Annotated in this window: 57 protein-coding genes and 1 pseudogene (2 of these 58 running past the window's edge); 33 read left to right on the forward strand and 25 right to left on the reverse strand. The window is 30.7% G+C overall.

Features of this window, described 5'->3' with window-relative positions; translation table 11 throughout:
• Positions 1 to 713, reverse strand: partial view of an ABC transporter ATP-binding protein gene (locus EV195_RS05090; RefSeq protein ID WP_132793613.1) — the 5' end (the start) only. The gene continues 1,042 nt to the left of window position 1, outside the view; 713 of the gene's 1,755 nt are visible here — the first part of the coding sequence; the start codon lies at positions 711 to 713; its stop codon lies beyond the left edge, outside the window.
• Between the two features lie 167 nt (positions 714 to 880).
• On the opposite strand from EV195_RS05090, the gene EV195_RS05095 reads away from it, so the two are divergent.
• The 12 genes from EV195_RS05095 to EV195_RS05150 all read left to right on the forward strand — a co-directional run bounded on the left by EV195_RS05095 (position 881) and on the right by EV195_RS05150 (position 10,419).
• Positions 881 to 1,981, forward strand: a complete 1,101-nt coding sequence (locus EV195_RS05095; RefSeq protein ID WP_132793615.1) for a Glu/Leu/Phe/Val family dehydrogenase — start codon at positions 881 to 883, stop codon at positions 1,979 to 1,981.
• Positions 1,982 to 2,057: 76 nt separating this feature from the next.
• The gene (nusB, locus tag EV195_RS05100; RefSeq protein WP_132793617.1) at positions 2,058 to 2,996 is read left to right on the forward strand and encodes a transcription antitermination factor NusB; all 939 of its coding nucleotides are present in this window, start codon (positions 2,058 to 2,060) and stop codon (positions 2,994 to 2,996) included.
• 41 nt (positions 2,997 to 3,037) lie between these two features.
• Positions 3,038 to 3,502, forward strand: coding sequence for a DUF1573 domain-containing protein (locus tag EV195_RS05105; RefSeq protein WP_132793619.1), 465 nt, complete (start codon positions 3,038 to 3,040; stop codon positions 3,500 to 3,502).
• On the forward strand, positions 3,502 to 3,810 hold the full coding sequence (yajC, locus tag EV195_RS05110) for a preprotein translocase subunit YajC (RefSeq protein WP_132793621.1): 309 nt from the start codon (positions 3,502 to 3,504) through the stop codon (positions 3,808 to 3,810). The genes EV195_RS05105 and yajC overlap by 1 nt, the downstream gene beginning before the upstream one ends.
• Positions 3,811 to 3,886: 76 nt before the next feature.
• Complete coding sequence (locus EV195_RS05115) at positions 3,887 to 4,819, forward strand: CdaR family protein (protein WP_132793623.1); 933 nt, start codon at positions 3,887 to 3,889, stop codon at positions 4,817 to 4,819.
• An 11-nt stretch (positions 4,820 to 4,830) separates the two neighbouring features.
• The gene (gene coaE / locus EV195_RS05120) at positions 4,831 to 5,418 is read left to right on the forward strand and encodes a dephospho-CoA kinase (protein ID WP_132793625.1); all 588 of its coding nucleotides are present in this window, start codon (positions 4,831 to 4,833) and stop codon (positions 5,416 to 5,418) included.
• Between the two features lie 151 nt (positions 5,419 to 5,569).
• On the forward strand, positions 5,570 to 7,102 hold the full coding sequence (locus tag EV195_RS05125) for a sensor histidine kinase (RefSeq protein WP_317128210.1): 1,533 nt from the start codon (positions 5,570 to 5,572) through the stop codon (positions 7,100 to 7,102).
• 18 nt (positions 7,103 to 7,120) lie between these two features.
• Complete coding sequence (locus EV195_RS05130) at positions 7,121 to 7,822, forward strand: response regulator transcription factor (RefSeq protein ID WP_132793629.1); 702 nt, start codon at positions 7,121 to 7,123, stop codon at positions 7,820 to 7,822.
• 75 nt (positions 7,823 to 7,897) lie between these two features.
• A complete protein-coding gene (locus tag EV195_RS05135) occupies positions 7,898 to 8,518 on the forward strand; it encodes an L-threonylcarbamoyladenylate synthase (RefSeq protein WP_132793631.1) in 621 nt (206 codons plus the stop codon).
• Positions 8,508 to 9,206, forward strand: coding sequence for a ceramidase domain-containing protein (locus tag EV195_RS05140; protein ID WP_132793633.1), 699 nt, complete (start codon positions 8,508 to 8,510; stop codon positions 9,204 to 9,206). Before EV195_RS05135 ends, EV195_RS05140 begins: the two co-directional genes overlap by 11 nt.
• Positions 9,199 to 9,921: a helix-turn-helix transcriptional regulator gene (locus EV195_RS05145; protein WP_132793635.1), complete on the forward strand. Its 723-nt coding sequence runs from the start codon at positions 9,199 to 9,201 to the stop codon at positions 9,919 to 9,921. Before EV195_RS05140 ends, EV195_RS05145 begins: the two co-directional genes overlap by 8 nt.
• Positions 9,922 to 9,960: 39 nt before the next feature.
• A complete protein-coding gene (locus tag EV195_RS05150) occupies positions 9,961 to 10,419 on the forward strand; it encodes a GyrI-like domain-containing protein (protein ID WP_132793637.1) in 459 nt (152 codons plus the stop codon).
• 123 nt (positions 10,420 to 10,542) lie between these two features.
• Here the strand turns inward: EV195_RS05150 and EV195_RS05155 are convergent, their stop codons facing one another.
• Entirely contained in the window at positions 10,543 to 11,541 is a 999-nt protein-coding gene (locus EV195_RS05155) for a glycosyltransferase family 2 protein (protein ID WP_132793638.1), read from the reverse strand.
• A 47-nt stretch (positions 11,542 to 11,588) separates the two neighbouring features.
• Positions 11,589 to 12,035, reverse strand: coding sequence for a type I restriction enzyme HsdR N-terminal domain-containing protein (locus tag EV195_RS05160; RefSeq protein WP_132793640.1), 447 nt, complete (start codon positions 12,033 to 12,035; stop codon positions 11,589 to 11,591).
• Between the two features lie 43 nt (positions 12,036 to 12,078).
• Here EV195_RS05160 and holA point away from each other — a divergent pair, with 43 nt between their 5' ends.
• Entirely contained in the window at positions 12,079 to 13,080 is a 1,002-nt protein-coding gene (gene holA / locus EV195_RS05165) for a DNA polymerase III subunit delta (protein WP_132793642.1), read from the forward strand.
• 26 nt (positions 13,081 to 13,106) lie between these two features.
• Entirely contained in the window at positions 13,107 to 13,559 is a 453-nt protein-coding gene (locus EV195_RS05170) for a DUF1569 domain-containing protein (protein WP_132793644.1), read from the forward strand.
• A 44-nt stretch (positions 13,560 to 13,603) separates the two neighbouring features.
• On the opposite strand, the gene EV195_RS05175 is transcribed toward EV195_RS05170, so the two are convergent.
• From EV195_RS05175 to rlmH, 8 genes are all read right to left on the reverse strand, one after another.
• On the reverse strand, positions 13,604 to 13,966 hold the full coding sequence (locus EV195_RS05175; protein ID WP_132793646.1) for a DUF1304 domain-containing protein: 363 nt from the start codon (positions 13,964 to 13,966) through the stop codon (positions 13,604 to 13,606).
• A gap of 73 nt (positions 13,967 to 14,039) precedes the next feature.
• Positions 14,040 to 15,080, reverse strand: coding sequence for a M28 family metallopeptidase (locus EV195_RS05180; protein ID WP_132793648.1), 1,041 nt, complete (start codon positions 15,078 to 15,080; stop codon positions 14,040 to 14,042).
• 66 nt (positions 15,081 to 15,146) lie between these two features.
• Positions 15,147 to 15,947, reverse strand: coding sequence for an ABC transporter ATP-binding protein (locus EV195_RS05185; RefSeq protein WP_132793650.1), 801 nt, complete (start codon positions 15,945 to 15,947; stop codon positions 15,147 to 15,149).
• A 12-nt stretch (positions 15,948 to 15,959) separates the two neighbouring features.
• Positions 15,960 to 16,991 (reverse strand): FecCD family ABC transporter permease, encoded by a 1,032-nt coding sequence (locus EV195_RS05190; RefSeq protein WP_132793652.1) that lies wholly within the window; start codon positions 16,989 to 16,991, stop codon positions 15,960 to 15,962.
• A gap of 24 nt (positions 16,992 to 17,015) precedes the next feature.
• The gene (locus tag EV195_RS05195) at positions 17,016 to 17,594 is read right to left on the reverse strand and encodes a non-canonical purine NTP diphosphatase (protein WP_132793654.1); all 579 of its coding nucleotides are present in this window, start codon (positions 17,592 to 17,594) and stop codon (positions 17,016 to 17,018) included.
• Between the two features lie 99 nt (positions 17,595 to 17,693).
• On the reverse strand, positions 17,694 to 18,125 hold the full coding sequence (locus EV195_RS05200; RefSeq protein ID WP_132793656.1) for an outer membrane insertion C- signal: 432 nt from the start codon (positions 18,123 to 18,125) through the stop codon (positions 17,694 to 17,696).
• Between the two features lie 43 nt (positions 18,126 to 18,168).
• The gene (locus tag EV195_RS05205; RefSeq protein ID WP_132793658.1) at positions 18,169 to 21,624 is read right to left on the reverse strand and encodes a VIT domain-containing protein; all 3,456 of its coding nucleotides are present in this window, start codon (positions 21,622 to 21,624) and stop codon (positions 18,169 to 18,171) included.
• A gap of 105 nt (positions 21,625 to 21,729) precedes the next feature.
• On the reverse strand, positions 21,730 to 22,203 hold the full coding sequence (gene rlmH / locus EV195_RS05210) for a 23S rRNA (pseudouridine(1915)-N(3))-methyltransferase RlmH (protein ID WP_132793660.1): 474 nt from the start codon (positions 22,201 to 22,203) through the stop codon (positions 21,730 to 21,732).
• Positions 22,204 to 22,327: 124 nt separating this feature from the next.
• On the opposite strand from rlmH, the gene nadC reads away from it, so the two are divergent.
• The 10 genes and pseudogenes from nadC to EV195_RS05260 all read left to right on the forward strand — a co-directional run bounded on the left by nadC (position 22,328) and on the right by EV195_RS05260 (position 32,836).
• Complete coding sequence (gene nadC, locus EV195_RS05215; RefSeq protein ID WP_132793662.1) at positions 22,328 to 23,188, forward strand: carboxylating nicotinate-nucleotide diphosphorylase; 861 nt, start codon at positions 22,328 to 22,330, stop codon at positions 23,186 to 23,188.
• Positions 23,189 to 23,203: 15 nt separating this feature from the next.
• A complete protein-coding gene (locus tag EV195_RS05220) occupies positions 23,204 to 25,306 on the forward strand; it encodes a M3 family metallopeptidase (RefSeq protein WP_132793664.1) in 2,103 nt (700 codons plus the stop codon).
• A gap of 12 nt (positions 25,307 to 25,318) precedes the next feature.
• Positions 25,319 to 25,954, forward strand: coding sequence for a transglutaminase-like domain-containing protein (locus tag EV195_RS05225; RefSeq protein WP_132793666.1), 636 nt, complete (start codon positions 25,319 to 25,321; stop codon positions 25,952 to 25,954).
• A gap of 14 nt (positions 25,955 to 25,968) precedes the next feature.
• Entirely contained in the window at positions 25,969 to 26,538 is a 570-nt protein-coding gene (locus EV195_RS05230; protein WP_132793668.1) for a pentapeptide repeat-containing protein, read from the forward strand.
• Between the two features lie 102 nt (positions 26,539 to 26,640).
• Positions 26,641 to 27,000, forward strand: coding sequence for a four helix bundle protein (locus tag EV195_RS05235; RefSeq protein ID WP_132793670.1), 360 nt, complete (start codon positions 26,641 to 26,643; stop codon positions 26,998 to 27,000).
• Positions 27,001 to 27,128: 128 nt separating this feature from the next.
• Entirely contained in the window at positions 27,129 to 28,058 is a 930-nt protein-coding gene (locus EV195_RS05240) for a YihY/virulence factor BrkB family protein (RefSeq protein ID WP_132793672.1), read from the forward strand.
• 69 nt (positions 28,059 to 28,127) lie between these two features.
• Positions 28,128 to 29,492 (forward strand): histidine--tRNA ligase, encoded by a 1,365-nt coding sequence (gene hisS, locus EV195_RS05245; protein ID WP_132793674.1) that lies wholly within the window; start codon positions 28,128 to 28,130, stop codon positions 29,490 to 29,492.
• A gap of 48 nt (positions 29,493 to 29,540) precedes the next feature.
• On the forward strand, positions 29,541 to 30,230 hold the full coding sequence (gene folE / locus EV195_RS05250; protein WP_132793676.1) for a GTP cyclohydrolase I FolE: 690 nt from the start codon (positions 29,541 to 29,543) through the stop codon (positions 30,228 to 30,230).
• A gap of 100 nt (positions 30,231 to 30,330) precedes the next feature.
• Positions 30,331 to 31,410 (forward strand): hypothetical protein, encoded by a 1,080-nt coding sequence (locus EV195_RS05255; protein WP_132793678.1) that lies wholly within the window; start codon positions 30,331 to 30,333, stop codon positions 31,408 to 31,410.
• Between the two features lie 199 nt (positions 31,411 to 31,609).
• Positions 31,610 to 32,836: pseudogene (locus EV195_RS05260) on the forward strand (IS3 family transposase).
• Between the two features lie 59 nt (positions 32,837 to 32,895).
• Here EV195_RS05260 and EV195_RS05265 read toward each other — a convergent pair.
• Positions 32,896 to 33,666 (reverse strand): zinc ribbon domain-containing protein, encoded by a 771-nt coding sequence (locus EV195_RS05265; RefSeq protein WP_132793680.1) that lies wholly within the window; start codon positions 33,664 to 33,666, stop codon positions 32,896 to 32,898.
• A 7-nt stretch (positions 33,667 to 33,673) separates the two neighbouring features.
• Complete coding sequence (locus EV195_RS05270) at positions 33,674 to 34,768, reverse strand: Nif3-like dinuclear metal center hexameric protein (protein ID WP_132793682.1); 1,095 nt, start codon at positions 34,766 to 34,768, stop codon at positions 33,674 to 33,676.
• A gap of 52 nt (positions 34,769 to 34,820) precedes the next feature.
• On the opposite strand from EV195_RS05270, the gene lpxK reads away from it, so the two are divergent.
• Entirely contained in the window at positions 34,821 to 35,840 is a 1,020-nt protein-coding gene (gene lpxK, locus EV195_RS05275) for a tetraacyldisaccharide 4'-kinase (protein ID WP_132793684.1), read from the forward strand.
• Positions 35,841 to 35,852: 12 nt separating this feature from the next.
• Here lpxK and EV195_RS05280 read toward each other — a convergent pair whose 3' ends face one another.
• From EV195_RS05280 to EV195_RS05300, 5 genes are all read right to left on the reverse strand, one after another.
• Positions 35,853 to 37,724, reverse strand: coding sequence for a hypothetical protein (locus EV195_RS05280; RefSeq protein ID WP_132793686.1), 1,872 nt, complete (start codon positions 37,722 to 37,724; stop codon positions 35,853 to 35,855).
• A 231-nt stretch (positions 37,725 to 37,955) separates the two neighbouring features.
• A complete protein-coding gene (locus EV195_RS05285) occupies positions 37,956 to 39,032 on the reverse strand; it encodes a mannose-1-phosphate guanylyltransferase (RefSeq protein ID WP_132793688.1) in 1,077 nt (358 codons plus the stop codon).
• Between the two features lie 14 nt (positions 39,033 to 39,046).
• Positions 39,047 to 39,640, reverse strand: a complete 594-nt coding sequence (locus EV195_RS05290) for a SprT-like domain-containing protein (protein WP_132793690.1) — start codon at positions 39,638 to 39,640, stop codon at positions 39,047 to 39,049.
• A gap of 3 nt (positions 39,641 to 39,643) precedes the next feature.
• On the reverse strand, positions 39,644 to 40,327 hold the full coding sequence (locus tag EV195_RS05295) for an SDR family NAD(P)-dependent oxidoreductase (RefSeq protein ID WP_132793692.1): 684 nt from the start codon (positions 40,325 to 40,327) through the stop codon (positions 39,644 to 39,646).
• An 11-nt stretch (positions 40,328 to 40,338) separates the two neighbouring features.
• Positions 40,339 to 41,310 (reverse strand): YjgN family protein, encoded by a 972-nt coding sequence (locus EV195_RS05300; protein ID WP_132793694.1) that lies wholly within the window; start codon positions 41,308 to 41,310, stop codon positions 40,339 to 40,341.
• Positions 41,311 to 41,430: 120 nt separating this feature from the next.
• Between EV195_RS05300 and EV195_RS05305 the strand changes: the two genes are divergently transcribed.
• A complete protein-coding gene (locus EV195_RS05305) occupies positions 41,431 to 42,714 on the forward strand; it encodes a metal-dependent hydrolase family protein (RefSeq protein WP_132793696.1) in 1,284 nt (427 codons plus the stop codon).
• Between the two features lie 73 nt (positions 42,715 to 42,787).
• Positions 42,788 to 43,795, forward strand: coding sequence for a hypothetical protein (locus EV195_RS05310; protein ID WP_132793698.1), 1,008 nt, complete (start codon positions 42,788 to 42,790; stop codon positions 43,793 to 43,795).
• 188 nt (positions 43,796 to 43,983) lie between these two features.
• Here EV195_RS05310 and EV195_RS05315 read toward each other — a convergent pair whose 3' ends face one another.
• Together EV195_RS05315 and EV195_RS05320 are read right to left on the reverse strand one after the other, a co-directional pair.
• Positions 43,984 to 45,492, reverse strand: coding sequence for a hypothetical protein (locus tag EV195_RS05315; protein WP_132793699.1), 1,509 nt, complete (start codon positions 45,490 to 45,492; stop codon positions 43,984 to 43,986).
• 7 nt (positions 45,493 to 45,499) lie between these two features.
• On the reverse strand, positions 45,500 to 46,543 hold the full coding sequence (locus tag EV195_RS05320) for a glutaminyl-peptide cyclotransferase (protein ID WP_132793701.1): 1,044 nt from the start codon (positions 46,541 to 46,543) through the stop codon (positions 45,500 to 45,502).
• Positions 46,544 to 46,729: 186 nt separating this feature from the next.
• Here EV195_RS05320 and EV195_RS05325 point away from each other — a divergent pair, with 186 nt between their 5' ends.
• The 4 genes from EV195_RS05325 (at position 46,730) to EV195_RS05340 (ending at position 50,179) form a co-directional block, all read left to right on the forward strand.
• Positions 46,730 to 46,981 carry a type B 50S ribosomal protein L31 gene (locus tag EV195_RS05325; RefSeq protein ID WP_132793703.1) on the forward strand — a complete coding sequence of 84 codons (252 nt, stop codon included), beginning with the start codon at positions 46,730 to 46,732 and terminating at the stop codon, positions 46,979 to 46,981.
• Between the two features lie 99 nt (positions 46,982 to 47,080).
• Positions 47,081 to 48,592: an FMN-binding glutamate synthase family protein gene (locus tag EV195_RS05330; protein ID WP_132793705.1), complete on the forward strand. Its 1,512-nt coding sequence runs from the start codon at positions 47,081 to 47,083 to the stop codon at positions 48,590 to 48,592.
• A gap of 25 nt (positions 48,593 to 48,617) precedes the next feature.
• On the forward strand, positions 48,618 to 49,715 hold the full coding sequence (locus EV195_RS05335; protein ID WP_132793707.1) for a class I SAM-dependent methyltransferase: 1,098 nt from the start codon (positions 48,618 to 48,620) through the stop codon (positions 49,713 to 49,715).
• Between the two features lie 176 nt (positions 49,716 to 49,891).
• On the forward strand, positions 49,892 to 50,179 hold the full coding sequence (locus EV195_RS05340; RefSeq protein WP_132793709.1) for a hypothetical protein: 288 nt from the start codon (positions 49,892 to 49,894) through the stop codon (positions 50,177 to 50,179).
• Between the two features lie 77 nt (positions 50,180 to 50,256).
• Here EV195_RS05340 and EV195_RS05345 read toward each other — a convergent pair whose 3' ends face one another.
• Entirely contained in the window at positions 50,257 to 50,904 is a 648-nt protein-coding gene (locus tag EV195_RS05345; RefSeq protein ID WP_132793711.1) for an outer membrane beta-barrel protein, read from the reverse strand.
• A 578-nt stretch (positions 50,905 to 51,482) separates the two neighbouring features.
• Positions 51,483 to 54,338: an aminomethyl-transferring glycine dehydrogenase gene (gene gcvP, locus EV195_RS05350; RefSeq protein WP_132793713.1), complete on the reverse strand. Its 2,856-nt coding sequence runs from the start codon at positions 54,336 to 54,338 to the stop codon at positions 51,483 to 51,485.
• Positions 54,339 to 54,459: 121 nt separating this feature from the next.
• Here gcvP and EV195_RS05355 point away from each other — a divergent pair, with 121 nt between their 5' ends.
• Entirely contained in the window at positions 54,460 to 55,275 is an 816-nt protein-coding gene (locus EV195_RS05355; RefSeq protein ID WP_132793715.1) for a UbiA prenyltransferase family protein, read from the forward strand.
• 24 nt (positions 55,276 to 55,299) lie between these two features.
• Here EV195_RS05355 and EV195_RS05360 read toward each other — a convergent pair whose 3' ends face one another.
• The 3 genes from EV195_RS05360 to EV195_RS05370 form a co-directional block, all read right to left on the reverse strand.
• Positions 55,300 to 55,872 carry a hypothetical protein gene (locus tag EV195_RS05360; RefSeq protein WP_132793717.1) on the reverse strand — a complete coding sequence of 191 codons (573 nt, stop codon included), beginning with the start codon at positions 55,870 to 55,872 and terminating at the stop codon, positions 55,300 to 55,302.
• Positions 55,873 to 55,974: 102 nt separating this feature from the next.
• A complete protein-coding gene (locus tag EV195_RS05365; RefSeq protein WP_132793719.1) occupies positions 55,975 to 56,691 on the reverse strand; it encodes a hypothetical protein in 717 nt (238 codons plus the stop codon).
• A gap of 43 nt (positions 56,692 to 56,734) precedes the next feature.
• Positions 56,735 to 57,457 carry a hypothetical protein gene (locus EV195_RS05370; RefSeq protein ID WP_132793721.1) on the reverse strand — a complete coding sequence of 241 codons (723 nt, stop codon included), beginning with the start codon at positions 57,455 to 57,457 and terminating at the stop codon, positions 56,735 to 56,737.
• A gap of 161 nt (positions 57,458 to 57,618) precedes the next feature.
• On the opposite strand from EV195_RS05370, the gene yaaA reads away from it, so the two are divergent.
• Positions 57,619 to 57,671 carry the 5' portion of a peroxide stress protein YaaA gene (gene yaaA, locus EV195_RS05375; protein ID WP_132793723.1) on the forward strand. The gene runs 706 nt beyond the window's last position, so the window shows 53 of its 759 coding nt (coding positions 1-53); its start codon is at positions 57,619 to 57,621; its stop codon lies beyond the right edge, outside the window.

Raw genomic sequence — 57,671 nt, forward strand, 5'->3', positions numbered from 1 at the left:
TTTGCTTCTTCCGCTAACTCTGTAAAGTTTGAAAAAACGGCATTTTCAATAGCGTACGATTTTACCACATTTATTCCAGAGAAGAACTCCTGGTTGAAAGTTGTTAGTTTAGATAAGTACTGTTGAACAATGGTTGTTTTTCTGTTAATCTCTCTACTTAACCAAAAGATAGAAATTGATAAAATAGGAAAAGGGAGTAGCGTATATAATGTTAACTTGTAATCAGAATTTAGCATTTTGGTAAAACCAATAGCAAAAAGAACAATCATGTTTAATGAGTACATAATAGCTGGTCCAAAATACATACGTACTTTGGAAACGTCTTCAGATATTCTGTTCATTAAATCTCCAGTTCTGTTTTTATTATAAAAATTAACTGATAAATTTTGGTATTGTTGGTATATCTCGTTTTTTAAATCGAACTCAATAAGTCTTGAAACTACAATAATTGTTTGACGCATCAAGAAAGTAAAGAAACCTGCCAGTAAGGTAACACCAATAATTATTAAAATATTGATTAATAATTCATGCTTAACTGCTGCTAAATCAGTTTCTTTTCCTTTTACATAGTCTTCAACAATATTTAAAGAATTTTTTATAATTTCAGGAATCTTTAAAGAGAGTAATTTTGATAAAATTGTAATAATTACCCCTATAAATAATCTCCATTTGTATTTGATGAAATATTTGTTAAGATATTGTAATGCTTTCAATTCTTTAATGTTATTAAAATAAATATGTTAATTTGATAAACTTTACTGTTTGTTATTATAATATTCTTAATTTCAGATTAGCATATTGCTTTGTAATTATGAAATTCATATTTTTGTTACCTATAAATTTGAAGAATGATAATTTCTTCATTTAAAACAAACACTATATGATGTCTGAAATTATTGATACTAAAGACCTTAAAAACGATCCTGTTTTTGGGCAACTATCTTTCGATGGTCACGAGCAAATCGTTTTTTGCAATGACGAAGATACAGGATTAAAAGCAATTATTGGTATTCACAATACAACTTTAGGACCTGCTTTAGGAGGTACTAGAATGTGGCAGTACAAAACAGAGTGGGAGGCATTAAATGATGTTTTACGTTTATCTCGTGGAATGACTTATAAATCAGCTATTACTGGTTTAAACCTTGGAGGTGGTAAGGCAGTAATTATTGGTGATGCAAAAACACAAAAGAACGATGCTTTAATGCGTAAGTTTGGTGAATTCGTAAATTCATTAAGCGGGAAATACATTACAGCAGAAGACGTGGGTATGGAAACTCGCGACATGGATATTATTAGAGAAGTTACACCTCATGTTACTGGTGTTTCTGAATCTATTGGTGGTTCTGGAAACCCATCGCCAGTTACGGCATATGGAGTGTATATGGGAATGAAAGCTGCTGCAAAGTATAAGTTTGGTTCTGATAACTTAGCAGGTAAGAAAGTTTTAGTTCAAGGAGTAGGACATGTTGGTGAAACATTAGTTAAACACATAACAGATGAAGGAGCTCAAGTAATCTTAAACGATATTAATGAGGCTCGTTTAGAAGAGTTAAGCAAAAAATACAATGCAAATGTTGTGTTAGGAAATGATATTTATGGATTAGATATCGATATCTATGCACCGTGTGCTTTAGGAGCTACTATAAATGACGAAAGCATTGCTCAATTAAAGGCGTCTGTAATTGCAGGAGCAGCTAATAATCAATTAGCAAACGAATTAAAACACGGTAAAATGTTAAGAGAAAGAGGAATTGCTTATGCACCTGATTTCTTAATCAATGCTGGAGGAATTATAAATGTTTATGCTGAGGTAGAAGGATATGATAAAGCTGAAAGCATCAAGAGAACTGAAAACATTTATAATACAACACTTGAAATTTTTGAATTAGCAGAAAAAGAGAACATCACTACTCACCAAGCTGCTTTCAATATTGCACAAGGAAGAATTGATCAGCGTAAAAAAGAGCAAAATAGCTAGACAAAACCAATAAATATTATATTTTTGCGGGGCGATAGAAACATTTTCTATCGCCCTTTTTAAAGTTCCTCATTTAATGATTAATAGAAGACATATTCGTTTAAAAGTAATGCAGTCTGTTTACGCAATGCAACAGTCACACACTTCAGACTTACTAAAAGAAGAAAAGTTTTTGAAGTTCAGCATTCAAAAAATGTATGATTTATACGTCTTAAACCTTCAGCTTCTAGTAGAAGTTCAAAAGTATGCTGCAAAAAAAATTGAACTTTCTAAAAAGAAAATCTTAGCAACTAAAGAAGATTTAAATCCTAATATTAAGTTTATTGAAAATAGACTGTTAGCTCAGATAAGAGATAGTGTTAGTTTAGAGGGCTATTTAGAACTGAATAAACTAAATAACTGGGATATTGAAGAAGAATATGTGAAAATTATTTGGGAGGAATTAAACTCAAGTAAACTTTACAAAGATTACATGAATTCCTCTGAAGATTCTTATCATGAAGATCGAATTTTTGTGGTTAATTTTTTCAAAGAAATTATCGCTCCTAATGAAAAATTAGCAGATTATTTTGAAGACACAATGATTTCTTGGGTTGATGATATTCCTTTTGTAAATACGTGGATTGTTAAAACCCTGAATAAGCAGAAGAAAGAAAATCCTTTTGTGTTAGGGCAGCTTTATAAAGATGATCAAGACAAAAGATTTGTTTCTGATTTATTCAACAAAGTGATGTTGAATCATCATAAATATGAAGAAGATATCAAAGAGAAAACTCCTAACTGGGAGGCAGATAGGATTGCAGATATTGATATGATTCTTATTAAAATGGCCATTACTGAGTTTTTGCATTTTTCATCTATACCTAGTAGAGTATCTATAAATGAATATATAGAGTTAGCAAAAGATTATTCTACAAGTAAAAGTGGTTACTTTATCAATGGAGTTTTAGATAAGATTGCTAAAGACTATACCGAAAGTAATAAGATGGTCAAAATAGGAAGAGGTTTATTATAAAAAAAATAAATATTTTTGTTGAAGTTAAAAACCAAATAATAATGAAAAAAATAATTGGAATTTTAGCGTTGGCTGTTTCTTTTAGTTCAGTTGTTTCATGTAATAGTGGAAATGCGGCTGCAAAAGTTAAACAAGAAAACGTTACACAAGCGAATCAAAGAGATAAAGAAATTAGCCAAGGAGCACCAGAAATAGCTTTCGATAAAGAAGTGTTCGATTTCGGAACTGTTGAAGAAGGTTTTGTAGTAGAAACTTCTTTTAAGGTTACCAATACTGGTAAATCTGATTTAGTAATAACAGATGCTAAGGCAACTTGTGGTTGTACTGTGCCAACTTGGCCAAAAGATCCTATTAAACCAGGAGATACTGCTGAGATTCAAGTAAAGTTTAACACGGCAGGAAAGCCTAATAAACAAAGTAAAACAGTTACGTTAACAACGAATACTTCTAAAGGTCAGGAGCAAGTTAAGGTAACAGGAATGGTAACTCCAAAAAATAAAGCTTAATGTCTTACATGATTTTATTACAAGCAGATACAAGTGGTTTAATGCAAATGCTTCCTTTTGTAGCAATGCTAGGAGTGTTGTACTTTTTTATGATAAGACCACAAATGGCTCGTCAGAAAAAAGAAAAACAATTTAGATCTGAAATTAAAAAAGGAGCTAAGGTTGTTACAACAAGCGGAATTCATGGAAGAATAGCCGAGATCAACGATAACAATAATACCGTTGTTATTGAAACAGGAGCAGGAAAAATTAAATTTGAGAGAGCTGCTATTTCAATGGAACTTACTCAAAAACAAACCGAAAAATAAACGGTATTTAAAAATAGTTAAAGTGAGCTTTTGCTCACTTTTTTGTTTTTAAGTAGATTGCATAAAAAAATATTCTTTGGACACTATAAAAAACATACCTAAAATTTTTCTTAGTTTTTTAGCAGCTTCTTTTTTGATGTGGTTTTTAATTAATCTGTCAAAAGAGTACAAAACTGAAATAGTTTTTGATGTTGAATATGAAAACTTACCTCAGGAAAAAGTTTTTAGAGAGGCTCCAACAAATCAAATAAAACTATTAATTAAAGGAAATGGCTTTAAGCTCTTTTCTACAAACATATTTAGTAAGAAGGTTACATTGTCTCTTGATAAATACAAAAGGAACAAATGGAAGTATTATTTGTTAACGGATGATCAAAAGACTGAGCTACAAAATCAACTTAAATCTGGGTTAGAGTTACTTGAGGTTGTAGACGACACGATTCATTTGAATTTGGGTACCTATCGAACTAAAAGTGTACCTGTTAAATTTACCAATGCAATAAGATTTAAACCTGGTTATGGTTTGTCTGATGTTATTGTTAAACCAGATAGTGTGTTAATTTCTGGTCCTGAGGAAGAGATTAATGCAGTTTCAAGTGTTGCTACTAAAAGTGTTGAACTTGAAGATGTTTCAGAAGATGTTAAAATTACTGTTGATTTAAACCTTCCGGAAGAGTATGCAAACATCAAGTTAAGTAACAGCAATGTAGCAGCAGAAATTTTTACAGATAAATACACAGAAGGAACCTTTGAATTACCCATTAATATTATAAATATACCTTCTGATGTAGATTTAAAAGTATATCCTAAAAAGGTAACTGTTACCTATAAAGTAGGTTTGAAAAATTATAGTAAAATTACGGAAGAATCGTTTGAAATAGTATGCGATTATCAATCTTCTGTTGAAAAAGGATTGGCTTACTTAGTTCCAAAATTTAAGAAAAAATCAAATCTTGTTTCTTCAGTTAGGATAACTCCACAAAAAATAGATTTCTTGATTCAAAAATAAGAGAGGACAATATGTTAGTAGGATTGACAGGAGGAATAGGAAGTGGTAAAACTACAGTAGCTAAAATGCTAGCAGCATTTGATAATGTTGTGGTGTATTTTGCGGATGATGAAGCGAAAAAGTTAATGAATACCTCTAAGCAAATTAAAGAACGTTTAATCGAGGAATTTTCAGAAGAAGTTTATAATAGTGAAGGACTCTTGAATCGACCTTTTTTGGCAGGTATTGTTTTTTCAGATAAAGAAAAGTTAAAAACACTAAACTCAATTGTTCATCCTGTGGTACATCAACATTTACAAGATTTTCTAAAAACGCATAAAGACAAAGATTATATTTTGTACGAAAATGCTATTCTTTTTGAAAATGGAAGTAATAAATTATGTGATAAAATAATCACAGTTACCGCTCCTGAAGAGTTACGAATCGATAGAGTTATGAAAAGAGATAATGTTAGCTATGAAGAAGTAAAAAACAGGATAAAAAATCAATGGACAGACGAAAAAAAAACAATTCAATCTCATTATCTAGTTCATAATCTGAATATTACTGTTGTTAACGAACAAATAAAAAATATTCACAATAAATTAACAGAATCTTAGTCTTCGGTTATAGATATTTTAACACAAATCTTAAATTTTTCTTAAAAACACATTATCTTTGTTAATCTAAGTTAAAAGAATTTTAAGCCTTGGCTTAATAAAGTACATTTGAATAATGGGAAAGAGAATTTTTATTCTTATTGTGATTTTAATGAGTATTTCGCTGATCGGAATTATTGCGGTTCAGTTGTATTGGGTTAAAAACGCAGTTAAAAGTAAACAATTAGAATTTGAAACAAATGTAACCATAGCTCTTGCTAAAACTTCTGAACGAATTAAGCAAAGAGAGTATGATGAGTTTAGAGATAAACATAGATCGTTCTTTGAAAATAACAAAGCCAGGACTAATGCTGAATTAAAAAATTATTTATTTCAACAAATAGATACCGTTAGTAAACAAAAATTCACTTTTGGAGCAACAATTTTAGAGGAAAATTTCAAGATACCAGTAGATTTTGTTGGGAATGATACCGTAATCTTTAAGCGCTTTACGGGGAAAGAAGATTTTTTATTTACAAAGACTTATGGATCCGAAGATAATAAGTATAAAACCTATACAGATGAAAATAAATTTTCTAGGTATATGACTTATCCAAGTTGGGAGAAGGAACAATTTGAGTATTTATTTAGTCAGAATAAAAAGTTTACACCAATACATAAAAGAATTAGTAGTCGAGAGTTAAATAATACTTTAAAAGACGAATTGGCGAAAATGAACATTCGTCAGAAATTCAAGTTTGGTGTATATGAAGGAGGTTTAGCTACACCAATTAAGTCTGGGTATTTTAAAATAGATGAAAGTAATAATTACTTCTATCCTTTATTTGAAGATGATAATGGGAATAGTAACTATAAATTATACGTTTCGTTTCCAGATGAGAAAAAGAGTTTGTTGTCGGGCATGATAAAAGCACTAATGCTTTCTTTACTGTTTATTGGAATAATTATTGCAGCTTTTTCTACCTCTTTGTATCAGTTAATACGTCAAAAGAAAATATCTGAGATAAAAACTGATTTTATCAATAATATGACTCATGAGTTTAAGACACCTATTGCTACTATTAATTTAGCACTAGATGCCATAAAAAACCCTAAGATTATTGGAGATGAAGAGAAAGTAAAACGCTATGTTCAAATGATAAGAGATGAGAATAAAAGGATGCATGGGCAGGTTGAAAATGTTTTAAGAATCTCTAAACTAGAAAAAAATCAGATTGATATTAGTAAAGAAGCAGTAGAGGCTCACGACATAATAGAAGAAGCTATGGATCATGTAAGTTTATTAGTTTCTGATAAAAAAGGAACAATAGATTTTCAGTTTAACGCGATAGCATCAGAAGTTCTAGGAAATAAGTTTCATCTAACAAATGTAGTAGTAAATATTTTAGAGAATGCGATAAAATATTCAGATGAAGCACCAAAAATAAATGTGTTTACAGAAAGCACAAATAAATACTTCATTTTTAAAGTAAAAGATGAAGGAATAGGAATGAGTAAAAATGCTCAAAAATATGTTTTCGATAAATTTTATCGTGAACATAAAGGAAATATTCACAATGTTAAAGGTCATGGTTTAGGTTTGGCATATGTGAAGGAAATTGTAGACAATCATCACGGAACCGTTTATGTAGAAAGTGAAAAAGGGAAAGGAAGTACGTTTACAGTAAAATTACCATTAATATAAATTTGAAGGGTACATAAAATGGGAACAAGAAAAATTCTATTAGTAGAAGATGATCCAAATTTTGGAACAGTCTTAAAAGATTATTTAGCATTAAATGATTACAATGTAACGCATGCTAAAGACGGTATTGAAGGTTTAATCATGTTTAAGAATTCAGAGTATGATCTTTGTATATTAGATGTGATGATGCCTAGAAAAGATGGCTTTTCTTTGGCTGAAGATATCAGATCAACAAACAAAGAAGTGCCAATTATTTTCTTAACAGCAAAAACGTTAAAAGAAGATGTGTTAAAAGGTTATCAAGTGGGAGCTGATGATTATTTAAACAAACCTTTTGACTCAGAAGTGTTGTTGCATAAAATAAAAGCAATCTTACAGCGTAAAGAAACAGAGAAATCTAAAGATGATGACCAGTTTGAGTTTACAATTGGAAAGTTTGCGTTTAATTCTAAATTAAGACACCTTTCTTTCAACGGAGACGAGCCCCAAAAATTATCTCCAAAAGAAAGTAAATTATTAAGAATGTTAGCAATCCATAAAAACGATTTAATGCCTAGAGAATTGGCGTTAACTAAAATTTGGAGAGATGATAATTATTTCACCTCTAGAAGTATGGATGTTTATATAGCCAAACTAAGAAAATATCTAAAATCAGATGAGTCAGTTGAAATTTTAAATATTCACGGAGAAGGTTTTAGACTAATCGACAACGAAGCATAACTACTTGAAAATACTATAAACTTCCAACTTAATTGTTGGAAGTTTTTTATTTTTATACATTCCAAGTAGAATTAAATGGCACAGTTTATAAAGTTATATAATGAAAATCCAAACCCTAAGGAAATAGACAAGGTTGTAAAAGTGTTACAATCTGGAGGTTTGGTAATTTATCCAACCGATACGGTCTATGGGTTAGGATGTGATATTACAAATACAAAAGCTTTAGAAAGAATTGCTAAAATTAAAGGGATAAAGCTAGAAAAGGCCAATTTTTCATTTGTTTGTAACGATTTGAGTCATTTGTCTGATTACGTAAAACAAGTGGATACTCCTGTTTATAAAATTTTAAAAAGAGCTTTACCAGGTCCTTACACATTTATTTTACCAGGAAGTACCAATTTGCCAAAAGCTTTTAAAAAAAGAAAAACGGTTGGGATTCGAATTCCAGATAATAATATAGCCAGAACAATTGTTGAACGTTTAGGAAATCCTATTGTTTCAACTTCTATACGTGATGAGGATGAAGTAATTGAATACACAACAGATCCGGAACTTATTTTCGAGAAGTGGCAAAATATTGTAGATGTTGTTATAGATGGAGGATACGGAGATAACCAACCTTCAACAGTAATTGACTTAACAGAAGATGAGCCAGAGATAGTAAGAGAAGGAAAAGGAAGTTTAGATGTTATATAATTCGTTTTTTAAATTTCCAAACGATAGCGGTCCTATTTATCATGAGACTCTTGAAGGAAGACTACCAGTAGAGCCTTTTAATACGTTTAGTAACTTAATTTTCATTATAATTCTTATCTATTTTGGAAGAAAAATATATAAGAACCCTAAGCAACACCCATTTTTTCTTTTCGCAATTCCAGTAATATTTATTAGTTGGATTGGAGGTACAATGTTTCATGGTACTAGAAGTCACGAATTTTGGTTAGTGTTAGATTGGTTACCAATAATGATTGTTTGCTTAGGGGGAATCGTATATTTTATAGGTAAGATTGAAAGAAAATGGTGGAAAAGAATGTTACTTTTTTTCGGAATATTAGCACTCTCTATTGTAACGAGAAAACTTCCAATTCCAAGTACGTATCGTATTTCATTTGGGTATTTTATTACTGCATTAACAGTTGTAGGGCCTTTTGTTTGGTATGCTTATAAAACACAATGGAAGAATGCAACATATATTTTAAAAGGCTTTTTAGTGTTTGCTGTAGCAATTACTTTCAGAACATTAGATAATTTAGTTGTAAAAGGAGACTTAAACCCGATTTTGCCAATGGGAACACACTGGTTGTGGCATACATTTGGAGGTATAGCTGTTTTTTTCTTGTTAAATTATATTTATAAGGATAGAGAAATCAAAGGAAATGAATAGCAAGCCTAGAATATCAAGATTAACAGCTATTTTAACTTATTTGCAATCTAAGAAAATAGTAACAGCTACCGAATTAGCAGCAAAATATAAAGTCAGTGTAAGAACTATATATCGTGACATTCGAACTCTAGAAGTTTCTGGTGTTCCAGTTTTTACTGAAGAAGGAAAAGGTTATTCTTTAATGGAAGGATATCATTTGCCTCCTGTAATGTTTTCTGAAGAAGAGGCTAATGCCCTTATAACAGCAGAGCATCTAATCAATAAGAATAAAGATAAATCCTTAGTTGAAAACTATCAAAGTGCTATTACCAAGCTAAAATCGGTTTTTAAGGCATCACAAAAAGAAAAGATTGATTTATTATCTGAAAGAATTGGCTTTAGGTATAATCCAGAAAACGAAACTACAAGTACAAATTTGGCTAAAATTCAATCGGCAATTACCAATTTTCAGTTAGCGCAAATTCATTATAATTCTATTGAAGGAAATTTTACAAAACGAATAATAGAACCTTTTGCGTTATATAGTACAAATGAGAACTGGTTATTAGTAGCTTATTGCAGATTAAGAGAAAGCTTTAGAGTTTTTCGCTTAGATCATATTGATAGCATTTCTTTACTTCATGAGAAATTTTCACCTCATAACATGACGCTGCAAGAATATTTTGAACAGTGTCTCAAAAATTTGTCAACCACCCCTGACAAACCTATGGCATAGTTACCTTTTAGTTTTGTGTTGTAATTAAAATAAACTATAATGAAAACAACACAGATGAAGTCTTTCAATGTAATTGGAATTAAAATCAGAACTACAAATCAAGAAATGCAGGCTGCTAAAGATATTCCTGCGCTATGGGAACAATTTATGTCTCAGAATATTATTGAAAAAATTCCGAATAAAGAGAGTGAAGATGTCTATGCGATTTATACAAACTATGAAAGTGATTATACAGGCGCCTACGACATGATTATTGGTTGTAAAACATATTCTTTGAGCGAGGTTCCTGAAAATATGTGTGCCTTGAAAATTTCAGCTAATTCATATGAAGAATTTATTGCAGAGGGAAAGCTTAACGATAATATTGTTTACAATAAATGGATGGAAATTTGGCAAACAGATTTGAATCGTAAATATGAAGCTGATTTTGAAATATATCCTGAAAATGTTCTCCCTTCAGAAAACACGAAAGTACCAATTTATATATCAGTAAAGTAAAAGAAGGAAATTAACTAACGTCATTACGAAAAAACTTAGTTTTGAAGTAATCTCAAATTTAACAATTCAAAAGTTTGTAGAGATTCCTTCACTTTGTTCGGAATGACGTTTAATAACTATTTTTTATTGTAAGTCTTTAAATTTTGTTCTTGCTAATATAAAATGTTGCCATACTACTGAAGTATGAATACTATAGTCGGATTTTCGTTGAATTTGTCTTCTTTTTTTGATAAACCTTCTAAGGTTTTTATAAAAGCTTAAGTGCGCTTTTAAAACCGACCAAGTATGAATTGGGCGGAGCTCCAATACAAATTTTAAGCCAGCAACTCCGTCTAAAATTAAACGTACTAAAATTACTTGCGCTAAGTGTTTGCATGGCACATTTTTTAAAATTGTTAGTAAACTATTTCTAAAGTTTAAAAATGTTTTTCTAGGATTTGATTCTTGTAAAGTAGCTCCGCCAACATGATATACTGTAGATGTTCCTACATATTTAATATTAAAACCTTCGTTTTGAGCTCTCCAACACAAATCAATTTCTTCTTGGTGCGCAAAATAATCCTCATCAAAACCACCTAACTTATGAAATACACTACTTCTTATAAAAAAACAAGCACCAGAAGCCCAAAAAATATCTGTAGTGTCGTTAAACTGCCCGTTATCATCTTCTAAATTATTAAAAACTCGTCCTCTACAATAAGGATATCCAAAGTAATCTACAAATCCACCAGCAGCACCAGCATATTCAAACTTTTCTTTGTTTTTAAAATCCAATAATTTAGGTTGAATAATAGCAGTATTAGCTTCTTTTTGAAAAACATCAATAATAGGAGGAAGCCAATTTGCTGTAACCTCTATGTCTGAGTTAATAAGACAATAAATATCTGCTTCAATAAATTCTAAAGCGTCATTATATCCTTTAGCATATCCGCCATTTTTCGAATTAACAACGATTTTTACAGAAGGGAAGTTGCTTTTAATGAAATTTATAGAATCATCAGTAGAAGCATTATCAGCAACATAAATATCAGCAACACCTTCACTAAAGTTTACTATTGAAGGGAGAAACTGTTCTAGTAATTGCTTACCATTCCAATTTAATATGACAACTGCTGTTTTCAAGTTGGCAAACTTACGCTATTAATATGACTTTAAAATGTAAAGAAGTATTAAATTTTATAGCCTGGAATTTCTTCTAAAAAAATATAAGTTTCGTTTAAAGAATCTAACTTACAGTGATAATGTTCTAGGCCATTAGTAACAATTAAATAGTTAGCATTTAACTTTAAGTTATAACGAGCAATTTGATCAAAAGTATCTTGTGTTATTTTTACAGAGGGAGCTTTACATTCTACAATAATATCAGGTGTTCCATTAGAGTTAAAAACCAATATATCACTACGTTTTTTTAAGTTATTTATGGTAAACTGTTTTTCTACAGCTATTAATGAAATTGGATACTGTTTTTCTTTTAATAAAAAATGAATATAATGTTGTCGAACCCATTCTTCAGGAGTAAGCACAATATATTTTTTTCGTATTTCATCAAAAATTAGATAGTGTTTTTCGCTATTTTTGATTTTCAAAGGATATGAAGGTAAATTCAGTTTTTCCATCATTCAAAAGTAATAATCTTTTAAATACACTTCTTAAAAATTAATGAACGACGTTAAGCTAATTGTTGATGATATTAAGCAAGGAAACTTAAAACCTATCTATTTTTTAATGGGTGAAGAGCCTTATTACATTGATAAGATTTCTGATTTTATTGAAAACTCTGTGTTGGATGAATCAGAAAAAGGGTTTAACCAAATTGTGATGTACGGAAGAGATGTGTCTGTTGATGAAATTATTTCCTCTGCAAAAAGATTTCCAATGATGGCAGAGCATCAAGTTATCATTGTAAAAGAAGCACAGGATTTAAGCAGATCAATTGATAAACTAGAAAGTTACGCTGATAATCCACAACCGTCCACTGTTTTAGTATTTAATTACAAGTATAAAAAACTTGATAAGCGTAAAAAAGTATACAAAGCCATCGCCAAAAATGGTTTGATTTACGAAAGCAAGAAATTATATGACAATCAGGTTGGCGATTGGATTGTTAAAGTTTTAAGAGGGAAAAAGTTTTCTATTGAACCAAAAGCAAGTTTAATGTTAGTGGAGTTTTTGGGTACAGATTTGAGTAAAATTAGCAACGAACTTGATAAGTTAACTTCTGTCTTATCAGAAGGAACAATTATCTCTCCGAATCATATTGAAGAAAATATAGGAATTTCAAAAGACTTCAATAATTTCGAGTTGCGTAAGGCAGTTGGAAATAAAGATGTAGTAAAGTCAAATAGAATTATCAATTATTTCAGTCAAAATCCTAAGAATAATCCGTTGGTAATGACAATTTCGTTGCTAAATAGTTTCTTTACACAATTATTGATGTATCATGGACTGAAAGATAAATCGAAAGCTTCTGTTGCCAGAGCATTAGGTATTAATCCCTATTTTGTAGATGATTATGTAAGTGCTGCAAGAAATTATCCTATGAGAAAAGTTTCCCAAATCATTGGAATTTTAAGAGATGCTGACGTAAAAAGTAAAGGAGTAGGTGCAAATCAATCTCAAGCAGATATTTTAAAAGAGTTGATTTTTAGAATACTACATTAAATTAGAATAGTATAAAATTCATAAGTATGAAAAACATTTTTACCAAAGAAGTTACAGATGAGGTTATTAAAAGAATTGAACGTCTTTCTACGGAAACACAACCTCTATGGGGAAAAATGAATGTAGCACAAATGATGGCACATTGTTCTGTTTCCTACGAAGGTGTGTATACAGATAAGCATCCAAGACCTAATGGTTTTATGAAGTTTGTTATAAAAATGTTAGCTAAAAATCAAGTTGTTTCAGAAAAGCCTTATCCAAAAAATAGTAGGACTGCACCTCAGTTTTTAATTACTGATGAAAAAGATTTTGAGTTTGAAAAGAAAAAATTAATCGATTACATCATAAAAACACAAGAGCTAGGAGAATCATATTTTGATGGTAAAGAGTCATATTCTTTAGGAAAGCTCACAAAACAAGAATGGAATAATTTGTTTTATAAACATTTAGACCATCATTTGTCTCAGTTTGGTGTGTAAGTAGTTTTAAACTTATGATGTTTAATTACAAGATTTAAGGATTTTTAGTTTAATAAAATTAACAAGAAGGCTATGATTGCAGGTAAACCTTGCACAAAAAATATTTTCTTGCTGGCAGTTATAGCTCCATAAATTCCTGCTACTGCAACACAACCTAAGAAAAATAGCGCAACATTAGCTTTCCATTCTGTATTCTCGATAAAAAAAGTCCAAATTAATCCTGCAGCTAAAAAGCCATTATACAAACCTTGATTTGCAGCTAATGTTTTAGTTTTTGGAAATAAATCGGCAGGAAAATGTCTAAAAACCTTTCTTCCTCTAGTTTCCCATGCAAACATTTCAAACCATAAAATATATAAGTGAAATATAGCGATGATTCCGATAAGTACTTTTATAAGTAGTTCCATAAGTTGATTAGTTTACCTTAAAAATAAAAAAAACTCGCAATTAAGCGAGTTTTAAATATAAGTTTATAATTATTTAGTTGGCTTTGTCAACTACAATACGGTTTTCTCTATTAGCAACTTCCCATGCTGTATAGAATACTAAACGTGTTCTGTTCTCTAATAATTCATAATTAATTTTATCAGGAGTATCAGTAGGTCTGTGGTAATCTGCGTGCGTTCCGTTAAAGTAAAAAATAATAGGAATGTTATGCTTAGCAAAGTTGTAATGATCTGAACGGTAATAAAAACGATTTGGGTCATTTTCATCATTGTACTTATAATCTAAGTCGATGTTCATGTACTTTTTGTTTACATTTTCAGAAAGTTGATGTAATTCAGTACTTAATTTATCCGAACCAATTAAGTATACATAATTAGGATTTCCTTTATGACGTGCATCTATTCTTCCAATCATATCGATGTTTAAATCAGTAACTGTGTTTGCTAATGGGAATATTGGATTTTCAGTATAATATTTTGATCCTAATAATCCTTTTTCTTCACCTGTTACATGTAAAAATAAGATAGAACGTTTTGGCCCGTTTCCGTCATTAGCCGCCTTTTTAAAAGCTTGTGCAATTTCTAAAAGGGCAACCGTACCAGAACCATCATCGTCAGCTCCGTTATATACTTCCCCATTTTTAACACCTTCGTGATCTAAATGTGCTGAAATCACTACTATTTCATCAGGTTTTTCAGTTCCTTTGATAAAAGCAACTACGTTTTCTGAGTCGTTTAACTTCATTCCTCTTCTATTGTTACTTAAATAAGAAGAAGGTACTTTTTGGAAATAATCGCTGCCACCTAAAGGAGAAGCAATTCCTTCATTGATGTAAAAATCCTTTAAGTAGTTAACCGCTTTTTTTTGTCCAGCTTCACCAGTATTACGACCTTCAAATTCATCAGAAGCATAAACAAATAAATGCTTTCCTAAGTCTTTTGCTGTAATGGTTTCTGCGTAAGTTGTTGGGTTGTTATCTCTTTTTTTACTAGCAGTAGTGTTTTTGGTGGCTGTTTGGCTGGTACTACAAGCAATAGCAGTAAATGCCAAAGAAGCTAAAATTATTTTTTTCATTTAAATTCGTTTGTTAAGCTAATTAATGTATGTTCAAAAGTAGTTAAATCTTTTGCAGTCTCAAATTTAATTTTTGTTGATGACGAACTGTTGTAAATTTTTGTTAAAACTAATCAGTTCTTCTGGAAATAAAGAAGAAAAAGCATTTTTCTCCATTAGCTCACTGGCATTTCCACTATAAGTTTTCTCGTTAGCTATTAACACAAAAGAATCTGCTAGTTTTAGTGCGAGATTTACTTCATGAGTAGAAATAAGGATGGTTTTTTGAGTGGTTTTTACCAGTTCTTGTAATAAAGAAAAGACTTTATAAGTATGATGAATATCTAAATGTGCAGTTGGTTCGTCTAGTAGTATAATTTCAGTGTCTTGAGCTAAAGCTCTTGCAATAAGTACACGCTGCAATTGCCCATCACTCAATTTATAAAAAGGTTGATCTTTTAAATGAGCTACATTTGTTAGTTCAAGTGCGTGAAGTACTTTTTTAATATCTTCTCTAGACAATTTGTCTAGCCAATTGGTATAAGGTTGTCTTCCAAGTGCTACAATTTCAAAAACAGTTAACTGACTTTCTGGGAGACGCTCTGTAAGCACTACACTCATCACTTTAGCAAGCTCGTGTTGTGAGTACGTATTTAGTTTTTTTTGATTGATGGTAATTTCTCCAGCTAATTTATTCTGAACTTTACTCAAGGTTCTAAGTAAAGTTGATTTACCTGCTCCGTTTTTTCCTAAAAGCGCAATAAATTCCCCTTTTTTAATGTCTAAGTCAATAGATTCAAGTAGTACCTTTTCTGATTTCTTAGAGGAATATCCAATCGAAAGATTTCGAGTTTGTAAAACAATATGTTGCGTGTTCTGTTCAGTCATTGCTCTTTCGACTTAGATATAAATTTTCTTTTTTCTTACTAATAACCAGATAACTACGGGAGCTCCAAATAAAGAAGTTATTGCATTAATGGGCAATGTAAATTCACTATTAGGTAACTGTGCTATGCTATCACAGAGTAATAAAATGATTCCGCCAAATAAAGCAACTGCAGGAATTAGTATTTTATGATTAGACGTTTTAAAGATCAACTTAGTAATATGCGGAACCGCTAAACCAATAAATGCTATTGGGCCACAAAAAGCAGTAATAACACCGGTTAATAAACTGGTAATTATTAAAATAATGTTTCTACTTTTTCTAGTGTTGATACCTAAGCTTTTTGCATAATTTTCTCCCAGTAAAAAGCTATTTAAAGGTTTTATAGAAATAAGAATTCCGAGAATAGCGATTATAAAAATTCCAAGAAAAATTAATATTTCATTCCAAGTTAAATTTCCTAAGCTTCCAAATCCCCAGAAGACAAACTGTTTTATCTGTTCGGCATCACTAAAGTAAGAAAGAACACTAATTAATGCAGAAGCTAGCGAGCCAAACATTAAACCTATAATTAAGATAGACATTGTATTTCGAACTTTATTGGCAGCAATAATTACAGCCAATAAAACGATAAATGCTCCTATACTTGATGCAAAAGGTAATCCCCAATTCAGAAAAGCAGAAAAGCTAAACATTCCGCCTAAAAAACTAGTGCTTAATAAAAACACGGCAACTCCCAAACTAGCTCCTGAAGAAATACCCAATACAAATGGACCAGCAAGTGGATTTCTAAATAAAGTTTGCATTAGCAAACCACTAATTGAAAGTCCAGATCCAACTAATATTGCGGTAATAGTTTTTGGTAATCTATAATCGATAATAATGGTTTCCCAACTAGACTTTGTTGGAACTTGTCCTATAAAAGTTTTAAAAATATCTGTTAATGGAATATCAATAGAACCAATACTAATATTAAACATACTTGTTACAATCAAAATGATTCCAAGAAGTATAAATTGTTTAGTGTAGGCTGTTTGCTTGTCCATTTTTAAATTTACAAAGAGTTGCGTTTATGAGTATGTTTTTAAAAAATCGACGAGTTTTTTTATAGCTAAACCTCTATGACTAATGTTGTTTTTATCTTCAGAACTCATTTCTGCAAATGATTTGTTATATCCTTCAGGTTGAAAAATAGGATCGTAGCCAAAACCTTTTTCGCCTTTTTTTTCTGTTAAGATTTGACCTTTACAAATTCCATCAAAGAAAAACTGTTTTTCGTCAATATTTAAACAAATAGAGGTGCGGAATTGGGCATTTCTAGTTGATGTGTTTTGTAAGTTTTGAAGTAGTTTTTGCATGTTGTTTTCTGCATTGGCAGGTTCTCCCGCATAACGTGCAGAATACACTCCTGGCTCACCTTGTAAAGCTTCCACTTCTAAGCCAGTATCATCAGCAAAACAATTGTAGTTGTAATTTTTTGTTATATGATTTGCCTTAATTTGAGCATTTCCCTGTAAAGTAGTGGCTGTTTCTTCAATGTCTTCATCGCAACCAATATCCTTTAGAGATAATAGTTCTATGGCTTCAGGAAGCATTTGTTGAACTTCTTTAAGTTTATTGAGGTTGTTTGTAGCAAAAACTAGTTTCATGTTTAATTGTAAAGCCACAAAAGTAGTGTATTGTTTTATAAAACAAAAAGATGTACCGAAGTACATCTTTTTAGTAGTAGTTTATATTTTTATAATTCCTTAGAATACATATCTAACGTTAAGTCCGAAACTATCAGCTACGAAGTCCGTAGTTTCAACAAGTATGAAGTTTGGTCTCCAGTCTGCACCAATAACAATAGGAGCTTTTTTAAATCGGTATTCAAGACCAATTTCTCCTACTACTCCAAGCGCAAATGGATCACTTAAGTAGGCATTAGGACCAACTCCTAAATACCACATCAATCCATCATCTCCAAGAGGTCTGTAGATAAAATCCCATAATAAATCAACACCTACACCGTCACCAAAAGAAACATCAGCGTGAAGTCTGCTGTATTTTCCTGCTGAGAAAACAGCATCAATAGCAACTTTTCCTCCAGTAACATCTCCAAAACGGATACCAATTTCTTGTGCACTTGTTGTTAATGAGAATAACCCCATGAACATAACAGATAAGATAAGTTTTTTCATAATTTTAAATTTAACGTTGTAATTCAAATATAGGAATAAAATATTATTTGAAGATTAAACTACCCGCTTCTATATAATCCTCCTGCTTATCTAGTTTAACAATCAACGTTTCTCTTTGTTCGTTTTTTCTGCCGTAGTTCGTGTAAATATTTAACTTCAAAATTGTAGGTCCTGATATTTTTTGAATATTATCAGCAAAGTAATCAATCATGATTTTATAATTTCCTTTAATAGCTTTCTTAAGCATGAATTCTTCGGGTCCGTATCCTTCTTTCATGTCTATAGAGAGTCTACCTCCAATTTTTGTTTCATGGTTTTGGTAATAAGCTTTTTCACCGTTCGGATCGATAACCCATAAATCAATATCAGTATCATTATGATTCCAGTCAACAACAATTCTAATGTCAACCGGCAATGATTTAAAAAACTTTTTTTGATACTTTCCTAATTTTAGTTTGTCTCCATATTTGTTCACTAATCTTGTTAATTCTACAAAAGCTATTGATTCAATACCATAAAAGCGTTCATCAATATCTTTACTTAATAACTCTCCGTTATAAATTTTATAGAATAGATTAAAACTCTTTTGGTACTCTCCAGCCATTTCGTAAGCTAGTGCTAAATCTCTGTATGACTGTGGTTCTTCAGGTCTTAATTCCAAAACTTTTTCATACATTTTACTGGCTAAGTTATATTGCTTTAAATGTTCTAGTTTATAGGCTAATACTTTAATTAATTCGTAGTTATCTAAATCAATTTCAATTAAGTTTGTTAAAACTCTAATCGCTAATTTTCTTGTTCCTTGACGATCGAAAAAGTCGGCAACATCAACAAAAAACATTGGGCTATTAGAATAAGAGTCTCTTATTTCGAGGTATTTTTCATAAGCTTTTGTGATTGTTTTTTCATTCTTTAAAATATCTAAATACGGTGAATTTACATCCCAAGCTTTAAGTTCTACTTTTTCTTCAATTAACTTTTCTAGTTGTTCAATTTCCTTTTGATTTGTATCAATTCCTTTTTTTGAAGTAACAATTACAACGCCATTATTTCCTCTACTGCCATATAATTTTGTTCCATCTGCTGGTTTTAAAACTTGAATATTGTGAATTTCAGAGCTATTTAATTTTTTGGTCGGATTATGATTAACTACTTTGCCATCCAAGATATATAATGGTTGACTGTTAGAAACACTACTTATACCTCTTATTGTAATTTGACTTTTATTAGAATCAGTATTTTGAACAGTAACTCCAGCAACATCTCCAACTAGGGTTTGAGATACTGAGGTACTTGTTACACTTCTTCGAGTAGTTGTGCCATATGCAACAACTACAACTTCTTCAAGTAGGTTGTCACCTTCCAGTTGTGCATTAATGTTGTTAGACGAACCAACTGTTTTTTCTTGAGTTCTTAATCCAACAAAAGAATAAATAAGAATATCACCAGATTTTGCATTGATAGTGTATCTACCATCAAAGTCAGTTTCTGTTCCTTGTGTAGTTCCTTTTACAAGGACGCTAACACCAGGCAATGGACCAGATTCATCACTTATTGTACCCGAAACAACTCTTTGAGAATAATCAATATTTGAGTTAGTCGTGTTTTCTATTGTGGTGGTTTGCGTATTTGAATTCGTATTTTGAGTATTTGTTGTGTTATTATTTGTAGAGGTTCTTGTATTTGTTCTCTCAGTATTTGTTTCTCTTCGAGTAATTCTGTTGGTTACTTCCTCTCTCGTATTTTTATTTTTTTTCTTTTTGTGAGTAAAGCTAGTGTTATACCAGTCAATTATATCTTCATAATCTTCCAAAATTTCTTCTTTTCTATCTAAAACATCTTGCTTTTCAACTTTTTCATTTCGTAATCGTTCAGCTAAAAGTTCTTTGTACTCAGGCCTTAATTCCTTTGGAGGATCAATTTTATAGCGCACATAATCTTCAATTCTGTCTAAGATTAACATAGAAGTGTAGTCCGTAATTAAATGATATTGTTTTGCTAAAGCAATGATTTGTTCTTTATTATTTTCTTTTTGAATGTTTAGATGGCTCAACTTTTCCTTTGCCCATAATCGTTTTGTTTGTTTAGATGTTTTTGCATTTTTTAAATCAACCTGAACAGTTTTGGTTACTTTTCCTTGAAATCCAAATAACAAATCAATTTTAGCAGCTGAATTAAATCTCCCACTTATTATAAAGTCGTTAGAAATATTAACTGGCCCTTTTGGGTAAACTTCATTAATTTGATCATTAGCCTTGTATCCTAAGAATTGTAATCTTTCTTGTTTCAACAAATCCAAAGCTTTTGAATCTGAAGTTTTTCTAAGGTTAATATAAATACCTCCATTTTTAGTAGCCATATTATTCAATGAGAAATGATTGGCTGATGTTAAAGAATTAATAGTATAAATTGTTTTTTGATTCAGTTTATTAATAGAACCTAAATTTGCCAATCCATCTGAAAATAGAAGAACTTCTTTGGCTGCTAATTTCACTTCTTCCAGTGTCTTTATATTTGTTCCGCCGTCATATGTAAGTGACGATATTACATTTTCTAGCTTTTCAGAATTTCCATCTTGTATTTTAAATAGCTCTTTTCTTTCAACTGAACTATTAAAAGTGATTAGTTCTACTTCTACTTGATCTAAATATTTTATGTAGTTCTTTAAAAGAAGGAGTTCAGAAGCTATGTTTTTATGTTGCATTGAGTAAGATACATCCCAAAGAACACTAATTCTTTTTGGTTTCTTTTTTGTTCTGATTTCGCTTTTTAAGGCAAGATTACTGTAGAAGTAGTCGTTATAAGAAAACGTGATGTTCGTGTTACTTTTTCCAGATAAACTTAGTTTTACAGGATTTTTAGGAGTGAAATTTTGTTGAGTTGTTGAAATATGTGTTGCTCCTTCAATTACATTAATATTAAATTTTGAAATGGATTTACATGTAATATTAGGAGTGAAATTACTATCTGTTATTAAAAAATTAAGTGAAAAGTTATCGATTTTATCTGTAATACCTAAAGGCAATTCATAAATTAAATTACTGTCTAAATAATAGAGTTTTTCTTCGTAGGTTAAAACAACTCTTTTATAGCTCTTAGGAAAAATAGGATAAACTCTTGCTTTATAATTATTTCCTACTGTTTTTTCTAAAAGTACAGGGTCAATTTTTTGTCTTACAGTTGTTTCATAAGCAACACGAGCTAATTCTTTTTCAACAATTACAGCTTCTCGAAGTGATCCATTTAAGTCCATAGCAAGTTTATAAACCGATTGTCCTTGTCCAAGTGGAAATGCTAATTCACCTTCTAATGTTCGATTATGATCATTATAAAAAATCATGTCGTATGTGGTAGTAGCAGAATTACCAGTGATATTGACATTTATTTTTAAACCTGATAATTTTAAATCTTTGTCATCTTCTATACTGATTTTAGGAATACTTTGAGAGAACATATAGAAATTAAAAGGCAGAAAAATAATGAGTAGTATTTTTTTCATAACAAATGTTTTTAAGTTTTATGTAAAACTCAAAATTTATTATAACGTATGAAATTTATAATGAGTGAAATATTATTTTCAATTAGTCAAGTAGTTTATTTTGTATTACTCATGATGATACGGTTCATTTCTTAAAATGGTAAAACCACGATAAATTTGTTCTACAATAAATAAACGAATCATTTGATGAGAAAAAGTCATTTTTGATAACGATAACTTTCCGTTTGCTTTTTTGTAAACAGTATCTGAAAAACCGTAAGGTCCTCCAATTACTAAAACCAATTGTTTTATACCAGAATTCATTTTCTTCTGAAGAAAACTAGAAAATTCAATAGAGGTATAGTGCTTTCCTTTGTCATCTAATAAAATAAGCTCATCGGTATTTTGAAGTTTAGAAAGAATCAGCTCACCTTCTTTTTCTTTTTGCTGTGCTTCCGATAAGTTTTTAGCATTTTTGATATCTGGAATAATCTCTATCTCAAACTTCACATAATGTTTTAATCGATCTTGATAAAGCTCAATTAATTGATTCAAGTTTTTATCGTCTGTTTTTCCAACAGCAAGTAATTTAATTTTCATGCTTCAAAATTACAAATGTTGAAGTAGGAAACACCAATTTTTTACCGTTTTAATTAATTCATGATTTCTAATTGATAACTCATAATTGTAAAAATGCTATTTTTACATCAATAACAACAATAGAATGATATCTAAAGAACAATTTAATAGAGAGCTTGATTTAATTATTGCGAATGCAATACGTGAAGATATTGGAACCGGAGATCATACATCATTATCATGTATCCCAGAAAATGCTACCGGAAGAGCAAAATTATTAGTAAAAGATGAAGGAATTATAGCTGGAGTTGAATTTGCTAAAATGGTTTTTGTGTATGTTGATCCAAGTCTAGAGGTTGAGGTGTTAATTAATGATGGAGAGAAAGTATCGTATGGAGATATTGTATTTTATGTATCTGGAAAATCACAGTCAATATTACAAGCAGAGCGTTTAGTGTTAAATGCAATGCAGCGAATGAGTGCAATTGCAACAAAGACTCGTTTTTTCATGGATTTATTAGAAGGAACAAAAACGAAAGTATTAGACACGCGTAAAACAACTCCAGGAATTAGAGCTTTAGAAAAGTGGGCGGTAAAAATTGGAGGCGGAGAGAACCATCGTTTTGCTTTGTATGATATGGTAATGATTAAAGACAATCATATTGATTTTGCAGGCGGAATTACACAAGCAATTACTAAAACGAAAGCCTATTTAGCTGCAAAGAAATTAGATATTAAAATAATTGTTGAGGCTAGAGATTTAGAGGAAATCAAAGAGATTTTATCAAATGAAGGAGTATACCGAATTTTAATTGATAATTTCAATTATGAAGATACAAGAAAAGCTGTTGAACTTATAGGTGATCAATGTTTAACCGAGAGTTCAGGTGGAATTAATGAACAAACAATTCGTAAGTATGCCGAATGTGGAGTAGATTTTATCTCTTCAGGAGCGCTTACACATTCCGTATATAATTTAGACTTAAGTCTAAAAGCAGTAGATTAATCAAACACATAGTAAATGAAAAAATACATTTTTATGGCAACAATTGCTTTAGCAGTTAGTTGTAATACCAAAGAAACCAAAAAAGATACAGATGATATGAGTACTTCAGAAAATCCATTATTAGTTAAAAGTACTTTAGATTATGGGGTTCCTGATTTTACAAAAATTAAGAACGAACATTTTATGCCTGCAATTTTAAAAGGTATGGAGGTTCAAAATGAAGAAATTGCCAAAATTGTTTCAAATACAGAGGAACCAACTTTTGAAAATACAATTTTAGCCTTAGAGGAAAGTAGTAAAACCTTAGATAATGTTACGGCAGTTTTTTATGCATTAGCTGGAGCTCATACAAATGATGTAATCAAAGAAAATCAAAAAGAGTTAGCGCCGAAATTCTCTAAGCATACAGATGATATTTTATTAAATACTAAACTTTTCGAGAGAATAAAAAAGGTTCATGAGAATCTTGAGTCATTGAATTTAGATGCTGAGTCAAAACATTTAGTTAAAGAAACCTTTAAAAGGTTTGCAAAGGCAGGAGCAAATTTATCTGAAGAAGACAAAGCGAAGTTAAAAGATATCAATGCGAAACTGGCGAGTTTATCAAATGATTTTGGAAAGAAATTATTAGATGCAAGCAAAAAAGGCGGAGTTGTAGTTGATGATAAAGCCAAGTTAAAAGGATTCTCTGAAGAGAAAATTAAGTCTATCGAGAAAGACGGAAAGTATGAAATTCAATTAATCAATACTACACAACAACCTTCGTTACAAACATTAGAAAATAGAGAGGTTAGAAAAGAATTATTTAATAAATCTATTTGCAGAACTGAAGGTGGTGAGTACGATACTTCTGACTTAGTAAAGCAAATGGTTACTTTACGTGCTCAGAAAGCAAAAATCCTTGGATTTGACAATTATGCTAGCTGGAGTTTACAAGGAACCATGGCTTCTACACCAGATAAAGTGTTTGATATGTTTAATAACTTAATTCCTGGTTCTTTAGAAAAAGCGGCATCGGAGATCAAAGAAATACAAGTAGAAATTGAAAAGAATAGTGGGGATTTTAAACTAACTCCGTACGATTGGAATTTTTATGCTGAAAAAGTTCGTAAGTCTAAGTATAGTTTAGATGAAGAAGAGGTAAAGCAGTATTTTGAAATTACTAATGTATTAGAAAAAGGAGTATTCTTTGCAGCAACAAAATTATACGGTTTAACTTTTAAAAAGCGTACTGACATTCCTGTTTATCACCCAGATGTTGTAGTTTATGAAATCTTTGAAGAAGATGGGAGTAAGTTAGGGTTATATTATGGAGACTTTTTTGCTAGGGATAGTAAAAGAGGAGGAGCTTGGATGAGTGCTTTTGTAAAGCAATCAAAATTACGTAATCAAAAACCAGCGGTTTATAATGTGTGTAATTCACCAAAACCAGCTGAAGGAGAACCAGCATTAATTAGTTTTGATGAAGTTGAAACAATGTTCCATGAGTTTGGTCATGCGTTACATGGTTTGTTTGGAGATCAGCAATATGCTTCAATTTCAGGAACTAGTACAGCAAGAGATTTTGTAGAGTTTCCATCACAGTTTAATGAAAATTGGGCAACGCATCCTGAAGTGTTAAACAACTATGCTTTACACTATAAAACTGGAGAGGTAATTCCGGATGCTTTGCTAAAGAAGATTAAAGATGCAGGAACTTTTAACCAAGGTTATTCTATCATCGAAAACTTATGTTCTTCTAATTTAGATATGCAATGGCATACAATTGGTGTTGATACTTCAGTTGATGATGTAGCAGCATTTGAAAAAGAGGCTTTAGCAAAAATGAAATTGAATGTTGATGAAATTCCACCAAGATATCGTTCTACATATTTTGCTCATATTTTTAGTGGAGGTTATGCTGCCGGATATTACTCGTATCTATGGACAGAAATGTTAAGTCACGATGCATACGATTGGTTTAAAAGCAATGGTTTGTTAACTCGTGAAAATGGAGATAAATTCCGTAAAGAAGTTTTGTCAAGAGGAAGCACAATGGATTATGCAGAAATGTATAAAACATTTGCAGGTAGAGATCCTAAAGCAGAGCCAATGTTAAAAGCTAGAGGATTACAATAAAGTTTTACATAAATGAACTGCTTAAGAGAGACTTATTTTTTTGATTATAGTAATGAAGTCATTCAGAATATTATCTCAGAATTTAAAGATAAAGGATTGACAGATAAAGAAAATTCAATTCAAATCTATAATAAAGTTCGAGATGAATGGCGTTATGATCCATATACAATAAGTCTTTCTAAAGAAAAATATAAGGCCAGTCATATAGGTCAAAATTCTTCAGGAAATTGTGTAGAAAAATCTGTTTTATTGATTTCTTGTTTACGGGGACTAGGAGTTCCCGCACGATTGCATTTAGGTAAAGTAAAAAACCATATAGCAGTTGAGCGCTTAACCGAAAAGTTTGGTTCTAATGAACTTACACCACATGGAATGGTAAATGTTGAATTAAACGAAAAGTGGTTAAAAATGTCACCTGCATTTAATACTGCTTTATGTAAAATGTTCAATGTTGAACCTTTAGAGTTTGATGGAGAGAACAATTCCTTTTTACAACAATATAACAGTTCTGGAAGTTTGTTCATGGAATATGTTGATGATTACGGTCATTTTGAAGATGTGCCAGTCGAATTTATGGTGAATAATATTAAAGAACATTATCCTCACATTTTTGATGTAGATGATTCTATATTGGAATTTAAATTATAGTTTCAAGAAGATCTATGAACGAATACTTCAATGATGAAATGTATACCAAAGTCAGTTTTACTAGTCAACAACTTAGTAAAACTGACTTTGATTCTTGTACGTTTAAGAGTTGTGATTTTTCCGATTTGCATATTAATAGCTCTGAATTTTTAGAATGTGAGTTTATCGATTGTAACTTTAGTAATACTCGATTAAAAGGATCTAGTTTTAAAGAGGTTCATTTTTATAATTCTAAGTTATTAGGTGTTAAGTTTCATGAGTTAGAACCTTTTTTGTTGAAAATAAACTTCACCGATTGTCAATTAGATTATGCTTCTTTCTATCAGCTGAAAATGCAAAATTTTCAGTTTGTTAATTGTAGTATCAAGGAAGTTGATTTTACTGAAGTAGATTTACAATTTTCCTATTTTGATAACTGTGATTTAACGGGTGCTATTTTTGAACAAACTGATTTACGAAGTGTAAATTTTAAAACATCGCGTAACTTTTCAATAGATTTAGAAACCAATAAAATTGAAAAAGCTGTTTTCTCTAAAGATAATGTTGTTAATCTATTAGAAAAATACAGAATAAGGGTAGAGTAATTTGTTTTTTTAGTCACAGAGTCACAGAGTCAAAATTAATTATAGTAGTTTATAAAGTTTTTATAGTTGTTAAAACTTTTTATTTTTGAAATAAAACACGCTATGAAAACATTTAGAGAATTAATTGTCTGGCAAAAGTCTATGAGTTTTGTTACAGAAATCTACAAGATTACAAAAGCTTTTCCAGATGATGAAAAGTATGGAATAACCTCTCAAATAAGAAGAAGTGCTATTTCGATACCAAGTAATATTGCAAAAGGTTATGGAAGGAGTGGTTTAAAAGATTATTTACGATTCTTAAATATCTCAATGGCTTCCTTGTTTGAATTACAAACACAATTAGAAATTTCATATAATCTCGAATTTGTTACCAAATTTAAATTTGAAAAATTATTTGAGTTATCAAGAGAGATTGAAAGAATGTTGTCAAGTTTAATTAGGAAACTCAAAGAAAGAAGATGATTTCAAACAGGAAGAGCTATTAATTTAAACGCTTTGTAGCTAATAATCTCAGAAACTTTGAGCCTAACTAACTAATAATCTATGTAACTTTGAAACACCATAACTTAGCATCTTTGTAACTAGTAAAAATGTCAGAAGAAATAGAACAAAATCTAGAAAAAATACCTGTAATCAATTGGTTGGTAAAGTTTGGGAAACAAATTAAAATTCCAGGCTTAGAAGGATTATCGCTCTATGATGTGCTGGAAATGTATGTTATTGGAATTGTAAAAGGCGCATTAACAACTCGTGCTGGTGGAATTGCATTTAGCTTCTTTATGGCAATTTTTCCTTTTTTACTGTTCATACTTACGCTAATACCATATTTACCAATAGAAGGTTTTCAAGAAGGGTTATTCGATTTAATCCGTGAGGCATTACCTCCTAAAACTTTTGAAGCGGTAGATGGCGTAATTAAAGATATTTTAAACAATCAATATGGAGGTTTATTATCATTTGGTTTTTTAGCCTCAATTTTTTTAATGACTAATGGTGTAAATGCTATTTTTGGAGGATTTGAGTATTCTTATCATGTACGTGAGTTTCGAAATGTATTTCGCTCATATCTAGTGTCGTTAGGAGTATCATTGTTAATGTCGTTCTTTTTAATTGTTACCGTTTCTCTTATCATTCTATATCAAATCGCACTTTCAAAAATTGATAAAATTGGTTGGTTTGATACGGGAGAAATGAACCTGTTTTACTTAGGAAGAGGTTTGTTGTTCCTTATAATGATTTACACAATTGTTTCTATATTGTTTAGATATGGAACTAAACAAGGGAAGCAAATCAAGTTTTTTTCTGCTGGAGCGTTACTAACAACGGTAGTATCTTTATTTACATTTTATCTTTTTGGTATCTATGTAGTTAAGTTCGCAAAATACAATCAACTATACGGGTCTATAGGTACTTTGTTGATTTTGATGTTGTTTATATGGTTAAATGCAATTGTATTACTATTAGGTTTTGAACTAAATGCATCTATCTATCAGTTAAAACGTAGAAATAAAACTTCATAATCCGCCAATAAATTCAGATATTTGCAGGCTTAAATAAACACTATTTATTTTTTAATTGATTTATAACTTATGAAACCAGGTATTCCAAAGGGAACGAGAGACTTTTCATCTACTGAAGTAGCAAGAAGAAACTTTATTTTTAATACAATAAAGCATTCTTTTGAGTTATTCGGTTTTCAACCAATAGAAACGCCTAGTTTTGAAAACTCTTCTACCTTAATGGGAAAATATGGAGAGGAAGGAGATCGGTTAATTTTTAAAATTTTAAATTCAGGTGATTATTTAACTAAAGTAGATGATGCTTTGTTATCAGAAAAGGATAGTAATAAAGTTACTACTCAGATTTCTGAAAAAGCGTTACGTTACGATTTAACAGTGCCTTTTGCACGTTATGTTGTACAACACCAAAACGAGATTACTTTTCCGTTTAAACGTTATCAAATTCAACCCGTTTGGAGAGCAGATAAGCCTCAAAAAGGACGTTTTAGAGAATTTTATCAATGTGATGCAGATGTTGTAGGAAGTACTTCTTTATGGCAAGAGGTAGAGTTTGTTCAATTGTATGATTCCGTTTTTAGTAAGTTAAATGTTCAAGGAACGACCATTAAAATCAACAATCGAAAGATTTTATCTGGAATAGCTGAGGTTATTGGTGCAAAAGACAAGCTAATTGATTTTACAGTTGCTTTAGATAAGTTAGATAAAATTGGTAAAGATGGTGTTGTTGCTGAAATGATTTCAAAAGGAATTTCTGAAGAAGCAATTCAGAAGGTTCAACCTTTATTTGAGTTTACAGGAAGTAATAATGATAAGCTAAATGCTTTAGCAGATATGCTTATAACATCTGAAGAAGGAACAAAAGGAGTTGAAGAATTACGTTTTGTAATTGAGAATATTCAAGAATTAGAATTGCAAACAGCTACACTTGAATTAGATGTTACTTTAGCTAGAGGATTAAATTATTACACAGGAGCTATTTTTGAGGTTTCAGCTCCAAAAGAAGTGAAAATTGGCTCTATTGGAGGTGGTGGAAGATATGATGATTTGACAGGTATATTTGGTTTAAAGGATGTAAGTGGAGTCGGAATTTCGTTTGGTTTAGACCGAATTTATTTGGTAATGGAAGAATTAGGTCTTTTTGAAGCTGTTGAATTACCAAAACCCAAAGTTTTATTCTTAAATTTCGAAGAGAATGAATCATTAGTTAAGATGAAAGCCATTGCAGAATTAAGAACTAATGGAATTAAATCAGAATTGTATCCAGATCTTGCATCAAGTAATAATCAACAGAAAAAACAATGGAAATATGTTGATAAAAGAGGCATAGATTTTGTAATTACTGATGTCGATAATGGACAATTCAAGTTTAAGGACACAAAAACAAGAGAAGAAAAACTCCTTACAATCAAGGAAATAATTAAAATAGTACAATAAAAAGAACTTTTTGTTTTATCTTTGCAAAAAAACATTAAACAAAAAGTTATGTTCGAGATCCATAATAATATGATAGACGATAGAATAGACGAAATAGGTGAGAACCACGTTGGAACATCAGCAAAAACGCCATTGCGTGCAGATGCTTTTGATATTTCGGACGAAGAAAAGATTGCAAAAATCCAAGATAGCGTTAAAGATATCCTTGAAACTTTGGGTATGGATTTAACAGATGATAGCTTAAAAGGAACACCAAAACGTGTTGCTAAGGCTTTCGTAAATGAAATGTTTATGGGGTTAAACCCTAAAAACAAACCATCGGCTTCTACTTTTGATAATAATTATAAGTATGGAGAGATGTTAGTGGAAAAGAATATTATAGTGTATTCTACTTGTGAGCATCACTTATTACCAATTGTTGGTAGAGCACATGTTGCTTATATTTCTAATGGTAAAGTAATTGGTTTATCAAAGATGAATCGTATTGTTGAATACTTCTCTAAAAGACCACAGGTTCAAGAGCGTTTAACTATGCAAGTTGTTCAAGCTATGCAAGAGGCTTTAGGAACAGATGATGTAGCTTGTGTTATCGATGCAAAACATTTATGTGTAAATTCACGTGGAATTAAAGATATCGAGAGCTCTACAGTAACTGCAGAGTTTGGAGGAAAATTCAAAAATAAAGAGACTAAAAGAGAGTTTTTAGACTATATAAAACTGAATACAACATTTGATTAATTTCCTGAAAGAAACATTAAAAAAAAGAGCAGCTATAAGTTGCTCTTTTTCTTTTTTTATTATTTACATTTGCTCCAATAATAATTAAAATAAATAAGCTATGAAGAAATTCAGCATCGCGCTAAGTGCGCTATTCTTATGTATTACAATATCTTGTAATGATGATAACAATATAAGTGGTTCAGGAAACCAAGAAGTTGCAGATCAACAAAATGCTTTAGAGGACAATAAAACGGATGTTGCAATCTTAGAAAGTGGTATTATCATTAATGGAGCGACAAAAAATAGTGGAAATCCTCCATCTCCAAACAGTAACCTAGATTTCAATATTACAAGTAACTCTCAGAAAGGTTTTCAAAGTTCAGGTTTTGATATCAAATTTTCTTCAAATGCAGATGTTGCTGGAGCTTATATTAGGTTTAAAGATGTAGATGGAAATGTAACTGCAGATTATTTTGATGTTCCTGCATCTTCTTTTGGAACTAGTTTCTCAAATAAAGGAAGTTTTGCAAACTCTTCTATTATCAATAAAAAAATAGAATCAACTACACTTGTAAATAAAAACTCAGAGACTGTTATTAATGTAGATTTAAAAACAACAGTTCCAGCAGGAGAATTCTGTTACGATATTTGTCTTTATGATAGTCAAAATAATGTAAGTACCATTGAAACGGTATGTGTAACCATTGAGGCTTGGGGTGGAAATGCTCAATTAGTTGGAAAGTGGAAATTAGAAGAAATTACTGATATTGATGACACTTTCGACATCGACTGTAATAATGGAGGAACCATCAATGTTTTAGAATCGAATATTATCTCTCAAGATATTTTGGTTTATTTCAACGAAGATGGATCTTATAATGATTCTCAAAAGGGAGAAACAGTTTATCTGGATTATAGTGCTTCTGCTGAAACTTGTACTGTAGTTTATAGTACTGACTCGGAAAAGATGGATGAAGAAAGATACGGTAATTGGGCTTTTGATGAGGATGATAATAGAATTACAATTGTATTATTCTCGATCAAAGACTTATTAGATTCAAATAATTCTGTTGATTACGAATTTGGAGATAAATTTTTTGATGGTTTATTTATAAAAGAAATAACGGAAACAAAATTAGTTATTGAGGAAGTTTCTCCTTTCGGATTCGAAGTTACTTACGTTTTTAAAAGAGTATAATTAAAGACTAGAAAATAATTAAATAGGCACAGTTACTAAACTGTGCCTATCTTTTTTTATGGTGCATACTTATACCAACAATTTTAATAATAATAATAATGAATATAGTATAAAAATTAAAAAAGCGGCTTTTAAAAGCCGCTTTTTTAATTTTTTATGTCTCGTCCTGAAATAAGTTGACACAAATTTGATTTATTTTATGAATAACAATGTAGACAAGAAAAAGCGTACCCAGCGTGATTACAATTTAGGCTTTAAATTAGCTGTAGTTTCCCAAGTAGAAAAAGGCGAGTTAACTTATAAACAAGCTCAGAAGAAGTATGGTATTCAAGGGAGGAGTACCGTTTTGGTTTGGCTGAGAAAACATGGTATCTTAGACTGGAGCAAACCTGCCTTACTAATGAAATCAAAATCCAAAGAAACACCTGCGCAAAAGATTAAGCGATTAGAACGCGAATTAGAAGATCAAAAGTTAAAGAATCAGATTCTTAATACCATGATTGATATCTCCGATAGTCAATATGGGACTTCTATTAGAAAAAAGTATTTATCTCAACAATCCAACGCATCAGACAAGAACAAAAGATAAGTTTATCTCGTTGTTGTCGATTGTTTGAGATATCAAGACAAGGATTCTATCAAAGTATTAAGCGTGAGCATGCTCGAAGAGTACAACTCTCAAAGATTAAACCTTTAGTCATTCAAATACGTATGCAAATGCCTAGAATAGGCACTCGTAAGTTGTATTATTTGCTAAAGGATGAGTTTTAATAGTCAAGGCATAAAAATAGGTAGAGATGCCCTATTTGATTACTTGCGATCAGAATCTATGTTAATCAAACCTAAAAAGAATTATACTAAAACCACTAACTCTAAACATTGGTTACGCAAATATCCAAATCTGATTAAAGATGCAAAGGCAGAGAAACCAGAACAATACTTTGTCAGCGATATTACTTATGTGAAAAGTAGAGAACAAACCCATTATTTATCTTTAGTAACCGATGCTTTTAGTAGAAAGATTATGGGATATCATCTAAGCGATGATATGAGTGCAGAAAATGTGGTTAAAGCATTAACTATGGCCATTAAAAATAGAATTACATCTGGACCAATGATTCATCATTCTGATAGAGGATTACAATACTGTTCAACAATATATCAAAACAAGCTAGTCGAACAAGAAATAAAAGCATCAATGACAGATGGATATGACTGTTATCAAAATGCTTTAGCAGAAAGAATCAATGGAATTTTGAAACATGAATTTTTAATTTATAAATGTAATACAGGTAAGGAACTGGAAAAACTCGTTGAACAATCAATAAATGTTTATAATAATTTAAGACCACACTTGAGTTTGAACATGAAAACACCTAATTTTATACACAACAAAAAACCAGAGAAATTAATTTCTCTGGTTTAAATAATATTTTTAAAACCTGTCAACCTATTTTAGGACGACTCATTATATTGGTGTATCTCTTAAAAGATTAAATTTTCAATTTTCTCTCTCTCTTCCGCAGCAAGAGCAGCGTCTACTAAGATACGACCACTGTGCTCGTCGATAGTGATTTTCTTTCTGTTAGCAATTTCTAATTGTACTTGTGGTGGAATTGTAAAGAAAGAACCTCCAGCAGCTCCACGCTCAATAGAAACAACAGCTAAACCATTTTTCACTTTGTTACGAATTCTTGTATAGGCAGATAATAAATGCTCATCAATAGATTGTGAGAATTCTTCAGACTTTTCAAGTAATAACTTTTCTTCCTTTTCAGTTTCCTTTAAGATAGCATCTAATTCCGATTTTTTGGCATTTAAATGACCTTCTTGTAAGTTTAACTTCTCTTTAGTTGAATCTACAACTTGCTTCTTTTGAGCTATTTTAGCTTTAAATTCTTTAATTCTTTTTTCAGCTAATTGAATTTCTAATTCTTGAAACTCTACTTCCTTACTTAAAGAATCAAACTCACGGTTATTGCGAACATTTTTTTGTTGTTCAGCATATTTTTTAATCAATGCTTTAGACTCTTCAATTGCTAATTTTTTATTACTGATATCAGTGTTTAAATTATCAATATCTTGAGCTAAGTTTGAAAGTCTTGTATTTAATCCGGCAACTTCATCTTCTAAATCTTCTACTTCTAAAGGTAATTCTCCACGAACGCTTCTAATTTCATCAATTCTAGAGTCAATTAATTGTAAGTCGTATAGCGCTCTTAACTTTTGTTCTACCGTTACTTCTTTTTTTGCCATTGTTTACTTAAATATAATGTATTGGATTTGTACTCTTTTCGCTTAAACGAATTGCAAAATTAGTGAATTTTTTTGTAAGATAATCAACTAAAAGATTTTTTGTAAACTGTTCACTTTCATAATGCCCAACATCAGCTAGTAAAATACGTTCTTCAGCTTTGTAAAATTCGTGATATTTAAAGTCTGCACTTACGTATGCATCTGCTTTCTCTCTGATTGCGTTTGAAATAGCAAAACTACCTGCGCCTCCTAAAACAGCTACTTTTTTTATTTGTTTTCCTAACAATTTAGAGTGTCTGACACAATCGGTTTTAAAGGATGATTTTACAAGCTGTAAAAATTCAGTTTCATTCATAGGATTTTCAAACTCTCCAATCATTCCCATTCCAATATTTTGATGAGAATTGTTTAGCGTAATAACTTCATAAGCTACTTCTTCATATGGGTGGTATTTAAAAAGTTGTGTTAGAATTTTTCCTTCTAAATAACTTTCAAAAGTAACTGTGATACAGGTTTCTTCTTCGAATTGTAATTCTCCTTTTTTTCCGACTGTAGGATTGGAATGTTCATTTCCTCTGTAACTACCTTTTCCTTCTATATTAAAAGAACAATTGTCATAATTACCAATAGTTCCTGCACCAGCTTCAAATAATTTTTCTCGTAAATTATTGGCTTCAGCAAAAGGAACATAGGTTGTTAATTTTTTTATAATGCCTTTTTTAGGAATTAAAACCTTGGTGTTCTGAAGGTTCAAAACTTCACACATTTTAGCAGAAACACCAACTTTTGAGTTGTCTAAAGCAGTATGTGTGGCATAAATAGCAATATCATTTTTAATAGCTTTTAGTACAACACGTTCAACATAATTATTGCCATTCAATTTTTTCAATCCTCCAAATATGATGGGATGGAAGCTTACAATCAAGTTGCAGTTGTTAGCAATTGCTTCGTCAACAGTTTCTTCTAAAGTATCTAATGTTACTAAAACTCCAGTTACTTTAGTGTTGTAATTACCAACTAATAATCCTACATTATCAAAATCTTCCGCATAGGATAGCGGAGCAATTTCTTCTATATAATTTGTAATATCTCTAATTATCATCGCCTAAATTTAGCAACATCAAAGTTAAGATTTTTAATGTATTTTCGTTTCAATGAAATTAATCCGTTTTTTAGTATTTCCTTTTGCAGTTGTATACGATTTGATTACTCGAGTTCGTAACTTTTTATTTGATAGAAATGTTTTAAAATCAACTTCATTTGATATCCCAGTTATTGCTGTAGGAAATTTATCAGTAGGAGGAACAGGGAAAACGCCACAGATAGAATATTTGATTCGTTTATTACAACAAGATTTTAAAGTAGCTGTGTTGAGTAGAGGTTATAAACGAAAAACAGTGGGATTTCAGTTAGTGAATAAAACACATACTGCCGAAGATGTGGGAGATGAGCCGTTGCAATTCTTCTCAAAATATGAAGATATTCATGTAGCAGTCGATGCTAATAGAACCAATGGGATTCATCAGTTATTAACTGAAGTAAAACCAGATGTAATTTTATTAGATGATGCGTATCAGCATAGAAAAGTAAAAGCGGGGTTTTATATTTTACTGACGAAGTACAACGATTTGTATGTGAATGATTTTTTATTGCCTACAGGAAATTTACGTGAAAGTAGGAGAGGAGCTAAAAGAGCAGATGTAATTGTGGTTACGAAATGTCCTAATGAGTTAAACGAAAATGAAATGAAATCAATTAAGAAGAGGTTACAGTTACTGCCAAGTCAGCAATTGTATTTTTCAAAAATTGAATATAATGAGCATTTGAAAGGCACGGATAGTGAATTACAACTTGGTGATTTAAAAGAAGAAATCGTGTTAGTGACTGGAATTGCAAATCCAACTAGTTTACTATCGTATTTAAAAGACAAAAAAATAGATTTTACTCATTTAAAATATCCAGATCATCATCATTTTTCTGAGCAAGATATTTTCAAAATAAAAAAGGAGCAATCAAAATTACAATCAGATAACAAGATAATACTAACCACAGAAAAAGATTATGTTCGATTAAAAGGAAAACTAGAGAATTTGTATTATATCGAAATTCATAACTCTTTTTTATCTAATCAGGAGTCTTTTGATTTAGAAGTGAAAAAATTTGTAAACAAATAGCTTCAAAAAAACCTATTTACTACAATTCTCACAATACGTAGCTCTTAAAAAGTCATCTTCTAATAACTGAAAAGTTACCCCTTTATTTAAAGCAGAATTGTACAAACCACAGAAACGTTTTTTATTCATATTAATAGCGTTTAGCATTACGGTTCTGTATTCTTCAGTGTTCGTTAATTCTTCTTTGGTGATTGTAAGGTTTAAGTAATAGAACAATAAATCTTCATCTACAGTAATATTGTTTACCTTATTTTCTATCGTATTAATTGCATCGTAAATACTAGAATAATAAGTAAAAAACTGAGCAATACTTAAGTAATCAAAATCAGAAAGTTCTAAGTTTTGATACGATTTTAAAACATAGTTCACAGAGCTATCTTTACCCTTATAGTCATTTTTTCTTACATCTTCTTCAGCTTTAATAATATGGTAGTTGACAATCATCTTGTCAATCAATTCTTTTGAAATTCCATAGTTTTTTAAGCCGATAATTTCCTCTTTAAACTGATCTCTATCAATAACTCTTGCTTTGTGTTTCCAAATAATAAATTTTAAAACAGCTAAGTTATACTTTAAACGTTTGTCATTAGGTTCTAACTTTTCAAGTTGTAATAACTCTTTTTCAACGTTTAGGGTTTGTTTTAAATCAACAAAATATTTGAAGATACAGTTTTTAGTAAGCAATCTTAAGTATTTCTTACTTTTAGGAATCTTCATGTTTTTTAGTACTTCAGGCTTAAATTTATCTCGAAGTCTATCTAAAATCGAATTTTGAATTTGGCAAGCTTCTTCTAGTTTATCTGCACGAACAGCTTTATTGAAAAGAGTTACTAATTGGTCAACATGCAATGTTTTATATTCATCCTTTTTTTCGAGAGATAAAACAACAACTGCTTTTCTGTGATTTCGTAAAATTGGCTCTAGGTTAGCTGCATATTCATTAATTAGTTTTGCTTTTACATTCTTCTTAGGAAGCTTAACCAGTTTCTTATGTTTCGTTTTTTTAATGTCATTAAAAAACTCTACCCAATTTTCTGAGGTTGATATACGTGTGATGATACTAGGTTCTTGAAAAGATTGTAAAGAACCTGCAATACTCTTTGCACGTTGTCTTTGCAAAATGAAGTTTCTATCACTACTTCCTTCTACAGAAGCATAAGCATTAATATCTATTTTTTTAATATTATAATCTGTAAGCTTTAAAGAATCGTATAGGGGTTTAATATCTTCTGGTTTGTATTCCCATTTGTCTTTTTCAAAAGGAATAGAAAATGTCATTTTTTTATACTTAGTAACAATATCGTTTTTATTAGAAGTGATTTTTTTATTCTTAAACGTAATATCGTCTAAATACACTCCCATATCCAACAATTCTCTTGGGTATTTTTCTAAATTGTAGATAGTATAATACTTACAAAAAGCTTTATTGTGTAAGAAAAGTAAGTTAAACTCAATCTCTTCTTTCTGTAAATTTGATGGGACTTTTCCAATGTAAACTCTATACCTATTTCTACTTACACTTTTTAATTTTCCTGGTTTATTAATTTCATATACAGGAGGTAAAAGCACACCACGAATTTGAGATGGTTTTACTTCTTTATCGCAAGCATATCTATTTCTTCGAACAATATCAACAGCAATACCATCACCTTTTTCTTTAAACAAGGCATTGTACCAGTTTTTATTATTTACTTCAAAGTATAACTTATTATCTTCTAGGCGAACTCCAAAACGAACATAATTAGGCTTTTGTTTAAAAACCTTAGTGAACGCATTACATTTATCTTCTCTGTCCCCATCAGGAAAATAAATACCGTAGGTATATTGTTGTGCATTTGCTAAAAAAGAAATAGCAAATGCTAGTAGTAAAAGTTTATTTTTCATTTTTCCCCCAGTAAAAGATCAGTAATCTTTTACTTACATATTTATTCAGTATTACTTAATGAACTGATGCCCCAATCAATTCAAGACAGTAAACGTCAAAATTAGCTTAAAATTGTTCAGAAGCCAGTTTTTGTTAAAATTTGTGGTGGGAATTGTATAATTTGACTAATTTTTGTTATGAAATTCGATATTTTAACTGTTTTTGGTTATTATGGTTAAGGATTGTAATTTTTAAACAAACTTCTTACCAAAATAATCTCCAGCTTCAGACATAATTTCTTTAATATCTTGATCGTCTTTTCTTGGGCAAATCATTATAATATCTTTCTTTTCAACGACAATAAAATCTTCTAATCCTTGTATTACAACTCGTTTTCCGTTTTCAGTACGAATCATATTACCTTTGGCGTCTCTAAAGATTACATTAGCACCAACTACGGCGTTTTCATTTTCATCTTTCTTTAACTTTCCATACAAAGAACCCCAAGTTCCTAGATCGTTCCATCCAAAATCTACAGGTAAAACATGTACATTGTTAGCACGTTCCATAATTCCAAAGTCAATAGAAATATTTTCACAATTTTTATAATTGCTTTTTATAAAATCATCTTCAAAATCTGAATTGTAAACATTATTTCCATCATCTAATACGTTTACCATATCAGGTAAAAATTCTTTAAAAGCTTTTAAGATGCTTTTCGCAGACCAAACAAAAATTCCTGCATTCCACAAATAATCACCACTTGCTAAAAACGATTCAGCGGTTTTTAAATCTGGTTTTTCAGTGAAGTTTTTTACTTTTTTTATTTCTGAGTTAGTGCTTTCGTACTGTATGTAACCATAACCTGTATTTGGATGATCTGGTTGTATACCTAAAGTCATTAAAATATCATCTTTAGCACAAGCTTCAAATGAGGTTTGAATATTTCTTAAAAACTCTCCCTCATCTTTAATCCAGTGATCCGATGGAGCTACTAAAATGACAGCATCAGGGTTTTGTTGATATATTTTTAAAGCGGCATACAAAATACAAGGTGCTGTATTTCGCATAACAGGTTCTAAAAGTAATTGCTTACTACTTAGTTGTGGGATTTGTTGAAGTACTAATTTTTCGTAGTTTTCATTAGTAGCAATTAAGATATTGCTAGTAGGTACTAATTCATTAATTCGCTCAAATGTACGCTGAATTAATGATTGGCCAGTTCCTAACATGTCATGAAATTGTTTAGGAAATTTTTGGGTACTAACAGGCCAGAATCTAGATCCGACTCCACCAGCCATGATTACTGCGTAAAAATTATTCTTCATAAATCAGATTGATTTTATTGTTCTATGTATAAAACTTCAACATTTTGGTTAAAAAGATACACGCGGTTGTTACTCAAATTTAAGCACTCGTATCGAGTTCTTCTTTTCACACCACGTTTGTATAACGTATTTTTATATTGAAAAATACATTCATTCGGGATTTCAAATATAAAACTCTTTCCTGATTCCGCCATACCTTCTCGTAATGCTAATGATAAATTTACATCTGCATCGGTGCTTGCTTTTGGGTTTTTTAAATAATTTGCTAAGTACGGCAATATCTTTGGAGGATAAATTTCAGGTTGTAAAAAAGGCAACATTAAATGCTGAAAAATGGTTTTCCACTCTTTACCATGTGGTTGTACTCGGCCAAATTTTTTATGCGTTACATGATGTGCAATTTCATGAACTAAAGTCAGTAAAAACTGATGCTTATTTAGATTGTTGTTAACCGTTATTTGTGTTCGTCCATCAGGTAAAGTTCTAAAGTCACCATGCTTGGTTTGCCTTTGATGTACAATTTTTAGATTTACTTTATGCTCGTTAATTAAGTAGATTACTAAAGGAATTGCTTTTTCGGCAATGTATTTTTGTAATATGTTAGTCAATTTTTATGGTGTTGAACTAGAAACTTGTAATACTTTTCCGTTGTAAATTTTATTTCCTGTTAAAGCAAAATTAAAAATATAATTAGCCATTTCTTTTGCTGTAATCGGAGCCTGATATCCTGGGAAAGCTTCTTCTAGCATTTCAGTTTGAACCGCACCTAATGCCAATACGTTAAAAGCGATACCTTTATCCTTGTATTCTTCTGCTAATAATTCTGATAGGGTTATTACAGCACCCTTTGCAGAACTATAAGCTGCTAGTCCAGGGAATTTCATACTTCCTTGAATTCCTCCCATACTACTAATCGTAATTACATGACTGCCAGGTTTCATATGAGGAACTAACTTTTGTGTTAGTTGTGCTACAGCAAACACATTTACTTGGTACACTTTTAAAAAGTCTTGAGAGTTTAATTCTTCAAAAGGTTTGTTTACCAACATTCCAGCATTATGAATCAAAATATCAATTTGTCCAAATTTTTCAATAATAGTTAAAGCTGCTTTCTCTAATGAAGCCTCATCCATTAAATCTGTAGCTATAGGAAGTATGTTCTTATGATTTATATTTTCTAGTGGAATGCTGTTTCTTGATAAGGCTATAACTTGATGTCCTTCGTTAGCAAACTGCTGGGCTAACTCAAAACCAATTCCTCTACTAGTACCTGTAATTACTATGTTTTTCTTCATCAATATGGTTGTTATAAAAGATCAATCTCTAGAAAATCTAAGAAACTATCTCCAGAAGCATCGTTATAATTATCGTAGTTTATTTTCTGAATCGCATCAGTATCGAGTCCTTCTTCAATTTCTAAAAACCTAAAAATAAATGTTTGAGTTCTAATAATTACCCAAGGAGTTGCAAGTCCAAGAGTAAAAAAAGCTAATAAAAAGTTTACAACTAATAACTCAAAGATATCGCCAGCTTTAGCATTAAAACGTAAGCTAATATCTCTTCCGTTTTGAGTAATTTTAGTGTTTTCAGCATAGAAAGTATATAATTCTTTGATATACCAAATTGTGTAAATACCCAGAGTTAAATAAAATAGGAAAAAGAATTTAAGATTAATCCAAAATAATGTATCTCCTTTTCCTTTAAAATCAAAGGATAGATTACCAAAGCGTAAATGACTTAAAACATATTTTCTTAAATCAACGCTAAACCAAGCGCCGTAAATTCCTAATGTTAGAAAGGTAAGTAAAGTTCCAATCATACATTTCCAGAACAATTCCATTTTGTCTCCTAAATACGAAAAATGAATTCCTTTCCATGAGCTTTTAGATGCTCTATAACGTACAGCACCATGAATAGCGAAAGGAATAATTAAAATAAAGAATAAATAAAAAACTCCTACTGTTATTCCAGTAAACGTCGGACTGTCAATTAGAGCTCCATAGCCTAAAAAAGCATAGAAAAGAAAAAGAACAGCATAAATTTTTAAAAATCCGAAGAACACTTCTTTTCCTGTTCCGTGAAAAACAAAAGCATTTTTGTCAATTTCTGTAGATTTATAATGATAGTTTAATATCTCAACTTTTGCCCATGGATAATAAATTCCAAGAGTGATAATTGTTAAGAATATATTTTTGAAAAAAATAAGCGCGAATTCACTTCCTTTTCCAAAATAATTAAATTGTTTTTTATCCGAAAAAAGCCCTGAGAATCTTTCCATAAAATAGTTTGCTAATTAGTAAATCAAAATTGCGATTTTATTTTCTGTTACACAACTTTTGCCATTGTATTGTGAAATTAGCTATTTTAGAGTTCTATTAAACCTAATTTTTTATTAAAAATGAGAAAAATACTACTCCTTTGTTTATTTGTTTTTTCAACGATTAGTTTGTTTGGACAGACTACCTACATTCTTTGCGGAAAATTAATTGACACAAAATCTGGAACAATTAAATCAAAACAAACGATAGTTGTTCAAGAGAATAAGATTTCTAATGTAATTGATGGTTATGTAATTCCAAGAAGTAAAACAGATAAATTAATTGATTTAAAAAATAAAGTTGTAATGCCAGGTTTGATAGATATGCATGTTCATATCGAAAATGAATTTGGACCAAGAACACGATTGGATAGATATGTATTAGATGAAGCAGATGTTGCTTTTAATTCTGTAGGTTTTGCTAAAACAACTTTATTAAAAGGTTTTACTACAGTTAGAGACCTAGGAGGTACAGGGGTGAATATTTCGATTAGAAAAGCAATTGATGCTGGTAAAATTCCAGGTCCTAGAGTATTTACTGCTGGAAAGTCTTTAGCAACTACAGGAGGTCATGCAGACCCAACAAATGGGAGTAGAAGAGTTTTAATTGGTGACCCTGGCCCAAAAGAAGGAATTGTAAATAGTGTTGAAGATGCTAAAAAAGCTGTTCGTCAGCGTTATAAAAATGGGGCTGATTGTATTAAAATTACTGCTACTGGAGGTGTGTTAAGTGTTGCTAAAAGTGGAGATAATCCTCAGTTTACTGTAGAGGAAATAAAAGCGATTTGTGAAACTGCAAAAGATTATGGCATGCATGTAGCTGCACATGCGCATGGAGATGAAGGAATGCAACGTGCTATTATTGGCGGAGTAAAAACTATAGAGCACGGAACTTATATGAGCGAGGCTACTATGGATTTAATGAAAAAGCATGATGTGTATTTAGTGCCAACTATTACAGCAGGAAAAGAAGTAGAAGAGAAAGCTAAAGTAAAAGGTTATTATCCTGAAATTGTAGTTCCAAAAGCATTAGCAGTTGGACCTCAAATTCAAGGTACATTTAAAAAAGCGTATAAGCGTGGTGTTGGTATAGCTTTTGGTACTGATGCAGGAGTTTTTAAACACGGAAATAATGGTAAAGAATTTGGATATATGGTTGAGGCAGGAATGCCAGCTATGGAAACTATTCAGTCGGCAACAATTACCAATGCTAAAATTTTAAAGATGGATACTGAAATAGGACAAATTGCTAAAGGTTTTTATGCTGATATCATTGCTGTAGATGAAGATCCTACGAAAAATATTAAAACAATGGAGAAAGTTGTTTTTGTAATGAAAAATGGAGTAGTTTACAAAAAGGAATAATTAATCAAAATTAGTTGATATTAAACGTAACAAACTATTACAAAATGCTACTAATAATTACAATTAATTAGTTATGTTTTTATCATATAAATATTGGAGCAGGTATAATTTTATAATTATTCCTGCTCTTCTTTTTTTAAGCTTAATACTTTTATTAAAGTCAAGTTATTATAAAGTGGATTTATCGGTTTACATTACAATTGATTTTGTACTTACCATCCCTTTATTGTATTTCTTATTAATTAGAAAAAGGGCAATTCCAAAGATTACAGTGCTTTCCGTAACAGTTGTTTCTACTCTTATAGCAGCCTTTCTCATTCCTGAATCAGATCAGTACTTATTGAAATCTGTAAAGAATATTATGATTCCGGTTGTAGAAGTAGGTGTGCTAGGTTTCGTATTTTACAAAGCACGATTACTTTTTAAAAGTTTTAAAAGCAGCAATGAAAGCACAGATTTTTTTACAACTATTCAAATAGCCTCTGAAGAACTTTTTCCAAAAAGAATAGCTCATTTTTTAGCTACTGAAATTACGGTATTTTATTATCTGTTTTTTTCTTGGAAATCAATAAAGAAAACTAAAAATTCATTCTCATATCATAAGGAAGGAACTTATAATAGTGTACTATTAGGCATACTGTTAGTTATGTTAATAGAAACTTTTGTATTGCATTTTTTCATAGTAAGGTGGAGTGAGATAACGGCTTGGATTTTAACGATACTTAGTTGTTATACCTTATTACAGTTTTTAGCATTATTTATAGCGATTAGTAAAAGACCTATAGAAATTAATGAAGAAAGAAATGAATTAATTGTACGATTTGGTTTTGCTGGTTTGGCAACAATTCCTTTAGATACAATTGAAAAAGTTACTTTTTCATCTAAAGAAATAGAGGATGAGACGATACATTACTTTTCTTTTTTAGGAAAATTGGCTGGTCATAATACCATATTATATTTCAAGGAGAGAATTGAGTATGAAACTATTTATGGAATAAAGAAAAACACAAATGCGTTAGCTTTTATAGTAGATGATAAAAAAGCCTTTTTAGAAACAATTCAAAAGATAAAAAATAGTTAATGAGTTCTAAAAAATAAAAAGGACTACTCGTTGTCCTCAACAAATAGTCCTTTACAAACCAAATTAACTACTATAAATAATTATAATGAAACAAACTTTACAACAAATATACTACAGAATTTCAGTGTTTTAACTAAAATTCGATAAATGGTAGGAAGAGTATAGTTAAAGCAAAAAGCTCAAATAGACTATTCAATTATGATGTGTTGATAAGCACCTATATCAGGTGATGTAGTTCGATTTATCCCTAATAAATCGATTGATAGAGAAGTCGCTTTGGCTTTATTAATAGCATCACTTTGATCTCCAATTCTAAAATCTTCATCAAACCTTCCAATAAAGTCAGGATTTCCATTAATGATATTGTTCAAATAATGTGAAGTATCATTGAAGTTTAATTCGGCATTGTTGGCAAACGAGTTGTTAAAATCATCAAATTGAATTAAACAATTTTCAATAAAATAATTAAACACGCCACCATCTACTTTATCTAAAACAAACTCAACATTGTTACCACCGTTTATAATACAATTTGTAAAATTAGCAGCTGATAAATCTCTGGTGTCAGTTACTTCTTGGCCTTGACTATTTTCAAAAACAAAAAAGTTATTAATTAATACAGCAGGTAATGAGCGTAAGCTATTATTCCAATAATTAGCAAAAGTTGAATGCGTAAAATTATAAGAACCACCAACGGTTCCCGCAAAGGAAACTTGCCCAGCGTCTCCAACTACTACATTATTACCAACTATTTCAGCTTCACGTCCTAAAATACCAAAGCTAGATTGGTTGTAAACCTCAGAGTTTTCAATTTTTAAAGTAGGAACTCCAGCCGTTCCTAAACTATCAACTAAAACACCAATAATTCCATTTTTAATAATAGTGTGATTCAGCTCATTGTCTTTACTTCCTGCACGCATCCAAATAGTTCCCCATTGTCCAGGAACCTTGTCAAAAAATGGTTCTAATCGATCGCCTTCAAAAGTTACTTTTTCATTTAGAGTTCCGTTTACTTTTAACGTTCCTAATTCATCAACAATTAACCCAGAATTATTATGAAAATGAATACGAGCTCCCGCTTCAATTGTTAAGGTTTTATTTGGAGGAACAGCTGCGTAACCATAGATTACATAAGGCTTTTCATTGGTAAAAGTAAGCTCACTATCTTCTAGATATCTTCCTTGAAGTGTAGTTGATTGTCCGTTAAGTGTAAGTTTATCAATTTCCAATGTGATTGGATCTCTTTCTGGAAAAATAAATGTAGCGTCTTGTACTAGGGTAACTAAATCAACATCTTGTTGGTTATCTCCGCTGTCAAATAAAATTTTATCCGTGTATAAAGGGTCGGGTAAAGAGCTAACATCTACAGTAGTTTCAACAAAAACAAAAATACTGTCATTAGCTAAAATTTCAATATCCTGAAAAATTTTACCAGGAATTCCATCAACGTTTAAACGATAGTTAGAAGTAATACCATTTTCTAAGCGGATTTCAGGAATGCTTATGGGATTGTTACTCCTGTTATAAACTTTTAAATTATAAGTTGCAGAGCCTATATTAGTAAAAATAGTATCTAAAAATACAGTGTCCTTAGAAAACTCTAGTTTACCAGAGCTTGCAACAGTACTAAAGTCTTTTCTACAAGAGCTAATAATTACTATTATAGCAAGGATAAGAACTGTCTGTATATATTTCATGATTGGATTATTGCTTAATGATTTCTATCTCAAATAATTTCCCCCATTTTTTTCCAGTAACAAATAAACGATTATTTTCTTTGTCGAAAGCGATACCATTTAAAACATCATCACCATCAGTAATTTTTTGTGTTTTCTTTATTTCAGTTACCAAACCTTTTAATTCAACAACTCCATCAACAACACCATTTTCAGGGTTAATTATTGCTATAAACGGTTTTTGCCAATAATTCGCATAAATTTTACCATTGATATATTCCAGTTCATTTAATTTCTCTAAAGTAATCTTATCTGTATATACTTGTATATTTCGCTCTTCTTTTTGAGTTGTAGGATTTAAAAACCATAATTTATTTGATCCGTCAGACTTAATTAAAGCGTTTTCAGAGTGTGTTAATCCCCAACCTTCAATGCTTTTTTGGTATTTAAATTCTTTTACGATTTTAAAAGTATCTAAATCAAAAATAAATCCTTTGCCAGCTTTCCAAGTCAACCAAAAAATTTGATTATCAACAATTGTCATTCCCTCCCCAAAATACTTGTCGCTTAAGTCGTATTGTTGTAAAACTTTTCCAGTTTCTAGTTCAACTTTACGTAACCAAGATTGTCCGTTACGACCAGTAGTTTCATATAAAAAGCCATTATGATATTCCAATCCTTGCGTAAAAGCATTCGCATCGTGTGGATAGGTATTAATAATTTTATATGAATACGTGTCATATTTTTTATTTGAAAACACTTCAATAGCGTTATTTACTCTTTTTACTTTACCAGGAATAAAAGCTAAAGCAGTAATAGGGTGCTTACCTACACCAAGTTCATTGGTGTTAATAGAAGTTTCATTGTTTTTTAAGGTTAGGCGTTTGGTTCCAGCATATACATGAACGCTGTCTACCTTTTCTCCATTTAACTGTTCAAATTTTATGTTAACAGTTTCTCCGAGAGTAGTTTTTTCAGGTGAATTTATTCTAAAACGATAACTTGCTTCTCCACAAGAATTTAAGGTTAAAAGTAGTAAACTAAATAAGGAAGCTTGCTTGATGAATTTCATATTACTTTGGTTGCGGATTTTTTATGTAATTTTATACAAATAAACTAATTTATTTGTTTGGAATTTAAAAAAAAGGGTTAAATTTGCAGCCTCAAATAGCCATTGCAGGTTTTTTTGATTTTTCTGAAGGCGTTTAAAACTTTACCAATTTTAAACAAATTCAAATTAAATTAAAAGTTTATAAAGATGAAAAAAGGTATACACCCAGAAAATTATAGAATGGTAGCTTTTAAAGATATGTCTAACGGAGATGTATTTTTAACAAGATCTACAGCAAATACTAAAGAAACTTTAGATGTAGATGGTGTAGAGTATCCATTAGTAAAATTAGAAATTTCTAGAACTTCTCACCCGTTTTATACTGGTAAGTCTAAGTTAGTTGATACTGCTGGACGTATTGATAAGTTCAAAAACAAATATTCAAAGTTCAAGAAGTAATTCTAACTTTAGCAAAATATTTAAAAGCTCTAACTTCAAAGTTAGAGCTTTTTTTATGCAAGAATTCTTGTATTTTTAACCAAAATAAAATTTAAAAAAATGAGAGACACCATATTAACAATTGTAGTTGTTATTAATGTTTTGTGTGGATTACTGGTTTGGTTTATGCCAGATTTGGGAAACTATATCCTCTTAACTATTGCATCAGCTTTTACAATCCTAGGTGTTTATGATGCTTTCTTACAGAAGAAGCATTCATTATTAAGAGCATTTCCGATTGTAGCACGTTTAAGATGGTTTTTTGAAGAAGAAAGAGAGAAAATTCAACAATATTTTATTGAAGACGATTTAAATGGAACTCCTATTAATAGAGAAAAAAGAAGTATTGTATACCAAAGAGCAAAAAAAGAAATAGAAACAGTGCCTTTTGGTACACAACATAATGTATACAAAAAAGGATATGAGTTTGTAAAGCACTCCATTTTTCCAACAGACCATCATGAAGTTGAAGGAGAACATGTTGTTTTTGGCTCAGATAAATGCTCTCAGAAATACACAAGTTCTATTATTAATATATCGGCAATGTCTTTTGGTTCACTGAGTAAAAATGCTATTATGGCGCTTAATCAAGGAGCGAAAATGGGAGGATTTGCTCACAATACTGGAGAAGGAGGTATTTCACCTTATCATTTACAAGGTGGCGATTTAATATTCCAAGTAGGAACTGGTTATTTCGGAGCAGGAAAAACGGTTGATGGAAAACGTTATTTTGATGATGATGTTTTTAAGGAAAATGCTGTAAGGCCTGAAGTTAAAATGATTGAGATTAAATTGTCGCAAGGAGCTAAACCTGGACATGGTGGTATTTTACCAGCTAAAAAAAATACGATTGAAATTTCTAAGATTCGCTCTGTAGAACCATTTACAAGAGTAGATTCACCACCAGGTCATTCTTCTTTTTCAAACTTTCATGAAATGATTTCTTTTATTCAAAAAGTAAGAGAGTTAAGTAATGGAAAACCAGTAGGAATAAAGTTCTGTGTTGGTAATAATGAAGAAATAGAAGAGATGATAAAATCGTTTTCTGAAACAAATAATTATCCCGATTTTATTTCTGTTGATGGAGGAGAAGGGGGTACTGGTTCTGCTCCTTTAGAATTTACCAACTATATAGGTACACCGTTATTAGAAGGATTGTCTTTTGTTTATAAGACATTGGTTAAATATCAATTAAAAGATCAAATAAAAATTATTGCTAGTGGTAAAGCTATCGATGCTTTTGATGTCATAAAAATGAAGGCTATGGGAGCCGATGCGGTAGGTATGGCTAGAAGTTTTATGTTAAGTTTAGGTTGTATTCAGGCAAGGGAGTGTAATCTAGATACTTGTCCGGTTGGTGTTGCTACACAAGATGAAGATTTAGTTGAGGCTTTAGTAGTGGAATATAAAAATGTGAGGGTAAAAAATTATCACACTAAAACTATAGCAGCAGTAAAAGAAATGGTATCTGCTATGGGAAAAAAATCAATAAGCGATCTTGGTCCTAAAGATGTTTTTAGAAGAAATAAAGCAGGAGATATCACTTCGTTTGATAAGATTTACTTTAACTAAAATTCATATATAAGTATTCATTCTTTTGGAAAAAGAAATAGTAATCAACGGTAAAGAGTATATATTAAATCGTTATCCTGAAACTCAAGATAAAGCATTAAGAGCTTGGAGTAATGCAGAGGTTTTAGTCTTAAATTTTATTCAAGATAATCCTAAAAAAAAGATTCATTTATTTAATGATAGGTTTGGAGTTTGGAATTGTGCTTTACATGAAAAGCAAGTTGAAACAATTTGGACCTATGCCAGTCAAAAAAAGGCTATAGAAAGCAATCTAACAAGTAATAATTTATCTTCAGAAGCGGTTTATAAAAGTCCACTTGATAAATTAGATAACGTTGAGTTGGCACTCGTTAAAATTCCGAAATCTATTGAGTTGTTTGAGTTGTTTTTATATCAAATACAGCAAGGATCAAATGAACAAACAGAAATTGTTTGTGGTTTTATGACAAAATATTTTTCACCAGCTTATTTAAAGACTGCTCAAAAGTACTTTACGGTTGTCGAGCAATCTAAAGCGTGGAAGAAAGCGAGATTATTAATCTTAAAAGAACCTAAAAAGGAAATTCCTGTATCTACTAAAGATTTAGTGAATACCATAAAATGGAATGAAGGTACTTTAAAACAATATTTAGGAGTTTTTTCTTCTGATAGAATAGACATCGGAACTCAATTTTTATTGGAGAATTTAGTAGTAGAAGATAATGAAATTCAAGTATTAGATGTTGCTTCTGGTAATGGAATACTATCTTATGAGGTATTGCAGCAAAATGAAAAAGCCTATGTTACCTTAGTAGATGATTTTAATTTAGCTATTGAATCATCGAAACTCAATTTACCTGCAGAACAAGCGCGATTTATTTGCACTGATTGTATGGAGGGAGTTGAAGATGATTTTTTTGATTTAATAGTTTCAAATCCTCCTTTTCATTTTGAGCACGAAAACAATATTGAGGTTAGTTTAAGACTGTTTCAAAGAATAAAAGATTGTTTAAAGCATAACGGACGTTTTGTAATGGTTGCGAATTTGCATCTAAATTATATAACACATTTAGAAAAGTTATTTCGTAAAGTTTCAGTAATCAATCGAAATTCTAAATTTATAATTTATGAATGTAGATTGTGAATTTTATAAACTTAAAACTTAAATTTTTCATTTATCGTAAATAAAAGTTGTTTTACCGATGATTTACTACTATTAGCAGATAATTAATAGAAGAAATATAATTTCAAGGTATCTTTAAATGTCGAATTTATTAAATAAACGACAAGTTAATTTTTAATCCCTATTCTATTTTTACCATGAAATTCACTTACTCAATTAAAAATGTTGAAAAAGAGCAAATAGCTTCTCTTAAGTTTCCAAAAGATGAAATTTTAGAACGAAAAAACGATCAAATTAACCGTTCAATTGAATTAAAAAGAGCGTTAGTTCTTGGTAATATTGAACACCAAAAGGTTAAAATTGTTTTTGTGGATGATGATGGTTATAAGCGAGTTGAAACTACGGTTTGGGGACTTACTGATACATCAGTAATTCTTAAACAGGCAACTCTAATACCTTTACAAAGAATAGTAAGTGTAGCATAATATAAAACTTAGTATAAAAACAAACCTCTTTAGACATTGTATGCTCTAAAGAGGTTTTTCTTTTTCTAGCTAAAAGTTTATAAATAAAAAGTTAAACCAAATATAAAGCTTGTAGCATCTAAATTTAAGTTAAAACCGTTATTGTATGTTTTACTTGTGTCTACGGTTTTAGATCTTGAGTTGCTATGTGAGTAACCTAAACGCCCAACATTTGCATTTAATGAAATATTCTTATTTACTAAAAAAACAATTCCAGGCCTAACATTTATTCCAAATGTATTTCTAATAGAGCCTCCAGTGTTTCCCAAACTATCAGACGAATCTTGATCTCGATTGCTATAACTCAATTCACCTTGAAGCGTAAAAGCAAGTCTTTTTGAAATAGAAAAATATTTTCTTCCAAAAGCAGCAACAGAATAATTATTTGTAGTTCCTTCACTATCGGCTGTTGGAGATGAAGAATCATTTTTCCAATGACCAAATCCTAACCTTAAACCTAAAGAAAGGTTGTCTGATATAAAATACTCCGTGGAAGGAAATATGTTAAAATTAAAATTTGAGCTTTCGGCATCGGGTTCACTCTCAAAAGTTGTTTTATTGATTCCAGCGGAAAACTGACCAGAAACTCCCCATGTTCCTTTTTCAATTTTAAATTTTTCATCTTTTTCCTGTGCGTAAGAAATAGTAGTTGTAATTAATACAAAAAAGAATAATAATTTTTTCATGAATAATGATTTTTTGATTTCAGTCCAAAACTATTTTCGAAACGTTTTTGCAGCTCACAACAATAAGTTAATATAAACCAAGCGAAAGGTTAAATAATAGTAGATTGCTGATTGATTATTAAAATTTCACTTAATTTTTAATACTTTAACCAAACTCAAAATAAGTATTAATAGGTTTTAAAGTTATTATTAGCAAATGATTTAAAAAGATAGTTACATCAATTACTTTTTACTATGTAGTTATTAATATATAATTAACAAATACCTTTTTTTACTTGAAAAAAAATACTATATTGCCACTGCTATGAAACTTATTGCTATGGTTTCATAAATTGTTTATTAATCAAAATGATTTACTATCAAGATAGATAGTAAATAATATTACTTTTTAACTTGTGAGAGGTGAAAAAGTATCTACAGCTTAATGCTAGTTATAAAGTAGGGGTTAACTAGTATTAATTTTTCTCATACATTAGTTTTTTAACCGCAATTATTTTTAATAGTTGCGGTTTTTCGTATAAAAAAAGTCTTTAAGGTTTTTAACCTTAAAGACTTTTAAATCTATCCTATTGTGAAATTTATACTTCAGACTCCATATAATCTTCGATAGGATTACATGAACAAATTAAGTTACGATCACCATAAGCATCGTCTACTCTTCTAACTGAAGGCCAAAATTTATTCTCAGCGATATAATCTAAAGGAAATGCAGCTTCTTTTCTACTATATGGTAAATCCCAAGTATCAGAAGTTAACATTTCTTGCGTATGTGGAGCATTTTTTAATACGTTATTAGGGTTTTCTTTTGTAGCTACTTCAATTTCTTTACGAATAGAAATTAACGCATCACAAAAACGATCTAATTCAGTAATACTCTCACTTTCGGTTGGTTCAACCATAATTGTACCTGCCACAGGAAATGAAACAGTAGGAGCGTGGAAACCATAATCCATTAATCGTTTTGCAATATCTACCACTTCAATTCCATTTTGTTTAAAGTCTCTACAATCTAAAATCATTTCATGTGCAGCACGTCCCATTTCTCCTGTATACAACGTATTAAAATGACCTTGTAAACGTTCTTTCATGTAGTTAGCGTTTAAGATAGCTACTTTGGTAGAATTTGTCAATCCTTCAGCTCCTAACATAGTAATGTAACCGTATGAAATCAAACATGCTAATGCAGAACCCCAAGGAGCTGCAGAAATAGCAGTAATAGGATTATCTCCACCCGTAGCAATTACTGGATTAGTAGGTAAGAAAGGAACTAATTGTGGAGCTACACAAATAGGTCCAACACCAGGTCCGCCTCCACCATGAGGAATTGCAAATGTTTTATGTAAATTTAAGTGGCAAACATCAGCCCCAATAGTAGCAGGGTTAGTTAAACCTACTTGAGCATTCATGTTTGCACCATCCATATATACTTGTCCACCATTATCGTGAATAATTTGAGTAATTTCTTGAATGGCTTTCTCAAATACACCATGAGTTGATGGATAGGTTACCATTAAAGCTGCTAAATTATCTTTATGTAATTCTGCTTTTTCACGTAAATCTTCAACATCGATATTTCCTTTTTCATCTGTTTTTGTAACCACTACTTTCATTCCGGCCATAACAGCAGAAGCAGGATTGGTTCCATGAGCAGAAGAAGGAATTAAACAAATATTTCTATGTGAATCTCCATTAGCTAAGTGATAAGCTCTAATAACCATTAAACCAGCAAACTCTCCTTGTGCTCCTGAATTTGGTTGTAATGATGTTGCGGCAAAACCAGTAACTACATTTAATTGTTGCTCTAAGTTTTTAAGAACAGTTTGGTAACCTTCAGCCTGATTTAATGGTACGAATGGGTGAATATTTCCCCATTGAGGATTACTTAAAGGTAACATTTCAGAAGCAGCATTTAATTTCATGGTACAAGACCCTAATGAAATCATAGAGTGATTTAATGCTAAATCTTTACGTTCTAATTTTTTGATATAACGCATCATGTCCGTTTCAGAATGATACGAATTGAATACTTCATTATCTAAGAAAGAAGTATTTCTTTTAATATTTGCAGGTATTACATCAGTATTGGTAAATTCTGTGATAGTAATATCCTGAATATTGAATGCTTGTTCAAAGCAATCAACTATGGCATTTATTTCTTTTAGGCCAACAGTTTCATTTAAAGAAATTGAAACATGATTTTTATCTACATAATTGAAGTTGATTTCGTTTGCTTCAGCTACTGTCTTTAATTTATCAGCTTCAACTTCAACTAAAATAGTATCAAAGTAAGACGTGTTTTTTTGTTTAAAACCTAATCTTTCTAAGGCAGTAGTTAGTGTAGTAGCAGCCGAATGAACCTTGTTTGCAATAAATTGAATTCCCTCTTTCCCGTGATAAACCGCATACATACCAGCCATAACAGCTAATAAAACTTGGGCAGTACAAATATTTGAGGTAGCACGTTCTCTCTTAATATGTTGCTCACGAGTTTGAAGTGCCATACGTAATGCTCTTTGATCGCTAGCATCTTTCGTAACTCCAATTATTCTTCCAGGAATACTTCTTTTGTAAGCCTCTTTAGTTGCAAAAAAACCTGCATGAGGTCCACCATAACCCAAAGGAATTCCGAAACGTTGAGTTGTACCCACAACAACATCAACTCCAAATTCACCTGGAGCTTTTAATACAGCTAAAGATAAAATATCAGCAGCAACAGCTACTTTAATATCTTTAGAGTTTGCTGTAGCTACAAAATCAGAATAATCATACACTTGACCGTGTTTAGCAGGATATTGTAAAATTGCTCCGTAGTAATCATCAGCGAAATCAAATTTAGTATGATCTCCTACTACTAATTCAATCCCAATTGGGATTGCACGCGTTTGTAAAACTGATAAAGTTTGAGGTAAAATTTCTTCAGAAACAAAGAATTTATTTGCTCCATTTTTTTTCTTTGAGCGTTCTCTTACATCAAACAATAAAGCCATTGCTTCAGCAGCAGCTGTACCTTCGTCTAGTAATGAAGCGTTAGCGAGTTCCATTCCTGTTAAGTCACAAACCATTGTCTGATAATTCAACAGAGCTTCTAAACGACCTTGAGCAATTTCAGCTTGATATGGAGTGTAAGCAGTATACCAGCCTGGGTTTTCTAATATGTTTCTTTGAATGACACTTGGAAGTATCGCTTCATGATAACCTAAACCAATGTAGCTTTTAAATACCTTGTTTTTGTTTCCTAGTTGATTAATATGATTTAAGTATTCATATTCACTAAGAGCTTCAGGTAAATTAAGATCTTCTTTCAAACGTATATCGTCTGGAATAGTTTCATAAATTAATTGGTCTAAACTGTCTACTCCGACAGTTTTTAACATTGTTTCTTGTTCACTAGTTCTAGGACCAATATGACGTAGTTGAAACGAATTTGTGTTCATTTATTGTGTTGTTGTATTTTGGATAGCAAAAATAACTAAAACTTAAAGATTTTCTAATCCCCGTTTTCTTAAATTATTAACTGAATTTAGGGTTTATAAACAATTGAGTTACCTTTGTCTTGTGAAAGTTTTAAGAGCAATTTTTGAGTTTTATATAAACTCTAGTATTCATGTGGCTTTGGCGGTCTATGCGTTAGTTAGAGTTACTGAATTTTACTTTGATGTCGCGTACAACGAATCGTTATGCTATTTTATATTTTACGGAACTATTACAGGGTATAATTTTGTAAAGTATGCAGGTGTGGCTGGGTTACATCACCTGAGTTTGACAAAAAACTTACGGTTAATTCAACTATTTTCTTTGGTAGCTTTTGCACTAATGGTATGGTATGTCTTAAAGCTAGATTTAAAAACACTTTACTATTTTGTTCCTTTTGGTTTATTAACAATCCTATATGCAGTTCCCTTGTTTAAAAAGTTTTCTGTGAATCTAAGGGCCGTAGCTTCTTTGAAAATTATAATTATTTCCTTGGTTTGGTCTGGAGTTACTTGTTTAATTCCAATAGCTGTTGAAGGGGTTGACCTAGATAGTAAATTGGTGTTAATTTTTATTCAGAGGTTTTTATTTGTCTTAGTCTTAACACTTCCTTTTGATATTAGAGACTTGCGTTTTGATAAAAAACAATTACAAACAATTCCTCAACTCATTGGAGTGGAAAGAACCAAAAAACTTGGTTTTGTTTTATTGGGAATAACTATGGTGATAGAGTTCTTAATAACACCAAACGCTAAATTTAAGTTTGTTTATTTGATGATTTTTTTATCATTGTTATTTCTTCTTCAAAGAGCAAAAAGAAAACAACCAAGGTATTATGCTTCTTTTTGGGTAGAATCTTTACCAATTTTTTGGTGGTTATCTTTAGAGATCATAAAATAAAAAAAAGGCTTTAAAGCCTTTTTTCTAGTTTGTTGATGATTGTTTTTTTGAAGCCTTTTTAAAAGCACTTTTCTTTAATGATGATAAACACAATTGTGAATAGGTAATTTCCTTGTCGCAAGTAAAACGTTCACCTTCACTCCAAGCATCTATTGTTTTATTTCCTTTACTAACTGATGCTTTTGAGACAATAGACATACAATCAGTTTTTTTAATTCTACTGATAGGAATAGTGTAAGAAAATTCATTTACACCATTTTTATGGTTTTTTTGATGTTCAACTTCTTTTAAGTTAGGGCATCCTTTTTCATCTAATGGTATATCGTTATGATTCCCGATGAATAAATTGGATGTAAGTAAGGTCCATCCTTGTTTAACTTTAAAAGTAATAAGTAGATTCGTTTTATCTTGTGTAGCTATTTGCAAAGATCCTACTTCTTGTTCGTCTCCTATAAGTTTTGTTTTAAAAATAACTTTGTTCTTTTCTAAGGATGAGAAGTTAATTGTTAGTTTTCCGTTAAAATTGGGATAAGTAATATAGCTTGAAAAAAGAAAGGTTAGACAGATTGAAAACAATAAAGTTTTAACTTTTTTCATGTTGTATTGGTTTTAAAATATTTACAAATATAGATGTTTAAAACAAATAAGAGTCATAGTTAGTAATTACTATGACTCTATTTTTTAAGATTATTTTTACAATTAATTAGTGTCTACTGGATCATCGTCATCATTATCATCACATAACGAAAAATATGTAGCAGGACACCTTGTTCCTTCAAAAACTTTACCATCACCCCAAGCTGAATAAATCCAACACCATCTGCGATAGTAAATAGATAATTTTGCATGAGTAGCAAGTGTAATACATTTAATGCCTTTTAATTCTGCTATAGGAATTGTATAGGTGTATTCTTGTATTCTTGAAGTTCTGTGGCTCTCTCTATATGGAAATTTAGTGTAGTTAGGATATCCGCGGTATAAAGGAATCGCTTCTTTATCTCCAATAAATAGACTAGTCTTCCATAAGTTCCAACAGTTGTTGGTTTTATAAGTAACTAAAATATTTTTGTTTTCTAGAGTTACTGTTACAGTACCAGCTTTGTAGTTTCTTCCAATAATTAGATCTGTTGTTTTTAGTACAGTTTTATCTCCTATAACAACAACTTTACTAGCTGTATTAGAATCTTCTTTTGGCAATAGTACCTGAACTTCAGAAACAATATCTTGAAGTTCCATCAATTCCTTTTCATTAATAATTCCATCTGGTTGTTCTACCGTTCGTTCTTCGGAATTAACAACAGGTTCTTGTTGTAAGTTAGATTCTTGATTTTCAATTAAAGATACGTCTTCATTGTTGTTACAACCTATAAAGGTTAATAACAATGCAGACATAAAAACATAAATTGTTCCCCTCATAATTTAAAGTTTTTATGGTTGATTTATAAAAAAAGTGATTTGCTTAATTGGTTGTGGCACCACCGCCACCTCCTCCAGGATTGTCGCAGAAAGAAATGTACATTGCCCAGCTTCTACCTTCAAATTCAGTACCTGCTCCCCAAGCAGTTTCCGTTCTTGAGCACTCGTTACTGTCATTATCTACAGGTTTAGTTTTTCCATCTTTACCTTTAGCGCTAGTACCTCTTGCAGAGCCACCAGGTAGTGTTCCAATAGGTCCGTCAGGTAATGGTCCAGTAGGCGAGTCTGAGCATACACTTGTAACTACGGCATGAGCTGCGATGGTAAAACATTTAGCACCTTTAAGTTCAGCTATAGGAATAACATATGAAAACTCATTAACTCCATCATGTTCTGCTTTGAAAGGAAACTTACCGATTTTAGGATTTCCTTTTTTTGTTACAGGTATCAAATCTTTATCCCCAGCATACAAATGCGTTTCATTTAAAACCCAATTATCGTTGGTGGTATAAGTAACTGTAACATTAATTTTATCAATAGAAACAGTTACGGTACCAGCAACATGATGTTGGCCAGCCATTAAATCAGTTTCATGAATTACAAAACCAGTAGCAGATTTTGAAGCTGTATTAGAAATATTTTCTAAGGATTGTAAAAAAGAAAGTTCTACCGAATCATTGTTTTCTTCAACAAGAGTTTCATTGTCATTACAACCAATAAAAGTTAATAGTAAGAATGACATAAAAACATAAATTGTTCCCCTCATAATTTTTGTTTTTAGGATTATTAAATTACAGGGCGCTAATATAGGATTTTTTTTAAAACAATATTTTTATTTAGATGTTTATTTATTCATTGTTAATTAATTAGCGTGTTTCGTTGTTTGGTAAAACTATTGTAATTTTATAGCACAAAATTTAATTTTTAATGAAGATTATAATTTCACCTGCAAAGTCACTCGATTTTGAAACACAACCTAA

Source organism: Tenacibaculum skagerrakense, from assembly GCF_004345825.1.
Lineage (GTDB): Bacteria > Bacteroidota > Bacteroidia > Flavobacteriales > Flavobacteriaceae > Polaribacter > Polaribacter skagerrakensis.

Bases quoted from the DNA above. Each gene is read 5' to 3' on its own strand.
- EV195_RS05125 (WP_317128210.1), top strand. From the start codon at position 5,570: ATGAGTATTTCGCTGATCGGAATTATTGCGGTTCAGTTGTATTGGGTT.
- EV195_RS05160 (WP_132793640.1), bottom strand. From the start codon at position 12,035: ATGGAAAAACTGAATTTACCTTCATATCCTTTGAAAATCAAAAATAGC.
- EV195_RS05200 (WP_132793656.1), bottom strand. From the start codon at position 18,125: ATGAAAAAACTTATCTTATCTGTTATGTTCATGGGGTTATTCTCATTA.
- EV195_RS05205 (WP_132793658.1), bottom strand. From the start codon at position 21,624: ATGAAAAAAATACTACTCATTATTTTTCTGCCTTTTAATTTCTATATG.
- EV195_RS05235 (WP_132793670.1), top strand. From the start codon at position 26,641: ATGAAAACATTTAGAGAATTAATTGTCTGGCAAAAGTCTATGAGTTTT.
- nadC (WP_132793662.1), top strand. From the start codon at position 22,328: ATGATATCTAAAGAACAATTTAATAGAGAGCTTGATTTAATTATTGCG.
- EV195_RS05150 (WP_132793637.1), top strand. From the start codon at position 9,961: ATGAAAACAACACAGATGAAGTCTTTCAATGTAATTGGAATTAAAATC.
- EV195_RS05365 (WP_132793719.1), bottom strand. From the start codon at position 56,691: ATGAGGGGAACAATTTATGTTTTTATGTCTGCATTGTTATTAACCTTT.
- EV195_RS05220 (WP_132793664.1), top strand. From the start codon at position 23,204: ATGAAAAAATACATTTTTATGGCAACAATTGCTTTAGCAGTTAGTTGT.
- EV195_RS05330 (WP_132793705.1), top strand. From the start codon at position 47,081: ATGAGAGACACCATATTAACAATTGTAGTTGTTATTAATGTTTTGTGT.
- rlmH (WP_132793660.1), bottom strand. From the start codon at position 22,203: ATGAAAATTAAATTACTTGCTGTTGGAAAAACAGACGATAAAAACTTG.
- holA (WP_132793642.1), top strand. From the start codon at position 12,079: ATGAACGACGTTAAGCTAATTGTTGATGATATTAAGCAAGGAAACTTA.
- coaE (WP_132793625.1), top strand. From the start codon at position 4,831: ATGTTAGTAGGATTGACAGGAGGAATAGGAAGTGGTAAAACTACAGTA.
- EV195_RS05295 (WP_132793692.1), bottom strand. From the start codon at position 40,327: ATGAAGAAAAACATAGTAATTACAGGTACTAGTAGAGGAATTGGTTTT.
- EV195_RS05265 (WP_132793680.1), bottom strand. From the start codon at position 33,666: ATGGCAAAAAAAGAAGTAACGGTAGAACAAAAGTTAAGAGCGCTATAC.
- EV195_RS05280 (WP_132793686.1), bottom strand. From the start codon at position 37,724: ATGAAAAATAAACTTTTACTACTAGCATTTGCTATTTCTTTTTTAGCA.
- folE (WP_132793676.1), top strand. From the start codon at position 29,541: ATGTTCGAGATCCATAATAATATGATAGACGATAGAATAGACGAAATA.
- EV195_RS05135 (WP_132793631.1), top strand. From the start codon at position 7,898: ATGGCACAGTTTATAAAGTTATATAATGAAAATCCAAACCCTAAGGAA.
- EV195_RS05180 (WP_132793648.1), bottom strand. From the start codon at position 15,080: ATGAAAAAAATAATTTTAGCTTCTTTGGCATTTACTGCTATTGCTTGT.
- EV195_RS05190 (WP_132793652.1), bottom strand. From the start codon at position 16,991: ATGGACAAGCAAACAGCCTACACTAAACAATTTATACTTCTTGGAATC.
- EV195_RS05175 (WP_132793646.1), bottom strand. From the start codon at position 13,966: ATGGAACTACTTATAAAAGTACTTATCGGAATCATCGCTATATTTCAC.
- EV195_RS05230 (WP_132793668.1), top strand. From the start codon at position 25,969: ATGAACGAATACTTCAATGATGAAATGTATACCAAAGTCAGTTTTACT.
- EV195_RS05170 (WP_132793644.1), top strand. From the start codon at position 13,107: ATGAAAAACATTTTTACCAAAGAAGTTACAGATGAGGTTATTAAAAGA.
- EV195_RS05310 (WP_132793698.1), top strand. From the start codon at position 42,788: ATGTTTTTATCATATAAATATTGGAGCAGGTATAATTTTATAATTATT.
- EV195_RS05270 (WP_132793682.1), bottom strand. From the start codon at position 34,768: ATGATAATTAGAGATATTACAAATTATATAGAAGAAATTGCTCCGCTA.
- EV195_RS05130 (WP_132793629.1), top strand. From the start codon at position 7,121: ATGGGAACAAGAAAAATTCTATTAGTAGAAGATGATCCAAATTTTGGA.
- yajC (WP_132793621.1), top strand. From the start codon at position 3,502: ATGTCTTACATGATTTTATTACAAGCAGATACAAGTGGTTTAATGCAA.
- EV195_RS05320 (WP_132793701.1), bottom strand. From the start codon at position 46,543: ATGAAATTCATCAAGCAAGCTTCCTTATTTAGTTTACTACTTTTAACC.
- lpxK (WP_132793684.1), top strand. From the start codon at position 34,821: ATGAAATTAATCCGTTTTTTAGTATTTCCTTTTGCAGTTGTATACGAT.
- EV195_RS05140 (WP_132793633.1), top strand. From the start codon at position 8,508: ATGTTATATAATTCGTTTTTTAAATTTCCAAACGATAGCGGTCCTATT.
- EV195_RS05255 (WP_132793678.1), top strand. From the start codon at position 30,331: ATGAAGAAATTCAGCATCGCGCTAAGTGCGCTATTCTTATGTATTACA.
- EV195_RS05240 (WP_132793672.1), top strand. From the start codon at position 27,129: ATGTCAGAAGAAATAGAACAAAATCTAGAAAAAATACCTGTAATCAAT.
- EV195_RS05340 (WP_132793709.1), top strand. From the start codon at position 49,892: ATGAAATTCACTTACTCAATTAAAAATGTTGAAAAAGAGCAAATAGCT.
- gcvP (WP_132793713.1), bottom strand. From the start codon at position 54,338: ATGAACACAAATTCGTTTCAACTACGTCATATTGGTCCTAGAACTAGT.
- EV195_RS05315 (WP_132793699.1), bottom strand. From the start codon at position 45,492: ATGAAATATATACAGACAGTTCTTATCCTTGCTATAATAGTAATTATT.
- EV195_RS05145 (WP_132793635.1), top strand. From the start codon at position 9,199: ATGAATAGCAAGCCTAGAATATCAAGATTAACAGCTATTTTAACTTAT.
- EV195_RS05325 (WP_132793703.1), top strand. From the start codon at position 46,730: ATGAAAAAAGGTATACACCCAGAAAATTATAGAATGGTAGCTTTTAAA.
- EV195_RS05285 (WP_132793688.1), bottom strand. From the start codon at position 39,032: ATGAAGAATAATTTTTACGCAGTAATCATGGCTGGTGGAGTCGGATCT.
- EV195_RS05225 (WP_132793666.1), top strand. From the start codon at position 25,319: ATGAACTGCTTAAGAGAGACTTATTTTTTTGATTATAGTAATGAAGTC.
- EV195_RS05345 (WP_132793711.1), bottom strand. From the start codon at position 50,904: ATGAAAAAATTATTATTCTTTTTTGTATTAATTACAACTACTATTTCT.
- EV195_RS05195 (WP_132793654.1), bottom strand. From the start codon at position 17,594: ATGAAACTAGTTTTTGCTACAAACAACCTCAATAAACTTAAAGAAGTT.
- EV195_RS05360 (WP_132793717.1), bottom strand. From the start codon at position 55,872: ATGAAAAAAGTTAAAACTTTATTGTTTTCAATCTGTCTAACCTTTCTT.
- nusB (WP_132793617.1), top strand. From the start codon at position 2,058: ATGATTAATAGAAGACATATTCGTTTAAAAGTAATGCAGTCTGTTTAC.
- EV195_RS05095 (WP_132793615.1), top strand. From the start codon at position 881: ATGATGTCTGAAATTATTGATACTAAAGACCTTAAAAACGATCCTGTT.
- EV195_RS05370 (WP_132793721.1), bottom strand. From the start codon at position 57,457: ATGAGGGGAACAATTTATGTTTTTATGTCATTCTTACTATTAACTTTT.
- EV195_RS05300 (WP_132793694.1), bottom strand. From the start codon at position 41,310: ATGGAAAGATTCTCAGGGCTTTTTTCGGATAAAAAACAATTTAATTAT.
- EV195_RS05305 (WP_132793696.1), top strand. From the start codon at position 41,431: ATGAGAAAAATACTACTCCTTTGTTTATTTGTTTTTTCAACGATTAGT.
- EV195_RS05105 (WP_132793619.1), top strand. From the start codon at position 3,038: ATGAAAAAAATAATTGGAATTTTAGCGTTGGCTGTTTCTTTTAGTTCA.
- hisS (WP_132793674.1), top strand. From the start codon at position 28,128: ATGAAACCAGGTATTCCAAAGGGAACGAGAGACTTTTCATCTACTGAA.
- EV195_RS05185 (WP_132793650.1), bottom strand. From the start codon at position 15,947: ATGACTGAACAGAACACGCAACATATTGTTTTACAAACTCGAAATCTT.